Below are 53,042 nucleotides of genomic sequence, written 5' to 3'. Positions count from 1 at the left end.
CGCACCGAAGCCGTTCTTGAGAATGCTGAATATTTCGACATGAGCAATTCGGAATCGCCTCAGTTCATCGGCCGTGTCATCGGCGGGCTTTGGCGGGACCCGGAGCTGATGTCGAAATCCGGGCGCGCGCTGGTCGCCGCGGCATTGGCGCACGAATACGGCATCGCCGACGTCAACGGCTACAGGCCGGTTCCGCTTACCGCGGCCGACTTTGCCCGAGACTGATTTCGCCGCCAGACAAGATGTGCCGGGGGCCGGCCGTTGGCAGAGGCACCGCTTGAAAGCGGTTGAAATCCCGGGATCGCGATGATAATTGCTGCGTCGGGTCTGCAGTTCACCCAGGCATCGCCGTTCTCCGGAACACGCTAAACCTGACAATGACGAAGATATGGACACCGATCCCGTGCCATGTCGGAAGGGCGATCACCGATAATCCATCCGGAACGGCACGACCGAAGGAAAGGTCATGTCCAGAAAACTCATTCCGCTCCAGGTGAGCGACGCCTCGGCATTCGCAAAATCGCTCCGCCTGCAGCTGTCGGCGCATCAGGGGCTTCCCTCTCACCTCCAGTTCCTCAACATGCTGGCAAGGGCTGCCGGTTACGGCAATTTCCAGAGCTTGCGGGCGCAGGCCGATCCCGCCAGCGGCGAGGGCATCGCTCCGACAGCGGCGCCCGTCGAAGACACCGAGATCGACCGAAAGCATATCGACCGTGTTCAACGCAGCTTCGACGAAAAGCTTCGCCTGTTGCGCTGGCCCTCGCGGCGCATGGACCAGGTCACGGCGCTCTGGATCCTCTGGTCCCAGTTTCCCGCCGCGACGGAGATGTCCGAAAAAGAGGTCAATACGCTGCTTCGCGACAGGCACCTGTTTGGCGATCACGCCCTGTTGCGGCGCGAGCTCTGCGAATTCGGCCTGATGAGCCGAACGCGCGACGGCCGCGTCTACAGGCGGATCGAGCGGCCGATGCCGATCCATGCGGTGACGCTTTTGCGCCAGCGTTCCGAACGCCAGACTCACTGACCGCAGCTGCGGCGGCGCCTTATCGACCTCCGCCGATCGGGCGCCTCATTCGTCTTTCACATCATCGTCGCCGGTCGGGTGCCGCTTGCGGGACGAACGGAGATTGCCGAAGCCCATATAATGATCGGCATCCGACGTGTTCCATCGGCCGGCAAGAAAGATGATGGCGATCGCGGCGGCGAAGATGAGCAAGGCGTAGATCTTGTCCATTTCTCAGAATGTAGGGCGCGCGGGGAACGGGCAAAGCCGGGGCCGATCCGGATGCTGGTGCTGTTTGCCACTGGCGCCACGCCACCCGCAAACACCCGGCACCGGCGGCCGATGCGCCGGCGACAGAGCCGCCCCTATTGACCTGTCGCCCTTCCGCGCTTAAATAGCTAGACAGTCTAGCCAGGAGCTGTCTTATGGAATGGCAATTGCAGGACGCGAAGAACCAATTCTCGAAAGTGGTGCAGAAGGCGCGAGACGAAGGACCGCAAGTGGTCACGTTGCGCGGAGAGCGCGCGGCTGTGGTATTGTCCGCCGGTGATTATGACGCCCTGCGCGCCGGCCGCCCAACGCTGGTCGACGATCTGCTGGCCGGCCCTGCCTGGGACGACGAGCTTGCCGACGCGGTCGAAGCGCGGGCCAAAACCCCCAGCCGCGGCGTGACCTTCTGATGTATCTCGTCGATACGAATATCGTCTCGGAGGCGCGACGCGGCACCCCGCAGGCGGTTTCCTGGCTGCGCTCCGTAGATCCGCTGAGCATCCATCTGAGCGCGCTGACCCTTGGCGAGATCATGCGCGGCATCGCCCTCAAACAAAGGTCGGACCCAAAGGCCGCGACCCACCTCGCCGAGTGGCTTCGCAAGCTGCGCCACGACCATGGCAGCCGTATCCTGCCGGTTACCGATCAGATCGCCGTGGAATGGGGCCGCATCGCGGCGATCCGGCCGCGCGGCGACATCGACGGGCTGATCGCCGCAACAGCGATCGTCCATGATCTCATCGTCGTCACCCGCAACGTCGGGGATTTCCGCGACATCGGCGCATCGGTGATCGATCCCTGGGAGGCGTCGGCGTGAGTTCTGAGATGGCCACGGACACTCCTGCGCGGCCGGCCGCGGCGATCAAGCCGGCACCTCAGCCCCGGTCATAGGCAAGCGCCCGCTGGACGGCGGGGCGCTGCAGCATGCGGGCGTGGTGGTCGCTGACCTTTGCAAAGCGGGCGGGATCGACGCCGTCGGATGGCATCCAGTCGCTCATGACGAAGAGATAGGGATCGGCGAGCGAATAGGTCTCGCCCATCACCCAGGGACCCTCGAACATCGTCTCTTCGATCAGCGTGAAGCAATCGGCCATATTCTGCGGCACCTTCGCCTTCATCGCCTCGATTGCCGCCGGCTCGTCGGCCCAGCGGTAGCCGCGCGGGCGATGGGCATGGTTCACATGCACGGTGGAGCAGAGATAGCTGTTGAAGGATTGCAGCCGCGCCATTTCGAAGACATCGCCGAGCGGCGCGAGCTTCGCGGCCGGGGCGCTTTCGGCGATAAAGCCGAGGATTGCCGGCGTTTCCGTCAGCACGCCGCGATCGGTGACCAGCGCCGGTACCCGGCCCTTCGGATTGATCTTCAGATAATCGGGCGAACGTTGCTCGCCATCGCGGAAGCTGAGCTTCCTCGTTTCGAACGCAAGGCCGGATTCTTCCAGAGCGATCAGGCTTGCAAGCGCGCAGGTTCCAGACGCGTAATACAATGTCAGCATGGTTCTCGACTCCCTTTCAGCACGTCTTATAGCGCGGGGAGTGGTGCGCCGGAACCGGGGAGATTGGTGGTTTGCAGGCTGTTGGTCGAGGCGCAATGCCGCAGCCCCTCATCCGGCTGCCGCCACCTTCTGCCCGTTTTGACGGGGAGAAGGGATATGCCGCAACCTCTCGTTCACCGCGACCTTTCGCAGGGCACCTCCCCTCTCCCCGTCAGAACGGCGAGAGGGTTAGGGTAGGGTTAGGGTGAGGGGCAGATCTGCAATTCAACTCGCCTTGTCAGTCCACGCGACCATATGCGAGAGGTGTCGCCCCTTCTCTTCTTCCGAGAGATGACACGCACCCTCACCCGCAACCCGGCACGTCCTCCAGCCGATGCCATACCGGGATGCCGCGGTCCCGGGCGATGCGCACGTCGTTGTCGGCACCCTTAGACTCGCCGGGCAGGCGCAGCACGCCTTCGCAGAGCTGCAGCAGCCGGCCGGCGACCGGGTGGAAGATCTCCTCATAGAGCGCGTCGCCGACCGACTTGCCGCCGGCGGCATGCCAGATCGGCAACGCCACCCATTCGCCGATCATCGGCACATGGCCGGCCGCAAACAGCTTGTGTGACGGCTCCTCCAGCCGCTTCAGGTTGGCCGCCATCTTTTCCGGGTCGTCGCCCGTTCCGGACCGATAAGGCCCGGCAATCAATATCAACATGGTCCACTCCTTCGCTCCGCTCTGCGTGAGCACTCCCGGCTTCATGCACGGGATTTCCTGAAAATGCACGATATTTTCTTGAATGTCGAGTCGTTTCGTGCAAGATCCCGCTATCTCGTTCAATTTCGTGCGGAGAGACAATGCTGACGACGCAACGCAAGGCCCTCATCCTCGACATTCTGCGCCGCGACGGCCAGGTGATCGCCAAGCGCGTCGCCGAGGATTTGTCGCTGTCGGAAGATACGATCCGGCGGGATCTCAGGGAGATGGCGGCGGAGGGGCTGTTGAAACGTGTGCATGGCGGGGCGATGCCGCTTTCGCCCGATCTGCCCGATTTCACCGCGCGGCTCAGCGTCTCATCCGAGATCAAGGCGCGGCTCGGGGCGAAGGCGGCGGCGATGGTCAAGCCGGGGCAGATGATCTTCCTCGACGGCGGCACGACGACGGCCGAGATCGCCAGGCACTTGCCGCGCGACATGGCGCTGACGGTTGCCACCCACAGCCCGACGATCGCCGCCGAGCTGGAACATCACCCGACGGCCGAGGTGATTCTGGCCGGCGGACGGCTCTACAAGCATTCGATGGTGGCGACCGGGGCAGCGGCAATGGCGGCGATCTCGCAGCTGCGCCCCGACCTGTTCTTCCTCGGCGTCACGGCCGCCCACCCCGTGCACGGGCTGTCCACCGGCGATTTCGAGGAGGCGGCGATCAAGCGCCATATCGCCCGCTGCTCGGCCGAAACGCATGTGCTGCTGACGGAGGAGAAGTTCGATCTCGTCTCGCCCTGCCCGGTGCTCGGCATTTCCGAGGTGGCGGGGCTGATCGTTCCGGCGGAGATGCCGGCCGAGCGGCTGAAACCCTATCGCGATCTCAATGCTGCGATCGCGACGGCGTGATTACTCGGTCAAAGCCGAGGTCACCCTGATATCGCCGACATGCATGCCGTTCCAGTTGTGCATCGGCATTGCGGCAAACGCCATCAGGGCGGCATGCACCGCCTCTTCCGTCTCGAAGAAGCGGGCAAGCGTCGCCGCCACCATGGCTTCGGCGGCGCGGGTGGCGCCATCCTCGCATTTGAGCGCGATGGCGATGCCCTTTTCCGGGATCGCGGCGCAGAAGACGCCCTCGGCGCCCGTTTTGACGAAGACGCGGCCGGGGGCGATCTGCATCAGCTTCGTGCAGGCGCGGCCGGTGCCGGCGACATAGAAGGGCTCTGCCATGCAAGCCTCGATCAGACGGCGGGATGCTCTGGCGCGCAAGGGTTCCAGGCCGACGCCGGTCGCCATCTTCGCAAAGCCGTGGGCCAGGCTCCTGAGCGGCACGGCATAGGTCGGGATGGAACAGCCGTCGGTGCCGCAGCTCTCGGCGCCGAGCACGGCGCCGGTCAGGCCTTCCATTACCGCACGGATCTCGACCTGCAGCGGGTGCTCGTAGCCGACATAACCCTTCGGATCGATATCCCGGTGGCAGCAGGCGCAGATAAAACCGGCATGTTTTCCCGAGCAGTTGTTATGCAGCGCGCTCGGCGCGTCCAAGGTGCGAGCCTGCTGGATCAGGACCTTCTGGTTCATCGACCAGTGGGCGCCGCATTCGAGCGCCTCGGCATTGCGGCCGGCGCGCGAAAGCATGGAGGCGGCAAGCGCCACATGCTCCTCCTCGCCACTGTGCGAGGCGCAGGCAAGCGCCAGCTCCTTGTCGCCGAAGCCATAGGCATCGGCCGCACCGCTTTCCACCAGCGGCAGCGCCTGCATCGCCTTGCAGGCCGAGCGCGGGAAGACGGCGGCGTCGATGTCGCCGAGCGAGAAGACGAGCCTGCCGTCGCCGTCGACGACCACCACCGCACCGCGGTGACGGCTTTCCACGAGCAGGCCACGGGTAACTTCAACAGTGACGGGATTGGTCATGAGTTCTCATCCGGGTGCGGGCGGGATGCGGCAGGCATACCGCGTCGAGGCGCGAAAGCCAACGGGGTTTAAGTTCCTGTGGCTGCGCGGGCTGCCGGCGCGCCGGCGGGATGTTTGGCGGAGGCGCCACCGCACATTCCGTCCTCCTCGGCCTTGAGCATGCACCTGCCATGGCCGCCACTGATCGGCCAGCGTAGATGCTCGGGTCAAGCCCGAGCAGGACGGAGGGTGGGGTGGGCATCCGCAGCAGAACCGCAATACGGGGCGGAATAGAAGATGATTGCGCCTGCTGCCGGTCGAACCTCAACCTCCGCCATCCAAGATTTTGAGGCTGCTCGTGCGCCAGCTTTTTCCGCCTCGCGCCGGCCTGAGGTGCGGGCGCATTCTCGCCGCCGGCGTTCGCTGACGCTCAGCCGACGCGCAGCATGACCTTGCCGACATGGCTGCCCTCTTCCAGCAGCCGGTGCGCCGCGACGACCTCCTCGAAGGCGAAGACCTTATGGATGACCGGGGCGACGGTGCCGGCCTCCAGAAGCGGCCAGACCTCAGAGAGCAGGTCGTCGCGGATGGCGCGTTTTTCTTCCGCCGTGCGCGGACGCATGGTGGAGCCGGTGACCGTCAGGCGCTTGACCATGATCGGCGAGAGATTGACCTTTTCGGCAACCGCCCCGCCGAGGAAGGCGATGATCGACAGGCAGCCGTCCCTGGCGAGCGAGGCGAGGTTGCGTTCGAAATAGGCGGCGCCGATCATGTCGAGGATGATATCGACGCCGTGGCCGGTCTCGGCTTTGATGACTTCGGCGAAATCCTCGCTCCGGTAGTTGATCGCGCGCCTGGCGCCGAGCCTTTCGCAGGCCGCGCATTTCTCGCTCGAGCCGGCCGTCGCATAGACCTCGGCGCCGAAGGCGCGGGCGAGCTGGATCGCGGTGGTGCCGATGCCGCTCGTGCCGCCATGGATCAGCACGCTTTCGCCTTCGGTCAGTCCGGCCATCTGGAAGAGATTGGCCCAGACGGTGAAGAAGGTTTCGGGAAGCGCCGCGGCTTTCACAGCGTCGTAGCCCTTCGGAAAGGGCAGGATTTGACCGACCGGCAGGAGACAATATTCGGCATAGGCGCCGCCATTGGCGAGGCCGCAGACCTTGTCGCCCAAGGCATAGCCGCTGACACCAGGCCCGACGCCGGCGATTTCACCGGAGAGTTCCAGCCCGAGTATCGGGCTCGCATCCTTGGGCGGGGGATAGCTGCCCTGACGCTGGGCGATATCGGGACGATTGACGCCGATCGCCTCGGCGCGCACGAGGACCTCGCCTTCGCCGGCGACCGGCAGCGGACGCTTGCCGATCACCATCACTTCAGGCCCGCCGAAGGACTTGAGATCGACGAAACGCATTTCCTGAGGCAGTGACATAGCGCGGCCCTCCTGATCCCGAAGGTTCGGAATAGATCAGCCCGGCCGGCTTGGGAAGGCTGGAAGCAGCAAGGGCGTCAATTCGCCTCGCCCAGGACATGGAAGGCGAGACCCTCCTCGCTCTCCTTGGCGGCCGACTTGATGACGGCGATCTCGGCGCCGACGCGGTTGATGTCGTCGATAACGAGGCCTTCAGGCAGCTCGAGAACGCCGATCGAGCAGCGCATCAGCGGGAACAGGGCCTCAGTGCCGGTGCGGTCGTGGCCGAGGATGCGGCCGGCGGCGCGGTGCTCGTCGGAATAAAGGTCGAGCACGTCGTCGTGGAAATCGCTGATCAGCCGGTCGAGGATCTCGGTCAGCTCCTCCTTCGTCCAGCCGACGACACCGATAAAGAAATCGTCGCCGCCGACATGGCCGAGGAAATGGCGCTCGCCGAAGAAATAGCGGCGCATCAAGGCGGCAAACAGCGAGATCGCGTGGTCGCCGAGATGGAAGCCATAGGCATCATTGAACGGCTTGAAGTTGTCGAAGTCGCAATAGCAGAAATGGCGGACCTCGTCGCCATCACGGCCGGACTGGCGCATGAATTCGCGGATGGCGCGATTGCCCGGCAGGCCGGTCAGCGGGTTCTGATCCTGGGCAGTCTTCAGCTGTTTCTCGTTGATGACCTTGATCAGCGAGGCGGCGGAGACGACGCCGGCATAACGCATATTATCGGTCAGGATCAGGCAATCGCTGCCCTCCATATTGGCAAAGATCGCCATCAGCTGCTCGGCATCGCTGTCGAGGCCGACGATCGGCGCCATCTCGACGAAATGCGAGATGCTGCGCTCGTACATCTTGTTCTTCAGGAGGTCGCGGCCGAAGGGCTGATAGATATATTCCTTGAGGTGATGCTCATGGATGATGCCTCGCGGCTCGTCATTGGCGTTGAGGACGGGAAAGAAGGCTTGGCGCGGATTGCGGCGGAAGAGCTCGAAGACGCTGTCGATGCTGTCGTTTTCATAGACCGCCGGCAGGAGTTCGATCTGCTTGCGGATGAGGATTTCGTCGAGCGACTGGCTGCCGCGCTTGCTCTTGCCGAGCTCCTGCAGATGCGGAAAGGATGGGGCCAGCTCCGACATATGCGTCGTCGGCCGCGAGATGAACCAGCCCTGGACGAGGTCGACGCCATATTCGCGGCAGGCGATGAATTCGGCTTCGGTCTCGATGCCTTCGGCGATGACGCGCGTTCCGAGCACGTGGGCGATGTTGACGATGCTCTTCAGCAGATGGCGCTTGCGCGGGCTGCGGTCGATCTCAGCTACGAAATGGCGGTCGATCTTCAGATAGTCCACGGCATGATCGCAAAGCAGTTTCATCTCGCCGTGACCGACGCCGAAATCGTCGATCGCCAGCTTGAAGCCGGCCTTGCGCAGCGTGGAAACCAGGGCGGCGAATTCCGGCACGCTGGTATTGTCGAAACGTTCGGAAAATTCGAAACAGATGGAGGACGGCGGAATATTGGCTGTCCGCAAATGTTGCAGCAGGCTTTCGACCAGGCGCTCGCCATTGGGGATCAACCGGACGTCGAGATTGAGGAACAGGGTCGAGGTGGAGAAATTCGACAACGTCGCGAACTTGGCGAGCGCACGGCTGGCGACCATCTGTTCGAGCTGCAGCAGTTGGCCGGTCCGATGCGCCTCGTCGAGAATGTCGGCCGGCGTGTCGTAGCCGATGCGTTCCTGGCCGCGCATAAGGGACTCGTAACCGAACACCGTACCGGTGCCGGCTTCGACGATCGGCTGGAAGGCGTTCTCGACCACGAGCTTGGCAAGAGTTACCATCTGATCGCTCGCATAGCGGCGCAGGACGCCAGGCTCGACGGCGCCAGCCAAGGATATTGCAGTGTTCATTGTGGGCCGATCTCCACTGCGACTTGTTCTTCTTGCTCAGAAACCTGCCGCAGAAGGATCAACGAACCCTTTCGCCAATATGAAAGTTTTGTGAAAGACAACGGATCCCCGCCACGCGTCCCGCGTGAATTCGAATTCCCGAGCACAATCAGGCGCTTGTTCAGGCGGAGCGACGGCGCTGCGCCTCGTGATCGGCGAACATGTCGGCGACGCATCTGCCGCCGGAGGCGACGCTCTCGTCTTCGAGGAGATCTGCCTTGATTTCGCCGAGCTTGCGGGCGGTATCCCAGAGGCGAAGCGCCTCGCGGACGACCTCACTGCTCGAGGCGTAACCACCCGTGTCGACGGCGGCACGGATGCCCGCTGCCTGTTGCGGAGAGAGGGAAACGGTGACCATCGGCATGAACTTCCTCCCTTATTTTCTTCAGGCAGTACCCTGCCTTTGGGGGACGCATGACCATTTTCGGCATTCCCGGCGCTTCAAGCCGGCGCCTTGGTGCGTTCGCACAACCATCCGGCATGCCGGACGATCCTAATCCCTAAAGTCTAATCCCCCGCCATTCCCTTGTCAAAAAAGAAAAGGTCCATCGCGGTTCAACTGCGCAAGCCAAGGCCAACGGCGATCATCGTCCACCCCTGGACCATCAGGTCGAAGGCTAGAAAAAGGCCAAGGATCCAGAGGCTGTTGACCGGCCAGCCCAGTGCGATGACAAAGCCGGCCAGCGCCGTCATGACGCCGCTTGCAGCGATCCAGCGCCAGCCCTTGAGCGGTCGCATGCGCATCCCGACCCAGAGACGGAATATGCCGGCCACCAACAGCGCAATGGCAAGAAACAGGGTCAAGGCGGCCGAGGTGAAGATGGGATTGACGAAGGCGCAGATACCGGCAAGCACGTAAAGCACGCCGCTCAAAGCCCAGAAGAGCACCTGATCCCAGCGGCGCAACTGAAAAGCGTGGACGAGGTAGATGACGCCGCCGGCCAGCATGAGCATGCCGACATAAAAAACCGAGGCGACGGTCGCCATCAGCAAATTGCTGAGGGCGATGAGTCCGCAGATAAGAAGCAGAACCCCGAGGCCGAGGAACCATACCCATTTCGACCGCAGCGAGGATTCCGGCATTTCGTTGAAGACGCTGGTCATAGCACACCTCCTGATCACTTGAATATGTTGCCCCAGCTCTTCCGGAAAAGATGTGAGCCAAATCAATTCGCCGAAGATTTTTGTTGATTGATCAGTCAATCAAAAATACCATGGCGCGGTTTTCAGAGGGTTGTCGTTTGCCGAAAGTCGGAATGGAGCCGGTGCGCCGCAAGGCGCTTGTCGATGCGGCGCTGCGGGTGATCGGCGATCACGGCTCGCTTGCCGTCACCATGTCCGACATCGCCCGCAAGGCCGGCGTCTCGCCAGCCCTTGCCCATCATTATTTCGGCAGCAAGGAGCAGTTGCTGATCGAGACGATCCGCTCGCTTCTCAGACAATTGCGCGACGATACGGTCGCGGCGCTGAAAGCCGCCCGGACACCGCGGGAGCGGCTTTCCGCGGTCATCCGCGTCAGTTTCCACGCTGACCAGTTCGCGCCGGAGACGATCGCCGCCTGGCTTGCCTTTTATGCCGAGGCGCAGCGCTCGGAGGAGACGCGGCGTTTCCTGGTTATCTATGCCAGGCGGCTGCGATCGAACCTGCTTGCCGATCTCAAGGCGCTGCTCCCGGCCGACGCCGCAGAACGCATCGCCGAGGGCGCTGCGGCGATGATCGACGGGCTCTATATCAGGCAGAGTCTGAAATCGGCGCCGATCGGCATCGAAGCCTCGATCGCGCTGACGGAGGATTATCTGAACGCGCTTCTGGTCAGCGCCTCCCCTTCTTTCCAGCGGAGAGAAGATGTCCGAAGGACGGATGAGGGGGCAAGGCCGAGACTGCAGCCCCCTCATCCGGCCCTGCGGGCCACCTTCTCCCCGAGGGGAGAAGGGAAGACCAGACCGAACCACCGCAAGGACAAATGACATGAAAGCCCAGCCGAAAGCCTCGCATTTCATCGACGGCGAATATGTCGAGGATACCGACGGCGCCGTCATCGAGAGCCTCTATCCGGCCACCGGCGAGGTGATCGCCCGGCTGCACGCGGCAACGCCTGGTATCGTCGAGAAGGCGATTGCGGCGGCCAAGCGCGCCCAGCCGGAATGGGCGGCGATGAGCCCGATGGCACGCGGCCGCATCCTCAAGCGCGCCGCCGACATCATGCGCGAGCGCAACCGCGAGCTTTCCGAACTGGAAACGCTCGACACCGGCAAGCCGATCCAGGAGACGATCGTCGCCGACCCCACCTCGGGCGCCGATGCCTTCGAATTCTTCGGCGGCGTCGCGCCGGCCGGGCTCAACGGCGCCCATATCCCGCTCGGGCAGGATTTCGCCTATACCAAGCGCGTACCGCTCGGCGTCTGCGTCGGCATCGGCGCCTGGAACTATCCGCAGCAGATCGCCTGCTGGAAGGGCGCGCCGGCGCTGATCGCGGGCAATGCCATGGTGTTCAAACCGTCGGAGAACACGCCGCTCGGCGCCTTGAAGATCGCCGAGATCCTGCACGAGGCGGGACTGCCGAAGGGACTTTACAATGTCATCCAGGGAGATCGCGACACCGGGCCGCTGCTCGTCAACCATCCCGATGTCGCCAAGGTGTCGCTGACTGGCTCGGTGCCGACCGGGCGCAGGGTCGCGGCGGCGGCGGCAGGCAGCCTCAAGCACGTGACGATGGAGCTCGGCGGCAAGTCGCCGCTCATCGTCTTCGACGATGCCGATCTCGATTCGGCGATCGGCGGGGCGATGCTCGGCAATTTCTATTCGACCGGCCAGGTCTGCTCGAACGGCACGCGCGTCTTCGTGCAGAAGGGCATCAAGGCGGAATTCCTGAAGCGGCTGAAGGTGCGCACCGAGGCGATGCTGATCGGCGATCCGATGGACGAGGCGACGCAGATCGGCCCGATGGTTTCCTGGGCGCAGCGCGAGAAAGTGATCGCCTATATCGAGAAAGCCAAGGCCGAGGGCGCGACGCTCATTGCCGGCGGCGGCATTCCGAATAACGTCTCGGGAGAAGGTTACTACGTGCAGCCGACCGTCTTTGCCGACGTCACCGACGACATGACCATCGCCCGCGAGGAGATCTTCGGGCCGGTCATGTCCGTGCTCGATTTCGACGACGAGGACGAGGTGATCACCCGCGCCAATGCCAGCGAATTCGGCCTGTCCGGCGGCGTCTTCACCGCCGACCTCACCCGCGCCCACCGCGTCGTCGACCGGCTGGAGGCCGGCACGCTGTGGATCAACACCTACAATCTCTGCCCGGTGGAAATCCCCTTCGGCGGCTCGAAACAATCCGGCTTCGGCCGGGAAAATTCGCTGGCCGCGCTGGAGCATTATTCCGAGCTGAAGACGGTTTATGTCGGCATGGGGCCGGTGGCGGCGCCTTATTGAGTAACATTGGCCCTGCACTGCCTCTGCCCCTCACCCTAACCCTCTCCCCGTAAAAACGGGAGAGGAGACGTGCCAAACGCAGCGTCGAGGTTGAGGGAAGCCGGTGCGGCATATCCCCTTCGCCCCATTTGCGGGGGTCTCCGCAGGGCGGGTCGAGACCCGTGGCTCGACCCCGGTCGGTGCCGGCAAGCGGATGAGGGGCAGGCTCCAGGAAAAACAAGAAGCAGCCGGATGATGGCGGCTTGAGGGAAACAAGCAGATGCAAGCAGATTTCATCATCGTCGGCTCGGGCTCGGCCGGTTCCGCCCTCGCCTACCGCCTGTCGGAAGACGGCAAGAACAGCGTCCTCGTCATCGAGGCGGGCGGCAGCGATTTCGGGCCGTTCATCCAGATGCCGGCAGCGCTTGCCTGGCCGATGAGCATGAAGCGCTACAACTGGGGCTATCTCTCCGAGCCGGAGCCGACCCTCAACAACCGGCGCATCACCGCGCCGCGCGGCAAGGTGATCGGCGGCTCCTCCTCGATCAACGGCATGGTCTATGTGCGCGGCCATGCCGAAGATTTCAACCGCTGGGAGGAGCTCGGCGCCAGCGGCTGGGCCTATGCCGACGTTCTCCCCTATTTCAAGCGGATGGAACATTCGCATGGCGGCGAAGAAGGCTGGCGCGGCACGGACGGGCCGCTGCATGTGCAGCGCGGCGGCTTTACCAATCCGCTGTTCCGGGCCTTCGTCGAGGCCGGCAAACAGGCGGGCTTCGAGACGACGGAGGATTATAACGGCAGCAAGCAGGAAGGCTTCGGGCTGATGGAGCAGACCATCTTTGCCGGCCGCCGCTGGTCTGCCGCCAATGCCTATCTGAAACCGGCGCTGAAGCGCGACAATGTCGGGATCGTCTATGGCCTGGCGCGCAAGATCGTCATCGAAGATGGACGGGCCACAGGCGTCGAGATCGAGCGCAGCGGCCGCATCGAGGTGGTGAAGGCGAACCGCGAGGTGATCGTCTCGGCCTCCTCCTTCAACTCGCCGAAGCTTCTGATGCTGTCGGGCATCGGCCCGGCCGAGCATCTGAAGGAGATGGGCATCGAAGTGAAGGCCGATCGACCGGGTGTCGGCGCCAACCTGCAGGACCATATGGAATTCTACTTCCAGCAGGTCAGCACCAAGCCGGTATCGCTCTATTCCTGGCTGCCCTGGTTCTGGCAGGGGGTGGCGGGCGCGCAATGGCTGCTGTCGAAGGGCGGGCTCGGCGCCTCCAACCAGTTCGAGGCCTGCGCCTTCCTGCGCTCGGCACCGGGGCTGAAGCAGCCCGATATTCAGTATCATTTCCTGCCGGTGGCGATCAGCTATGACGGCAAGGCGGCGGCCAAGAGCCACGGCTTCCAGGTGCATGTCGGCTACAACCTGTCGAAATCGCGCGGCAGCGTGACGCTGCGCTCGCCCGACCCGAAGGCCGATCCGGTGCTGCGCTTCAACTATATGAGCCATCAGGAAGACTGGGAGAAATTCCGCCACTGCGTGCGCCTGACCCGCGAGATCTTCGGGCAGAAGGCCTTCGACGCCTATCGCGGTCCGGAGATCCAGCCGGGCGAAGCGGTGCAGAGCGACGATCAGATCGACGCCTTCCTGCGCGAACATCTGGAAAGCGCCTATCACCCCTGCGGCACCTGCAAGATGGGTTCCAAGGACGATCCGATGGCGGTGGTCGATCCGCAGACGCGGGTGATCGGCGTCGATGGCTTGCGTGTCGCCGACAGCTCGATTTTCCCGCACGTCACTTACGGCAACCTGAACGGCCCCTCGATCATGACCGGCGAGAAAGCCGCCGACCATATCCTCGGCAAACAGCCGCTGGCGCGCTCGAACCAGGAACCCTGGGTCAACCCCCGCTGGGCGGTCAGCGACAGATAGGAGGAATCGGATCAGAGAAATCCGATCCAGCGCCCCGCCACAAGGGCGGCGATCCACGTTGCCGCCGACAGAGCCGCAGAAACTGTAACGGCAGGGCGTAGAATGCCGACTTTGATTGCAGTTCGCCAACCCTGCCCCGTGTGGACGGCGAGCACATTGAGCAACCCGAAGGCAATCAGTCCGAGTTTGGCGAGGAAGGCGGGATTGGCGGCATATTCGACCGCTCGCACGCTGAAGAGGCAGAAGCCGGTGAGAAGAGCCGCGGCGAGGCCGATGCCGGCGGCGCGAGAGAGGAACGGGGCGAGGATTTCCACCGGCACCTTACGGAAGAAGCCGGCGAGCCTCAGATCGAGCGGCAGGATGGCGCCGACGAGCAGGCCGATCGCCAGGATATGGGCGGCGTTGACGACCATGTAGAGCGTTCCGGAGCGCCGGAGTGTCGCCGCAGGCAGCGTCGCCTGCAGCCATTCGAGAATGTCGATCACAGCGCGGTTCGCCCGAAATCAGTTCGTCCGGATGCGGTCGGGATAGATATCGTAGCGCTTCTCACCGATGGTGATGCGCACCGCCTTCATCCGCTTCTCCTTCGGATCCTGCGAACGGTTGCCGAGCGCAACCACCGGGTCGCCGGGCTTGGCGACGCCTTCGACGAAGCCGGAGCGTTCCGTCTGGCGCGGATTGCCGAGCTCGACGCGCCAGACGCCATCATCGGCCGTCGCAACATCGAGCGTCGGATGCGGCCCGCCCATTGATATTTTCTCGATGGTGCCGCGAAGCTCGATCTGGTCGGCCTCGGCCCAGGACCAGCCGTGATGGGCGGCAGCGCTCGTCGCAAGGGCAGCCGACAGGCCGACGGCAGCCAGCACATGCTTTATCGAAAGTGCAAACATGGATCTTCTCCCTACCCGCATGGGCAGGCAGGTGGAGCATCCCGACGGGAAGAAAAGCTGTTTCACCAAATCTTGAAGACAGAGGCGGCGACAGCGCGATGCTCAGGCCAGCAGCCGGGTGACTTCGGCGCTGCGGGCGGGCTGCACCGCGTCGGCGATGGTCGTCGAGAACAGCACCTTGCGGGTGGCGTCGGCCACCTTGGCGAAGACGTGGCGGATCTGGCAGTTCTGTTCGCCGTCGCAATCGTCGCACCGGCGATAGGCGGTGAGTGAGAGACACGGCAGCGGCGCGATCGGGCCGTCGACGATGCGCAGGATCTCGCCGAAGGTGATGGTGTCGGCCGGTTTCAGAAGAAGATAACCGCCCTGCTTGCCGCGGCGGCTGGCAACGATACCATGATGTTTCAGGTCGAGCAGGATCTGTTCGAGGAACTTCTTCGGAATCTTCTGCTGCGCGGCGATATCGGAAATCATCACCGGTTCGTCGGCATCGGCATCCGCCAGAGCCGTCAGCGCCCGCAGCGCATATTTCGCCTTTTGCGTAATCATCTCAGACCATCGACACACACAGGCGGCGCGCATTTCCGCGCCGCTTCACGAGTACATCAGCCTCTATGGCACAACCAGCATGAACGGAATTTGAACGCGCGGGGAAAGCCTTGAGGATCAAGCGCTTTGGCCTTGTTCTTCATTCTTGGCCTAGCCATTGCAATTTACGCCAAAAGCGGCCGTCGCGCATCTTTTTCGGCATCACTTCAGATTTCGGATTGACAGGCTGCGTGTAACTCTACTATTTTTGTAGACATCAGCTCGCCGCGCGGATTTTCCTCCGCGGGCGGCTGTTTTTTTGCATTGCGGCAGCTTCGGAGAGATATTTGCTCTTGCGGCCGCAGCTTTCGAAATCCCTTTTTCTGTCCGATCGAGACGTGAACTGCGATACTCCGGTCAACTAAGGACAGGATTCCCATGACTGTTATCAATACCAATGCAGAAGCCGAGGCGCTGAACGAGAAGCTGGCGGGCCTCGATCTTGCGCAGCGTCTGTCGCTGGTCTCGGGCCTTGGCGGCCGCGTGGTGTTCACCACCTCGCTCGGCATCGAAGACCAGGTGATCACCGCCGAGATCGGCACGCACCGCCTGCCGATCGACATCGCCACGCTTGAGACGGGCCGGCTGTTTGCCGAAACGCTCGCGCTGATCGACGAGACGGAAAGCCAGTACGACATCCAAATCAAGCGCTTCGCACCCGAGAAGGCCGATATCGACGCCTATGCGGCGCAATACGGCCTCAACGGTTTCTACGAGAGCGTCGAAGCCCGGCATGCCTGTTGCGGCGTGCGCAAGCTGAAGCCGCTTGCGCGTGCGCTCGAAGGAGCGACGATCTGGATCACCGGCCTGCGCCGGGGGCAATCGGCCAACCGCGCAGAGACGCCCTTTGCCGAATATGATGCCGAACGGCACCTGTTGAAGGTCAATCCGCTCGCCGATTGGGATCTGGAGGCAATCAAGGCCTTCGTTTCCGAAAACGGCGTGCCGGTCAATCCGCTGCATGCGCGCGGCTATCCCTCGATCGGCTGCGAGCCCTGCACCCGGGCGATCAAGCCCGGTGAGCCGGAGCGCGCCGGCCGCTGGTGGTGGGAGCAGGACGAGAAGCGCGAATGCGGCCTGCATGTCGCCGAAGAGGCCGCGGCGATCGCCGCACAATAACCATCTTCACGGCTTTTCGGATCAGGGCGCGGCGATCGCCGCAGGCCCTGGAGAGCCACAATCGAGAAAACCTTGCAAGCAGCCGCAAGGACCGACAGTCTGGAGTAAGACATGCCCGATAGCCGTCTGGATACGGAACTCAGCAATCCCCAGAGCGCCAAGGCGCCGCTCGACCCGCATCTGAAGGCGCTGGAAAACGAATCCATCCACATCTTCCGCGAAGTGGCGGCCGAATTCGAGCGTCCCGTCATGCTCTATTCGATCGGCAAGGATTCCTCGGTGCTGCTGCACCTGGCGCGCAAGGCCTTCTATCCCGGCCGCGTGCCCTTCCCGCTGCTGCACGTGAACACCGGCTGGAAATTCCGTGAGATGATCGCCTTCCGCGACGAGACCGCGAAGAAGTACGATCTCGATCTCATCGAGCATATCAATCCGCGCGGCGCGGCCGAAAACATCACGCCCTTCACTCATGGCTCGGCGGCCTTCACCGACATCATGAAGACCGAAAGCCTGCGCCAGGCGCTCGATGCCGGCCAGTTCGACGCCGCTTTCGGCGGCGCCCGGCGCGACGAGGAGGCCAGCCGCGCCAAGGAGCGCATCTATTCCTTCCGCACGCCGGACCATCGCTGGGACCCGCGCAATCAACGGCCGGAACTCTGGAACATCTATAACGGCATGATCCGCAAGGGCGATAGCGTGCGCGCCTTCCCGCTGTCGAACTGGACCGAGGTCGATATCTGGCGCTACATCCAGGCCGAGGATATCCCGCTCGTGCCGCTCTACTACGCCCGCAAGCGCAAGTTCGTGGAGCGCGACGGCATGATCATCCTTGCCGAGGATCCGCGTCTCGAACTGCTGCCCGGCGAAGTGCGCCAGGAAGGCATGATCCGCTTCCGCACGCTCGGCGATTTCCCGCTGACCGGCGCAATCCGCTCCGAGGCTAGCACGCTCGAAGAGGTGATTGCCGAACTCGAAATTGCAACGGTGTCCGAACGCCAGGGCCGCGCCATCGACCGCGACCAGTCCGGCTCCATGGAAAAGAAGAAGCGTGAAGGATATTTCTGAGATGACCGCAGCCCAAACCGCCGTCTCGGCCGCAACCGTTGCCAGCCTGCCCGCCGCCGAGCCGCAGAAGCGCGACTCGCGTCCGCTGCGCCTCATCACCTGCGGCAGCGTCGATGACGGCAAGTCGACGCTGATCGGCCGCCTGCTGTGGGACACCAAGGCGGTCAAGGAAGACCAAGCCGCCACGCTGCAGCGCGATTCCACCGGCAAGCAGAACGATCTCGGCCTGCCCGACTTCGCGCTCCTGCTCGACGGCCTGCAGGCCGAGCGCGAACAGGGCATCACCATCGATGTCGCCTATCGCTATTTCTCGACCGACAAACGCTCCTTCATCGTCGCCGACACGCCCGGTCACGAACAATATACCCGTAATATGGCGACTGGCGCCTCGACCGCCGATCTCGCCATCCTGCTCGTCGACGCCCGTCTCGGAATCCTCGAGCAGACGCGCCGCCACGCGACAATCGCCTCGCTGCTGGGGATCAAGCAGTTCGTGCTCGCCGTCAACAAGATCGACCTGACGGGCTACGACCGCGCCGGCTTCGAGAAGATCAGCCACGAATTCCGCGAATTCGCGCTGTCGCTCGGCGTCAAGCAGATCACCGCCATTCCGATGTCGGCGCTGAAGGGCGAAAACGTCGTCTATTCCGGCCAGGGCGCCATGCCCTGGTACACTGGCCCGACGCTGGTGGAGACGCTGGAGCTTGCGACCGTGCGTTCGTCGCAGACGGTCGGCTTCCGCCTGTCGGTGCAGCGCGTCTCGCGCCCCGGCGAAAGCTTCCGCGGCTATCAGGGCACGGTTGCCGGCGGCTCGGTCAAACCGGGCGACAGCGTCATGATCCTGCCGTCGGGCATGGTCGCCAACGTCTCCAAGATCGTCACCTTCGATCTCGTGCGCAACGCCGCGGTTGCCGGCGACGCGATCACGCTGGTGCTCGACCGCCAGGTCGACGTGGCGCGCGGCGACATGATCGTCTCGATCGACGCCCAGCCGCAGGTCGGACTCGCCTTCGACGCGCAGGTCGTCGCCCTCCAGCCGGAGGGCATCGAGCCCGGCAAACGCTACTGGCTGAAGAGCGGCAGCCGCCGCCAGCGCGTCCAGGTGCAGCCGCTCAGCCAGCTCGAACTGAAGACCGGCACGTGGAATCCCGCCCAGCGGCTCTACATGAACGCCATCGGCAAGGTGCGCCTTGCCTTCGACGAAGCAGCGATCTTCGACCCTTACGAGCAGAACCGGAATTCCGGCTCCTTCATTCTGATCGATCCGGAGACCAACAATACGGTCGCCGGCGGCATGGTGACCGGCAAACGCGCCGAACTCGGCGGCCTCCACAATGGCGAAGCCCGCGTCATCCTGTCGCTTCCGGCCGATCTTGCCGAGCAGATCATGGCGAGCGAGCTTTTCGCCAGCCGCAGCCACGAGGCCGAGGTGCGCCGCATGACGGCAGCCGAGGCGGCCGAGCTGTGGTCGAGCGCCGCCAGCGATATTTAATCGGGGATTGAGGGGCCAGCCAGGCTGGTCTCTTATGCGGTTTTATGCGAAGCCGAATCCGCCCATTGCAGGCTGGCGGATTCCTGCTGAACGGCGATCTCGCCGCGAGCTCGCTGCCCACTCTGCGACAAGGACCTTGGTCCCGCTTTCGGCTCTCGCGCCGGCCTCTCATGACCTCACATCGGGATTTTGATCGTCGCAGTGAACCCGCTGGAAGGATAGGTAAGTTCCACGCTTCCACCCATATGGACGGCGAGGCCTTCGATCAGTTCGGTCCCATAGCCCTTGCTGACAGGCTCAGAGATACGCGGCCCTGCTTCCTCGCGCCACTGGCATACAAGCGTCGTCCGATCCGGCGGACTTGCTTCCAATTCCCAGGTCACCCGTATCTTTCCGGCCGGTATCGAGGCAGCTCCGTGTTTCAATGCGTTCGTGCTGAGTTCGTGCAGGATCATGCTGACCGGAAGAACCTTTGAACTGAGAATTTCTACGGAAGGTCCAGAGCATTCGAGCCGTTGCAAAACCGTGCTACCGATCGCGCCTGTCAGCAAGGCTTCGAAGTCAGCCACCCCACCAAGGGCGGCAACTTCCTGAGCGCGAAAGGTGACACGCAGCCTTTCAAGCAGCGCTTCCTTGAAGCTTGCCACGGCCGGATCGTCGGTCCTGGAGTTCTTCACGACCGACTGAACGACGGCCGCGAGATTCCTCAACCGATGCCGCATCTCCGCGACGATGAAGTCCATCTCGGCATCGTGGCGCTGGCGCTCCGTCACGTCGTCGAAGATGACCAGGATATTGGGACTGTTGTCATCCGGATGAACGAGGCGTCGGGCGTCGACAAGAAACGTACGGTGGCCGATTGTCGGGAAATCATGCTTCACTTCAAAGCCGATGACGGCAGCGGACCGTGGGATGACAGAGGATATGAGCCGCCGAAGCTCCGGGACATCCCACTGCCCATTGCCAAGCCCGAAGAAGTTTTGGGAGAGGATGTCATCCCGGTCGACTTCGAAAGCCTTGATGAACGCGTTGTTTGCGGTCGTAATACAGAAATGCTGATCCAGCACGACAACGGGCTGGGTCATTGTGTCGACAATTCCCTGGGCCTGCACGTGCCCGATCTTCATCAGGCGATACAAATCTTCCAGCAACATGGATGCTATCCCCTCCTTACGCTTAACGAGGCGACAATAAGGGAGCCCTCAGCCAGGAACTCCCGTTCGACAGGTAAGCCCCTGCATCAAAGGTAATCCTTTCTGCATGGCTGGCAATGTCCGCAGGTGGCGCGAAATGGTGGCTTTTCGACGAGCAAGGATCGAACCTTCGCGCCCGGTTAATGGGGACGGCAAGCCTGGACGGTCCTTTTGCGGTAGAACACTCATCATCACCCGGCTATAAAGGTCATGCAGCATTGGCTTTTAGCGGTAAACGATGCCCAATTCTCCCGAATCCTCAGGTGAAAGCGTTAACAGCTCGAGCCCGGGTCGCAATCAGACAGTCGATCCGGAGGCGCCAGCGGTTGCTGGGGAATCGCCGGGAAGCACCCAAGTCGATGACCCGCAACCGCCCCACGCATCCTTCGGCCGGACCCGACGGGCCATGAGCAATCTATTCCGTGCGCTGCGTGACGATTTGCAGGCAAGTTCGGCGTTGGCGAAGTGCAGGACGGCCGCCTCGGTTTTAAGGCGGAAGCTAGGGAACTTGTTGCGCCTTGCAGCAACATCGGCTCCGGCCAGGTGGATGACCCCAGCTCTCGCCAGAACCGGGCACGGAATTCGCGAGCGGCGGACCAATCCGGGTGAAAGCAGCCAGCGCCGGTCGCATCCGGCGGGCTGGCGGAAATTCGCTCTGGGGTCGGCACTGCTTGTCTGCCTCCTCGTCACCAGCGTGCTGGTGTGGGCATTGAAAGACGTGCCCTGGAGCGAAATCCGCGATGGCACTTTGAAGCCGGTCGTGGTGCTGGAAACCGCCGATGGCGCGCCACTGGTAAGACAGGGACCTTATCAAGGGCCATATGCGCGATACGACCAGTTTCCGCCGCATCTGATCGATGCCGTCCTTTCGATTGAGGATCGCCGGTTCATGGATCATTTCGGCGTCGATCCCAGGGGCATCGGGCGGGCGTTTCTGCGGAACTTGAAGGCTGGCTCGGTGGTAGAGGGTGGCAGCACGATCACGCAGCAACTCATCAAGCTGCAATACCTCGACAGCGATCGAACGATTAAACGAAAGATTCAGGAGCTCGTCATCGCCGTCTGGCTGGAGTGGAAGCTCGGCAAGCGCGAAATCCTGACGCGCTATCTCAACAGCGTCTATCTCGGCGCGGGCGCGACCGGAATGCCTGCCGCCGCGCGCATCTATTTCAACAAGGATATCGGCGCCCTCAACCTGCCGGAGTCGGCGATGCTGGCGGGGTTGCTGCGGGCGCCGAGCCAATGGAACCCGATCGACAATTTCGAGGGCGCCCGGCAGCGCACCCTGGTCGTTCTCGACGCGATGACGGCCAATGGCAAGATCACCGAGCCACAGGCGGCGGAAGCCAAGACGAGCTTTGCCAGGCTGCACCCGACGACGCCCACGCCGCGCTCCGGGAGCTGGTTTGCAGACTGGATTTCACCGCAGGCGAGCGAAATCGCCGGCTCCTCGCCAGGTTCAACGACGGTGCGCACCACGCTGATGCCGCAGCTGCAGCAGATCGCCGAGCGCGTCATGAAGAAGGCCTTGGACAGCGAAGGAAAGGCGGTCGGAGCATCCCAGGCGGCGTTGGTTGCGATGACGCCGGACGGCGCGGTCGTTGCGATGGTTGGCGGGCGCGACTACGAGGCGAGCCAGTTCAACCGCGCCGTCACCGCCATGCGCCAGCCGGGCTCCACCTTCAAGCTCTTCGTCTACTACGCGGCGCTGAAGGCTGGGCTCACCTTGTCCGACCAGGTGCTGGACGCACCAATCGAGATCGACGGCTGGTCGCCAGAAAATTCCGGTGGCGATTATCGCGGTTGGGTATCGCTTGCCGAGGCGTTCGCGCGATCGCTCAATGCCGCCTCAGTGTCGCTCGCCGAAGAGGTTGGTCTCGACAATGTGATTGCCGCAGCGCGCGAACTCGGCATCGATGCACCCCTGGCCAACACGCCGTCCTTGGCGCTTGGTACCTCCGAAGTCAATCTGCTCAATCTCACCAGCGCCTATGCGTCCGTCCAGCTCGGCAGGGCACCTGTCAAGCCCTGGGGTATCATCGACTTCCAGGCGGCAGGGCAGCCCAAGGCCTTTCGCGTTGGCGCGCAATCAAAGCCGGGTGTCGATCTTTCGCCTTACCAGTCCGATCTCCTCGGGCTGCTGCAGCTGGTGGTCGAGCGCGGCACCGGACGGGGAGCAGATCCCGGCACCTTTGCGGCTGGCAAGACCGGCACCAGCCAGAACAATCGTGATGCCTGGTTCGTCGGCTTCACGGACACCCTCGTCGTCGGTGTCTGGGTTGGCAATGACGATGACACGCCGATGAAGGGGGTAACGGGCGGCGCCCTGCCAGCCCATATTTGGCGGGACTTCATCCGCGGGGCGACGGTCGAACCGACGCTGAACGGAGTACGATCGAGTGAAGCGGTCGTCGATGGCCAAGGCGCACCGCAGTCCTGCAACATCACCGCCTGCTCGCGCAGTTACCGCTCCTTTCGGCCGTCCGACTGTAGCTATCAGCCCTATTCCGGCGGCCGACGGCTTTGCGAAAAGTGATGTGGCTCGGTAAAGATCGTTTTTGCCGAACAGATCATCGCGAGCGAGCCCTTCGCCGGCCGCAGCCACGGGGCCGAGCTGCGCCGCATGCAGAAAACGGACTTTTTCAATTCACGAATCGCCGTTTGCGCTTGCCCGCGGGCCAATGTGAGACCATTCTTGGATCGGATCCCGGCGGTGCGGTAAGACGAGAGATCGGGCCTGGCAACGCTCACTTTCGACCTCGAAGCACTTAACGTGGCGCCTTTTCTCGACTGATCCCCGAGCGAGGAGTTGCCCATGTCCACGCCCTATGTCGACCATCCGCTACAACCGGGCGACCGGGTCCCGAACGTTGTGCTTGATGCGATCTCACACGAGGGGAAGATCGCACTTGATGACTTTCGTGGCCGCAGCCCATTGTTGATCGGTTTGTTTCGAGGCCTGCATTGTCCGTTCTGCCGGCGCCATGTCGCGACGATGGCATATCTCAACCCGATGCTGCGTGAGAAAGGCGTCCAATCCCTGGCTGTTGTAAACACCCCGGTCGAGCGCGCGCGGCTCTATTTCCGTTACCATCCGATACCCGATCTTCTTGCTGCTTCCGACCCGGTACGGGCTTCGCACCAAGCCTTCGGCTTACGCGAGGTCGGGATCGACACGCTTATGGCGATACGGATCGATCTTCCGGGCGAGTTGCCCGAGCCTATGGGGGTGAGGGAAATGGACGAATTTGTCAACGCGAAGGAAGGATATCAAATGACGGAAGCTGATCAGCAGATGATGACTGCCGACCACGGGCAGCTTGTCGGTCAGTTCCTGATCGACCGGGAGGGCATCGTACGCTGGAACTTCACTGAAATTCTGGAGGGTGGGCTCCAGACATTCAAGGCACCGAATTCCCAGGAATTGATGTCGGTAGCTTCCGAAATCGCACATTAGCGGCGAAAAACTCGCTCGACGATCCACCGCCCGGGTGGTGCTCAGTGGGTTGAGCGCTGCGGCCCAGCCAACCGGGCGAACTACTGCGTTAGAGCGGTTTTCAGCGCATCGACGACAACGCGGATGGAGGGGACGTCCTTGATATCCGAATGGACAACCAGCCACACCTCTCTTGTCAAAGCCTGTTCGTTTTCAATGCGCTGGAGACCGCTGGACTCCGGAGCGGCGAAATCGGGGAGCATGACGACACCTGCGCCAAGTCTTGCGGTTGCGGCCTGAAACTCCAGAATGGATGACCTCACGGCGATCGGCCGGCCGGCGGCCAGTTCCGTCAGCCGCAACTGTTGCGGTGAGGCGTTCATGGTTTCGTCGTAACCAATGAAGGTCCAGTCCGGCGGTGAAACCGTTTCAAGGTAAGTCTTTGATGCATAGAGATGGAAGTCCATCTCGCCAAGCTTGACGATGGCGTAATCGCCGTCCTCCGGACGCGACATGCGCACGGCGATATCCGCCTCTCGCCTGTTCAGGGATGCGAGGCGCTTTTCTCCGACAAGCGTGATCTGAACACCCGGATGATCTCGCCTGATGGCCGCGATCGGCTTTGCCAGCAGCACGCTTGAGAGAGCGGGCGGCGCGCTGATCCTCACATGGCCATGCAGTTCCGTGGCGCTGCTGCGACCAAGCTGCTCGATAGCCGCAGTCTGCGCCGCGACAAGAGATGCATGCCTGGCAACCTGCTCTCCATCCGAGGTCAAGATGATGCGGCGTCCGCGGCGGTCCACCAGCTTGCGTCCCAGACTGGCTTCAAGCGACGAAACGCGCCGACTGATCGTGGCGTGTTCGACGCCGAGCTGCTTTGCGGCACCAAGCAACGTTCCCGACTGGGCGAGCGCCAGGAAATGCCGAAGGTCGTCCCAGTCGATCTTTGTGAATTCTCTCCCAATCATTTTTAAGCAATAGAGAATTTTCACACATAATGCCATTGGTTAGTTTGTGCCCATGCAGGAGCACGAGAGATGACTGAGCAAATCGTATGGCTGAACGCCCCCGGCGACATCACCCAGTTCCATGTGGAGGATCACCGTTGTGAGCCTCCCGGCGATGGCGAGATAAGGATCCGTCATGAGGCGATCGGAACCAACTTTCTCGACGTCTATCATCGAAAGGGCCTCTACCCCATGCCCTCCTACCCCTCGGTGATCGGTGCCGAGGCCGCGGGCATCGTCGACGATGTCGGTCCTGGCGTCTCCACGTTCAAGAGGGGAGACCGCGTTGCCTATGCAGGGCCGCCGATTGGCGCCTATCGCACCATGAGGAACATTGCCGCCGAAAGGGCGATCAAGCTGCCGGATACCGTTTCAGCGAAAACGGCAGCGGGTTCACTGCTCAAAGGCATGACCGCCTATATGCTGTTGAAAAGGATCTATAATGTTCGTGCGGGAACGCGGGTTCTGATCCATGCGGCCGCGGGTGGGCTCGGGAGCATCCTCGTTCGTTGGGCGAGATCACTCGATGCCACCGTGATTGGGACGGTCGGCTCTCCGGAAAAAGCAGCGCTCGCCGCGTCTTATGGAGCCGACCACCTGATTGTTGGACGAGGCGCCGATATCGTCGCGGAAGTGAAACGGCTCACGAACGGACATGGTGTCGACGTCGCCTATGACGGGATAGGCGGCGACACATTGCTCAAGAGCATCCGCTCTGTCCGACCGTTCGGCATGGCTGTCACCATCGGTCAGGCCGCCGGTGCTATTCCACCGGTGCCTGTCGAGGAACTTCGCCCGGGCAAGGCGCTCTGCCATCCGAGCATCATGGCCTGGTGCGCTGACGTCGACCAGTATCGCGAGGCTGCTCTCGTTGCAGTCCAGGCGATGGAAACAGGGATCGTTTCGCAGATCGGAGCCGAATATCGTCTGGCCGATGTTGCCAAGGCGCATGAAGAGATGGAATTCGGACGCTCGACGGGCAGCATCCTGCTGATACCCTAGATCTGGAGCCTTCCGGTCCCCGCGGGTTTCGACGTTCCGATCCGGAATGGAAAGGTTCGAAGATGGCAACGATTATCGCGTCGAACCGCGCGGGACGATGGAGAAGCCGCAATCGACCCTGTCTTTACCGCGCGTCTCGTCGCGAACCGCGTGCAGCAGCAGGTCGGCGACGCGGTAGCCGATTTCGTAGCGGGGGATGTGCACCGTCGTCAGCGTCGGCTCGGTGAAGGTCGAGAATTCCAGATCGTTGAAGCCGCAGATGCCGAAATCTTCGGGCACGCGGATGCCGCGTGCCTTGCATTCGATGAGGACGCCGAAGGCTAGTTCGTCGCTTTGGGCAAAGACGGCATCGACATCGGGCACGCTTTGCAGCAGGCGGGAAAACAGCTCCCTGCCGAGGCCGATGCGGTTCGGCGCATCGCCGCCGATGACGAGGTCTTCCTGGAAAAGCCCGGCTTGCCGCATGGCAGCCTCATAACCCGCCAGCCGGCGGCGCGAGCGGACATCGCCGCCGCGGCCGACGAAACCGATCATCTTATAGCCCCTCGACAGCAGGAAGCGGGTGGGCTCAGCGCCTGCCGCATAATGATCGAGGCCAACGACCAGCTTTTGCGGCTCCTGGCTGAGATCGGTGATATGGGCGATGGGACAGGTGGCGCTTTCGATCAGCGGCAGAAGATCGCGATAGGATTCGGCGCCGGCGATGATGACGCCGGCCGGCTTCTGCGTCAGGAAGGATTTCAGCAGGCCGGCCTCACCCTCGGCATGGTGCAGCGTGCTGGCATATTGCACGGTGAACTCAGTGTCGCGGAAGCAATCCTCGATTCCGATCATCAGGCCGGCAAAGCCGTATTGCTGCAAGGCGGGCGTGATGACGCCGACAATGCCGTTGTGGCGGCCCGCCAGTGCCCGGGCGGCAAGGTTGGGGATATAGCCCATCTCCTCGACCGTGCGCAGGATCACCTCGCGCAGATCCGCCGAGACGATTTCGGGATTGCGAAGCGCACGCGAGATGGTGATGGGGCTGACGCCCACCCTCTTGGCGACATCGCTCAATTTCACAGGCGCGCCGCGCCTTCCCCGCTCCACCGACCTGCTCATTGCCCCCGTATGCCGCCGCGAGACTCGACCGCGTCCGATCCTCCACCTTTACTTTCTGGAGAAGAAATAATTTAGAGTCTACTAACATTTTTATGATGGCAACGCCGTGTGGGTAAGCGGCGGATGCTCTGCCGCAATTACGCGTGTCAGCAGCGGCCGGATCACTGCGGGGGCGATAAGTCTATTGATTTGCGAAGGAAATCACCGGGCAGAAGGATGCCGGGCAAACGCGGTGGCGCTCGCCGATCCGCCGCACCCGCCGTTCAAGGCAGCCACAAACTGAAGGTTAACCCCCGGTTAAACCTTACAAATCGGCAATATAAACATGATCAATATTTAATTTGTAAATGGCGCTGACGCGATCATATGAATCGACGAGCGCGAATTCTTCCATTCGCCAGGCCGCCGCCCCGACGACCGCGCGTGTCCCACGAGGAATTGGCGCCATACGCCTTCCGACGCCAGGTCCCAGAGATGGAACCGCGACGCCATCAAAAGCCAATGCTCCTGTAAGGGGCGACCGCCCAAGGGATCACCGCCATGACACCTATTCTCCGCACACACCGCGCCGCAGCGCTCGTCGGAGCCGCCATCATCGCCGGCTCGGCATGCCTGCCTTTTGCGATCCATACGTCCAACGCTGTTGCCGCGCCTTCCGATACGGGCGGCATTCTTGCCGCAAGCGGCTCGTTTGCGTCGATCGTCGATGTCGACAAGCCCGCCGTCGTTACCATTACCACCACCGTCAAGGCGACCGATATCAGCGCCGGCGAGCAGGATTCGCCGATGGACGAGCAGTTCCGCCAGTTCTTCGAGGATCAGGGCATCCCGCTGCCGCGCCCGGCGCCGCAGCAAAAGCCCTCCCAACATGCGATGGCGCTCGGCTCCGGCTTCGTCATCAGTGCCGATGGCGTGATCGTCACCAACAACCATGTCATCGACAATGCGCTCGACATCAAGGTGACGCTCGACGACGGCACCGAACTGCCGGCCAAGCTGATCGGCACCGACCCGAAATCCGATGTCGCCGTGTTGAAGATAGACGCAGGCAAGCCGTTGCAGACGATTGCCTGGGGCGATTCCGACAGGCTGAAGCTCGGCGACCAGATCCTGGCGATCGGCAACCCTTTCGGCATCGGCACCACGGTTACGGCCGGCATCGTCTCGGCGCGCGGCCGCGACCTGCACAGCGGCCCCTATGACGATTTCATCCAGATCGACGCGCCGATCAACCACGGCAATTCAGGCGGTCCGCTCGTCGACCGCGAGGGCAAGGTCGTCGGCATCAACACCGCCATCTATTCGCCGAACGGCGGCAGCGTCGGCGTCGGCTTCGCCATTCCCTCCGACGAGGCCAAGGCGATCGTCGCCAAGCTTCAGAAGAACGGCTCGATCGATCACGGCTATCTCGGCGTGCAGATCCAGCCGGTCACCAAGGACGTCGCAGATGCCGTCGGCCTCGACAAGACGGGCGGCGCGCTGGTGGCCGCCGTCTCCGCCGATACCCCGGCCGCCCAGGCCGGCCTGAAGCCCGGCGATATCGTCACCTCGGTCGGCGGCCAGGCCGTCAAGACGCCGAAGGACCTGTCGCGCCTCGTCGCCGATCTCTCGCCGGGCACGCGGGAATCGCTCGGCGTCTGGCGCGACGGCAAGGCGATCGATCTCACCGTCACCGTCGGCGCCAATGCGGACGGCCGGAAACGGGCCGCGGCGACAAGCCCGCAAGCGCAGGGCCAGGCCTCCGGCCAGCCGAGCCTCGGCATCGGCCTTGCCGAGCTGACGCCCGATCTGCGCCAGCAGCTCAACCTGCCGCGCTCCGCCAGCGGCGCGGTGGTCGCCAGCGTCAACCCGGACAGATCGGCCGCTGCCGCCGGCATCCAGCCGGGCGACGTCATCGTCTCGGTGAACGACCGGCCGGTCCGCAATGCCCGCGACGTCAAGGCGGCGATCGCCGAAGCCGGCAAGGCCGGCCGCAAATCGGTGCTGCTGCTCGTCGAACGCGACGGAAATAGAACCTTCATCGCCGTGCCATTTTCCGCGGCCTGAGGCGGCCGCGTCCGGAAATAAAACCTTTATCGCCGTGCCGTTCAACGCGGCCTGATCTGCATCATAAAGGCCGATGCGCCCGGGCCGCGATCCGGGCGCGATCACGTCAGGCCGAATGCCTTCTCGAGATCGGCCGCCAGCTTCTGAACGGCAGCCGGTTCAGCCCGCGAAATGCCGAAGAGGATGCCGGTGGCGGATTTGCCGATAAAGAAATCCGACATCGGCATCAGCCCATATCCTGACCGATTGACCTCGGCGATGATTGCCCGGTCATTCATCGCCTCGTCGCGAAACCAGGTGGCAAGCTGCAACCCGCCGTAACCACCCGATAGGGCAAGACGGTCCGCAAATTGCCCGGTCAGCATCTCGACCGTGCGGACCATGCGATCGGCATAATGCGGGTTCATGCGGCGGAGATGGGCGCGCAGCCTGCCCTCACTGATAAAATCCGCGAGGGCGGCCTGAACATGGGTGGGGACGGCAACGCCGCTGCGCTGCAGCGCCTCCGATGCCTCGGCAACCAGCCAGCGCGGCACGACCGCATAGGCGACACGCAGACCAGGTGCCAGAACCTTTGAGAAGGTGCCGAGATAGGCCACGACTTCTGCCCGGTCTATCCCCTGCAGGGCGGCAATCTGGCGTGACCCATAGTGAAAGTCGCTGTCATAATCGTCTTCGACGATGAGGCTGCCATCCCGGCGCGCCGCCTCCAGCAGCGCCAGCCGGCGCGGCAGGGTCAGTGTCGCCCCCGTCGGATATTGATGGGACGGGGTCACGTAGATCAGCGCCGGTTGCGGGCCCTCAGCCCTGGAAACATCGATACCCTGCTCATCGCACGGCACCGGCACGATTTCGGCGCCGGCATCGCCGAGCAAGGCGCGAGCGGCGGGATAACCGGGGTTTTCCATCCAGGCGGACTTGCGGCCGCTCCGTCGCAACATTGTTCTTGCCAGTATGTCGATCGCCGCGCGGGTGGAAGGCACGACCAGAACCTGCTCGGGGACGGCCACAACGCCGCGTGTCGTTGAAATATGATCGAGAATGGCCTTACGCAGTTCGAAAATCCCGGTCGCATTCTCATAACCGAGATGCTGGATACGGAGAGAACGGCTGCGCGCCGCAAGATAGCGGCTCCATACGGCGTGCGGGAAGGCCGACACGTCGGGCACCCCCGGCCGGAACAGGGCGTGATCGGGTGACTTGTCCGAAGGCGTTTCCGCGATCGGCCACGGATCATCCATCGGTCGTTGCTGCTGCATGCGCGCGAGGGCGGCAATGCGTGTCGCCGCACCAGCGGAGGCTTCGATATAACCTTCGGATTTCAAGCGGTCATAGGCCTCCACTGCGGTGGAGCGTGCGACACCGAGCGAAGCCGCAAAAGCGCGGGTCGACGGCAGCTTGTAGCCGGCCGGAAGCTGGCCGAGCAGGATGCGGTCCCGGAGACCGCGATAGATCTGACCCGCAAGATCGCCCGCGTCGCGATCGAGGTCGAGCCATGCGGGTGCTGGTGTCATTGCCTCACTGGTCTGCTCGAAAGATCGAAACTGGACTTTTACTTCAGTCCATCCTGAAGGCAAGAGCAGCGGAGTTCGATGCAACGATGGATATGACGATGGATCTTTCAGACTGGAAGGGCGTGGCACGCCCCGCCCGCGCCCCGATCGAGGGCCGCTATGCCCGCCTGGAGCCGCTCGACGCAGCAAGGCATGGCGCCGATCTTCTCCGCTCGGCCCAGGAGCCCGGTGCGGATGCCCGCTTCCGCTACCTGTTTGAAGAGGCGCCTGTCGACATGGCCGCCTTCACGCCCTGGCTGACAAGGGCTTCGGAAAGCGAAGATCCGCTCTTCTTTGCGGTCATCGACAAGGCGACGGGGCGCGCCGAAGGGCGGCAGGGACTGATGCGGATCGATACCGCCCATGGTGTCATCGAGATCGGCAACATCCTCTGGGGACCGGCGATGGCCCGCACGCGGGTGGCGACTGAAGCGCTGTATCTCTGCGCGGCTCATGTCTTCGACACGCTCGGCTATCGCCGCTTCGAATGGAAGTGCAACAATCTCAATGAGCCTTCGAAGCGCGCTGCCGAGCGCTTCGGCTTCTCCTTCGAAGGCGTCTTCCGCCAGCATATGGTGCAGAAGGGCTGCAATCGCGACACCGCCTGGTTTGCGATGACGGATGGGGACTGGCCAAGGCTGAAGGCAGGATATTCCGCGTGGCTTTCGCCCGATAATTTCGACAGCGACGGCCGACAGAAAAGCAAACTCGGCTTTTGAACGAGTCGGGAAGGAGAAGCCCGTGAAGGCGGGCTTTTCCTTGTTTCTGTCCGGCTCCGGCACAGCGCTGCGGCCTTCCCTGTCATCGCCATCGCAGCAGATGGTAAACTCCGGCATTTCCCCACGAAAAACCGAAGAAAGCGCCTGTTTTCCGTGCCGGAAAGCGACACAGAAACAAGAGGTTGCGCCATTGCCTGACAGGGCGGCCGGCGGCCGATCAACTGCCGCTGGACGAATTAACCCTACTGGCTTACCTTAATATCAGCATCGGCTTGAATAGATCCCGCCCTGTGACATCGTATTTTCGTGATTGCTAATTTGTTCCAGTAAAGCGCACCGGAACTGCGGCCCGCCTTTCCCTGGGAGAGACCGGCTTCATGCATCAACGGACGCAGCAACATCAAACGGAGGGGTATGCCATGAACAACATCCTGGAATTTCGGGCCAAATGCCCGCAGGACGAAAGCCTGGCCGACTGCCGGGAGGCGCTTGAGCCACATGTGATGAAGATCGTTGCCGAGGCCGTCGGCCGCGGCTATTCGCCGGCGGAAGCGGCCATGGTGGTCGCCGATATCGCCGACGATTACATCCTGATGCTGTCGCGTGAACTGCGGCATTGATGGGCGGCGTGCGTGAGCACCTCGGCACGCCGCCCATGATCCGGGAGCAAGGGCATAGGCCCCTGCGCCCGCATCAGTGGACCGCGCGGCACCTGCCGGGGTAGCAGGGGGGTACAGGAGACGAGACCCGCCGCGCGGCCCGGCGCCTAACGCCATTTCGGCTGGCGCGGCGGCGCGTTGGCCTGAATCTCATGCAGCGGCGCGCGAGACCCGAGCAACTTCTTCAGCTTCTTCTCCTCCGCCGGACCAATCCCAAATTTGCGGCAATGCTCCGCGACATCATGTTCCCGTGGGCCGGGAATGCGAACTTGGCGATTGCTCATGCTCTTCATGTCTGTTTCCTCCTGAAGGGGATAACAAACAGGCGGCGGTTTTGTTCGTTAGCAAAGTCTAAATTTAAAGATACGGCTGGAGACAGCAATATATCAGCCAAACGGCGTTGTTTTGCTGCGTTTCACTTGGCGGCACTCTTCATCGATCGCCGGAAAAGCCAAACAACGCCGAGACGGCGCCTCCCCTCAACTGATCTTCAGCCAATGCCTGAGTGCGGCCACCGCCCCGTCGCTGGCATAGGCAATGATCCCGCCCGTCGTCAGCCCGGCAAAGGCGATCAGCCCCGAGATGCCGTAGCCGATCGATTTCATCCGTTTCCACTCCTCGAGCGCCGGGCCGACCGCCTCCTGGTTCCTCTCGACGGTTTCCTTGAGCGTTCCGATCTCGGCGCGGATCTGCGCATCGGCGCCGCCGCTGATTGCCACTTTCGTATCGAGACGTGCGATCTGCCTTGCCTGCTCGTCGAGGCGCTTGTGGATCACCACCCTGGAATCATGGGCATTGGCCTTTTCGCCGCCCATCTCCTGGCGCAGCAGCGCGACGTTTTCCTCGATGCCGGTCAGGCGGCCCTCCACGCGCCCGAGAGCGCGCAGGATATCGTCATTCGATGTCATATCGGCACCCTGTCATGAATTGAATTTCAGCTTTTCGGATTGCGCAATGCCGTCGGCGATGCGGTCGATCATGACGGGCTGCGGGTGGACGAAGGATAGCGGCGAAAGCTCCCCGACCGACGGCGCCGGGCGGACCACGGTCCCGACCGGCATGACGACGGCGCTCGCCCCCTGATAGGTAATGACGTTGCCGGCGATGCCGGCGATAACCTGCGTGCTCAGGCGGGCGATGCCGTCCGGCCCGGAATAGATGTGCAGCGTCTGCTCCGGCCGGAAGAGGCTCGCATCGGCGACAACGATCTGATTGTAGGTCGCCACCCCATCGGTGCCGGCCTGCGCCGTCAACGTCGTGCTCGCAAGCTCCAGCATGCCGGGCCAGACGCCGCCTGCGGACGGCGATACCCACGCTCCGTAGGTATCGATTGCCGCGTCACAACAGGCCGATGTCTGGCCGAGAATGTCGTCGCGAAGGCGCCATTTGCCCGAAGCGTCCGTCCCGTCCGCGGGCCAGGTGTTGTTGGCTCCGTAGACCTGATATTCCGCCCGCAGCCCGAGGTCGTTGCAGGTGATGCTGCCGGTCGCCGGCGACGTGCCGCCGGCGATATTATAGGTGAAGGTATTCGCGCCGGTGACCGTGATCACATAGCTGCCATTGTAGGCCGTCGGCGTCGCGCCTGAAATCGTGACGGTCTGCCCTGTCGCAAGGCCGTTGAGGCCGCTTGCGATGGTCGCCGTGGCGACCGTGCCGACTGACGTCAGCGTGATGGTGCGTGTGATGGTCGTGCGTCCGAGCGGCGGGAAGGCGACGATTTTGACGCCGGCATATTCGGCTCGGATGCGGGTGACAAGCGAGCGGTAGTTTGTGTTGAACCACGTGCTGTATGATGTCGACGTGTCGTTCTGGCCCATCTGGTTTGCAACGACGGTGAAAGGCCATTTATTGCCGTTGAAGGCAATGATTTCGCGGAGGATGTCGCGGCGCCGCGTGGCAATCGCCGAGCCGCTGCCGGTAAATTCACGAACGGAGCCGGCGCCGGGCATGCCGATCAGGCAATGCGGAATGCGGCCAGGGCCGCCGTCCTTGTCGAGCCAGCGGCGCAACCAGCCGAGATTGCCGCGCGCATCGGCAGCGGCGGAATATTCCTGGCGCGCCTCGCCGATGCTGTCGACGAAGCCGAGGGCGACCGGCCTGCCGTCCCAGTCGCCCTTGGCGACCATGAAATCGGCGCCCCAATATTGCGGCTGCGCCTGCTGGCCATAGCTCGTATCGAGGGCGGCGGTGCTGTCGGCGAGCGGGCTATCCTTGAAGGCAAGCAGCGTATCGAGATCGCCGGCACCCCAGACGCGTTCGCCGCGATGCTTCTGGATGCGATAGACCGGCCAGATCTTGTCGCCGACGGCGGTGTGATAAAACAGCCAGATTTCGATTTCGCTTTCCGGCGCGACATCGGGAATGGTCAGTTCGTCCGTCCAGGCGCCGTTCGTCTGGTCGGCGACCGTCACGGTGTTCGAGCCGGCGAAGCTGCATTGGTGGAAGACGCCGGCGACGCGGATGAACATGGCATCGGCGATGACCGAATTGCCCGGCGCGCCGATCGCGCCGGTAACGACGGTTTCCTGCGGCGAATTTCCGCCCTCGGTCGAGGCGAAGCCGGAGAGATGGAAGCGGAAGGTCCGCGTCTTATATTGCGGCGTGTTGACGACGATCTTGGTGCAGACATAGTTCGTGCCGGAGGCGGCGGTGACGATCGCGCCCGACGGCATGCGGTTGCGGGTGGCGAAGAACATGTAGCGGTCGGGATCTCCGGCGCTGCCGTCCCCACCTTTCAGCAGCGGATTGGCAAGGGCAATCGAAATGGCGTTCATCATCGGCGTCTTCCGTATCGGCTGGTGAGGTCGTCGTAGAATTCGACGGTGCGCCCCTGGCGGGCATTGGCACGGTCGAGCGCCTGGCGCTCACGGGCAAGGATTGCGATCAGCGGCTCGCCTTCGAGGACAGGCGCATGCGCTTCCTGCCGTCTCAAATCATCGGGCAGCGGCGGCAGCACGAGGCCGGCCGCCGCCCTCCCCTTGGCAACCGCCGCCTGGTTCAGGCGCTCAGTGGCGGAGCAGCCACTGACGATCAGCAGCAGTGACAGCGCAAGCGCGGTTCTCTCGCGAAAGCTCGAGTTCATAGGATCGGATCTCGTTTTTCAATGTGTCTCGGGCCGCCTGCTCGGCCACCTCCGCGGCCAGAAGGCGCTTGCGGTGCTCTTCGGTGGCGAGCGAGCCCGCATTGCGCTGGCGCTCCATCTCGGCCGCCCGCGCCTCGGCCGCTGTCTTCTCGGCCAGCATCACATAGCCGGCGCGCGCCTGCCGGGCCGCCGAGGGATAGCCGATCGAAACGGCATAGAGGTGATAGAGCACCAACCCGGCGGCGATGCCGGCGCCCATCTTGAGCGTGTCGAGCAGGGAGAACATCAGATGCCCTCCAGGCAGAATTGCCGCTCTTTCTGCCGGCGCCGCGTCAGCCCGGGAAAGGTGATGCCGGCCGCACGGTTCCACTTGAGCAGCGCCTCGCAGCCCTCGGCCGTCCTGCCTTGGTTGATGAGCCTCACCGCGCTCGAGCCGCAGGCCGCCCTGACGCCGACATTATAGGCAAACGAGGTCAGCGCCACGAAACGCGCATCCGGCAGCGGCGCCGTCACGCACCTCTCTATGCCGTTGGCATAGTGCTGCAGTTCGAGCGAAAGCAGCGCTTTGCACTGCTCGAGCGTCTTGTAATCGCCGGGCTTCACGCCATTGGTGCTGCCGTAGCAGATCGTCCACGGCTGGCCCTGTGTGGCCGGATCCGGATAGGCGTGCTGCCGCAGCCCTTCGAAGTTTCCGACCAATGCCACGGCCATAGCGGCTGCGGCGCTACCCTTTTTGAGCCTATTCATCTTTGAGATTCTCCTGATGAATGATGCGCGCGATTGGGGACATCAGAAGGATGCCTATCGACAGCCATTTCGGGATGAAGTCATCGAGGTACGGCACGACATACGGCAGCAACTCGAAGGAGCCTGCCAAATAGACGCACCACATGGACAGCGACCACCTGAGCACGCGGCGCTTGTTGCGGATCAATTTCATGGGATTTTTGCCTCAGTATCGGCGGCTTATTAGAGTACTCGCAAGTACAATATTAGTTGTCTCTTGATAAAGTGTTCGCGCCGAGGTTACTTGGCCGCATGCGTTCACTTCAAAATTCGGTCAAAATCGAAGGTGTCGATACCGTCAGAGCGGTTGCCGCCCTGTCAGTTGTATTCGCGCATCTTCTTGGCCCCTCGATGCCGGGACTTTCAAAATACCTATTCACCGGCCATCCGGCGGTAATCGCCTTCTTTGTGGTTTCCGGCTTCTGCATCCATTACCCGTACCGGACGCGAATGCTTCAGGTCGGGCCATTTCTTGCCGGTCGCTTCATTCGGATCGTGCCGCCAGCCGCCGCGGCGTTCATCTTGGCGCAAGCGCTGGGGATGCGAGCCTATAATCCGATCGACGGCTATATTCTCTGGTCCGTCGTCTGCGAGGCCGTTTACTACTGCCTTTATCCGCTTATCTTGGCCACCTCTCGCCGGATCGGATGGCCCTTGCTCATCGCGGGCTCTGTCTTGGCCTCATATGGCGTGGCGATAGGCGTTGGCCCTGATCAATACGGAAACGCCCAAGCCTACGGGCCACAACTCAATTGGGTTGTCGGGCTCCCCGCATGGCTGCTTGGCTGCTACCTCGCTGAAAATCTTCACTGTCTAAAACTGCCAGGTAATGTTTGGGGCTGGCGCGCCGCGACTGCCGTAACTGCTTCCGCTCTTTATTGGGCGACGATGAACACCGCCGCCGGCTTTTACCTGACTATGGTGCCGTTCTCGGCGCTCGCCGCTTGCTGGATACTGGCCGAGATCAGGAATGCTTCTGAAAGAGGTCCCATCAATGCCTTAGAGGCGATCGGTAGCGCCTGCTTTTCAATTTACCTCGTCCATGTGATCGCGGCCGCGGTGATTGAATGGTTCGTGACGACGCCGATCGTCGTCTGCGCCGTGTCGCTGGCGCTCGTCATTCCCTTCTACCGATGGATCGAGAAGCCGTGCCATGGCGCCGCGCGCCGTGCCAAAGCGACGATGGAGCAGTTAGCGGCCAGACGTCGTTTGGAAGAACGCGATGGGATCGCGATAAGCGACGGTGCGTAGCCTCTCAAAGGTGCTGAGGAACGCGATGCCTGCGGCAGAGCGATCGCGCTACCTTCAGGCGACGTACCGTTGGCGAGACTTTCTGACGAAGGAAATGCGAGCGATCATTGCCGCGACGGCGAAAAGGCTGATTATACCCAGCATAGCGAGCTGACGGCTGATAAGAACACTGCGCTGACTTCCCAGACTTCAACTCATCGCGCCATATATTCGCGAGCAGATGCGATCCCAGAAACTGGCCTCAACTGCTGAACTGAGCCAGCCGAGTTGGGGATACAGCCGAATTGCAACCTCGGAACCATGCCGGCAGCGGATCGATCACTTTGCAAGGATATAGCAGTGAAATGCACTGCTGCCATCATTTCTTTGGCCTATAGCAGTAAGATGATTCGCAAACATTCGGAGCGCATCTACCCACTCCGCCTTTACGCTTGGCAACTTCTGAGGATCGACGCTAGCAACCATGTTCATGAGCGCCGGGAACATCGGTCGAAAACCAATATCCCATGCTTGGATTACCACCTTGGGCAGGTGTTGCGAATGGTGAGAAACCGAAAGACCTGCGCTTCTAAAGACCTCCCGCCAATCATCATCTGATTTTGACTGCTTGATGTTATCACTCAGTCTTCCGCGGTCTAGCAACTCGAGCCACTTCCATTGCTCATCCTTGGTCTTGGCATATAAGGAGTTATAGAAGCTGAACTGTGGAAGCGTTTCATTCGGCAGCATCAGGCAGATCTTGCCTCCAGGCACCAAAATTCTTCTCAGCTCAGAAATGACATCCGCCGGGCTATCCAGCCAATAGACGATGTTAGAAAAGATCGATTCAAACGAATTATTGTCGAAAGGCAGAGGCGCGTTTCCATCTCCTTCGATCGTTTCCTCATAGAAATTAAGTGCCGCCGCTTTTCGAAGCAGATTAGCTTTATGGTCGAAGCCGACGCTTATTTGGTACGAAGGAGAGCCAGCCACGAGGGGGTTGTAACTCTCATCATACGCGTCATAGACGTCTACATTCTGATAGAATCGGTCAAGTTTCTCCGTCTTTTGGAAAGCATCGAATTCTGCGCTGAAGCGCCCCCCCGCTCTAATGAACGAAAAGACGCCGTCTCCGCATCCTAAGTCTAGCGATCTCCCTTCGAATTCGAAGCTGTTCATCGCCTCGATATCCAAATACCTCCAGACAGCGGTCTCAGGACGGAGCCAGAACACGCTCAACAACTGTTCTAAAATCGAAATCATTTGATCACCGCTGCCCGCACATTTCGTCGGCGAGCTATACGATGGAATTCCGCTTGGTTCAACGCGGATGTGCGGGCATCCCGTGCAAAAACACGGACATGAAGTGGACCTTTTGAGAAACAAAGCGATGCCTGAAAGTGCAGGGGACCGCGAGCCGAAGAGATTGAAAAAACATTACCGATCTGCGGCCGCTGAGAGGCCCGGGACAGCAATACGGGGCGATTTTTGACTAAGATCCACTATGGCCGAAGGCGGAGCCACCCATGAATTAGCGCTGTCGAGCAGACTAGCGACGAAACATTAGCCGGACTTTCAAAAGTCCTTATGCGTTGCCGAGAGCGGTGGTGATCGCGTTCCACGCCGCCGGGTCGATGACCGGGCCGACAGAAGGCGTCGTGCCGGCGGGTTTCGAATAAACGCCGTTTGATGGGTTTCTGGGCATTCATCGTCTCCAAAAGAAGAGGACCTCGCGATCCTGATGTCATCGAACATTATCGGTCGAGTGGAAAAGGCTGGCAGAGCAGGATCAATGACGATCTGAGGAAACTGTCCGGGCTGCGGAAATAGCCAGTGCCCAATCTTGCGCCTAACGGGTGCGAGTGCAGATCGACGCCGGCTTAATCGTCGCCACATCTCGATTCAAATTTCGCAGCTTGGATTTACGGCAGTGATAACTGATCCATCCGGGGGTGATCAAGGCCTAGTCGCGGACAGCCGGCCGATTTGTGTGCCCGCGGCGAGCTCGGGGAAAGCAGGGCTTCGCCCGCCGCCGGTCCTATGGCCGCGTCAAGACCGACGTCTCGACCCAGGTGTTCAAAGGGTCTTTCGGGTTGCCAGCGACGACGACCTTCATCCAGGTGTTCTGGCCCTCGATCAGATAGGCCGTGCCGCTTTCCTTGCGCTCCGTCGTTACCGCACCCACCGAGGCTGCCGAAAGGCCGGCTTCGAAGGCTTCGAACTCGGCGCTCGAACAACGCAAGTCCTTCGATCGATCCGCTCCCAGGGCGCCAAAATAATCGAGCGAGCAGGTCGCGGAAAAGAGATTTCGGTATTCCTGATAATAAAGAGCGAATTGCAGTCCGCTCGGCATCGTGTAGAGCTCGCGGCCGGTTCGAGGCTCGGGAGTTGGATTGACGACAGGAGAAGGCTTGTCGACGGTCCAATCACCTCGATCGATTCCGCTGTGCAAGGCAGTTAGGTTTTGACCACTTAATACGCAGAGCTTCAGGGTATCGTTGAGAGGACAGGCCGACCCCTCCCCACCCATCAGGATCGCAAGCACCAACGCTGCCAGGAAACGCACTCGACCACTCCAAATCATCGCCATCGAACCATCGGCACTTTAATTCCGATGCCGAAGAAGACAAGACGATGAACCCTGGCATGCCCAAAATCGAAAGACCGATTGCAGGCAGTGCATGGACTTAGGCGCCAGGCGATACCATCCAGAGCGAGCGAGTCCTATATTGGTTGGCAGGCTGTCGATCACAGGTGGAGGAGTCTGTGAAAACCACTGTCTCGCGACTTCTTCCTTGCCTCGTCGCTTTTCTCGGCGTCCTCTCGTCCGAGCACCCTGCCAATGCCGAGGAATTGGTGCGGTTCGAAAGCACGCCCGTGAAGCTGAGTCCATTTCGAATCCGTAAGGCTCTCGAACAGGGCGACATTCTCCCGCAGCCGCAGGGCACGCCGTTGCTTGGCTATCTGTCTCGCCCCCAAGGTGATGGCCCCTTCCCGGCGGTCGTCGTCATGCATGGATGCGATCACCTGCGTTTGAGCGTCAAAGAGCTTTGGCCGAAGCGGCTGGTCTCGTGGGGCCATGTCGTGCTTGTTGTCGACAGCTTCACCACCCGCAACCTCAAGGATACGTGTCGAAGCCGTCTTCCAGAGCGCGCTTTCGACGCCTACGGCGCCTTGGACTTTTTGTCGAAATCAGGCTTTGTCGATGTTCGGCGGGTCGCATTGATGGGCTTTTCGGCCGGCGGCACCGTGACGCTGGACGCAACGAAAATCCAGGGGAACGAACAGTTCGTCGAGCACAAGTTCAAGGCGGCGGTTGCCTTTTATCCTGCCTGCGACGCCAATCGGGGTGATCCGTCAGTACCGACCCTGATTTTGATTGGCGAACGCGACAATTGGAGCCGGGCGGACCGATGCCAGAAGAGCCTTGCCCGTCTCAGCGACGATGCCCCGCCAGTCGAGCTCAACGTCTACAAAGGCGCTTATCACGATTTCGACGCCCCGGAGTTCACCGCGGGAAAACGAGTCCTGGGCCATATCGAAAAATACGACCGCGACGCCGCGGCAAAATCCATCCGCAGCGTCTACGCCTTTCTTCGCAAGCATCTGGCGAACTAGCTTAAAGTGCGGCCCCTATCCGCTGCGCCGACAGCATGGCAGAAGCCATCTCCACTCTCCGTCATTCCAGGCCTTGAGCCTGGAATCCATGCCCGCTGCCGATGTGAGCCCAGCGTGGATCCTCGGGTCAAGCCCGAGCAGCCCCCCGGCAAGCACTGAGATGGCGCGTTTGTTCCAATACTAAACCTCGCTCGGCCGCCCCGAGGTCGTCGCCTGGCTCGCCGAAGACATAAACGCTTCCTCGGCGCTCGGCACTTTCCCCTCCGGCGTCAGATCGTCGACGGCCTTGGGAAGATCGCGGCTCAGCCGGGCGAGGATCTCCTGGTGCGAGAGGCCGGTATTGCGGGCGATCTCGTCCAAGACATCCGGGCCGAGGGCTGTGGCAAGTTCGCCGTCGTTGATGTCGGCATTCGGCCCGCGGCGCACCCAGGATTCCATCTTGTCGCCCTGGCCGTTCTGCTGAAACGTCTTCAGTAGGTCGCCGAGGCCGCCGCTGACGATGCTGCCGGAGGTCAATCCGCCGAGGAGGCCGCCCAGACCGCCGGAGCCGGCCAGCCCGCCAAGGATGCCGCCGAGCCCGCCCGGCTGCTGGCCTCCGGCGCCAGCCTGCTGCGGGTTCTGAAGTCCGCGCAGGAGCTCCCTGATCTTGTCCCTGTTCTGGTAACCGGCAACGGCAAGAACGGCGAGAAGCGCCTTCAATTGACCGCTCATCATGATGAAATCCTCCGATGGTTGTTGAGCATGGCTCGGCTTCCCAAGCGCGAACCGCTTATCCTCTGTCGTCAGGCAATTCGCCAAAGCAGCGCTTTCGGCATTCGCAACTGATAAAGAGTCTGACCGGCCGCTTTCGTTTCGCAAAGCGGTCGTGCATTCCGCCGCTTATGTGTCGGTCAGATTTCCGGGCAACCCCGCCGGTTGGCGAAGACAATCCGATCCGGCCCGCGGCGGGTCATGCCCTCGACGACGATGCTGCGCGGCGACATGCGGACGATACGGGCCCGGCGCAGGCCTTCGCTGCGAGCGATGTCGAGCGCATCGTCGGGATCGCAGCGGCGCGGTCCCCGCCGGTCGTAGCGGTCGTAATCGCGATCACTGTCACGGTCGTAGACGCCGACGCCGCCCGGGCCGATGCGCAACTCCATATCCTGGGCCGCGGCAATCGTCGGCGCGATCGTCAGGCCAGTCATCGAGGCCAGGCCGATCAACACGAACTGAAGAGACTTATGCATGGATTCCTCCCATGGCCTTCATTGCTTATCGCCATACCAACATCGCCGCCGGGATTTTGTTCCGTAAGGCTGGAGAAGCCAGCGGGGAAGAAAGCTAGCGTCTGCCGCGCCGGGCGAAGCCGCTCAGCGTGCTCAAGCGTGATGCTCCAGCCAGGCGACAGCGAAGCTGCAGATCGAGGCCGCATCGACCAGCACCGATGGCGCGTCTCCAATCAGACCCTGTGCGCCCTGCCCGCCGGCGAGAAAGGCGCTGACGATACGGGCGAAGTAATCGCATGCGAGGCCGGCGACGACCGTGTCGGCGGTGTCGAATTCCTCGAGCATGCGCCACACCACGCCGGTCGGCGTGGCAAAGGGCACCTCATAGCGGCGCAGGCGTTTGTTCGGAATCTCAGCCAGATGTTCGGCGTGGTGGAGAAGGGTCATGGTGTCGAGCGGGGCTCCGGCCATGAGGACCTTGCCGCCGGCCGCCACGAGTTTGGCAAGCGGAGAGCCCTCGCCATAGCCGTAATCGAGCGGGTGGTCGGCGGTCAGCCAATCAGCGCTGGCGCCGATCGCCGCGACCGAGGCGCCAGGATTGCCGCTGCGCCGCGACCCTGGCGTCGTTCGAAGGAATTCCGGGAATATGCCATTATCGCGGATCGCCCGGGAGGTCGTGGGATCGAATGGTGCGATGTGATCGCGCCATTCGAGAGGAACGCGGCCGTTCTCGTCGAGCAGTTCGTCATAGGCGCCGTCCCAGTCCGTATAGGCGACGACGGTGCCCGACGGGCCGACGACATGACGCAGCGCATCGATGAACATGTCCGGCCCGTTGATCAACCGCCCCAGCCTGCTCATGGCGGCATGCACCATGACCATGTCGCCGGCGCGAAGTCCGAGCTTCTCCAGATCCTTGCTGAGCGAAAGACGGGTGTGAAAGTGCGGAGCGGTCATCGGCGAACGATCATCGGGGCGTGGGCGGGAGTCAATGCTCCCCGTTCGGACTGTCAGGACACCATGGATGGCGATGCCCTCAGCTGCGGTAGACCTCCTGGGCTCATGCTACATCCGTCAACAGTCCAGGCTTGACGGCCGGTAAGGAGGAACGCTCCTCGATGATGTCGTTCAGCATCCGCAATGCGACGGCCGGGGCGACGTGATGTGGCATATGGCCGACGCCCTCTAAGCGTTTCACGAGAAGGCGGGGATGCTTCTGCCGGAGCCAGTCGATGTGCAAATTCGGATCGACGATAAGGTCTTGCGACCCGAAGAGAACATGGATGGGAACCTGCTCGGGCAGGCCAGGCAGCAGAGCCATGTCTCGGTTGAAAGCGCGCAGCTCGTCAGCCATGGTTTCAATCGCGCTGGGCCGGATCATATGGCCGGCAGGCAACATGTTCAGGTGAGACGGCAGTGCATTCGGGAATGATGACGACCGGAGTCCGTGCCGGAGAAAGAGAGAGGCCCAGCGAGACATGATGTGCCGGCGGATCAGCGGCCCTATGACAGGCGCAACGGCGGTGCGCAGCAGCATCAAAGGCTTCGGGGGAACAGGACTGCAGCAGGGCGAGATCAGCAGGAGTGCCTTTACGAGCTCAGCTATGCGGGCAGCCAGATGAAGGGCCGAGGCGCTGCCGATCGAATGGGCGACGATCGTGACAGGTCCAAGCCCTGAGGTATCGAGAAAGCGCTCGAGCCAGAAAGATTGACCGAGCGGACCGCGTTCCTGCGGCGGAAGCGAGGAGCTCCAACCGTAGCCGGGACGGTCGATGGCAATCAATCTGTGCTGGCTGTTTTCGAAGGGGAGCAGCACCTCTTCCGCCAGACTGCCGCAGCCATGCAGAGCAACGACCGGGCTTCCGTTCGGTGAGCCGCTTTCAAGGACATGAACCTGAAGGTCATCGATGACGCTGATCGTCCCGAGTCTGGGCCGGATGGGCTGCTTCTTCAACATGATCAGGAAACCCGGCAGCCTAGCAAAAGTTCCGGCACCGATCGCGCAAGCAACTGATAATATGTGATTAACGGCGACGGACTTTTCGGGGGCACGGCAAAGTTTTCGGCCGGCCTCCAATTCGCGTGCCGCAGCCACTTACATCCTATTCTGGTTTCATCGCGCCCCTATATCCGCGGAACTTGTGTCACGCCGATTTCACGCGATTTCCATGGCGGCTCTCATTAGATTCTGCCGAGATTTCGCCAGCAGGATTTCGGCTGAACAGGATGTCTGTCGGAACGCGTTTCGGACAGCACCGCCAGCCGCCGCTGAGGAGTTCTCCGGCCGAATAAGCATTGGCCCAGGTGGGCGGCGGTTGGCTGTTTTGATCTTAGTCATGCTGCAGCAGGAGGCAGCTGAAGATGCAATTCCCGGTCCATTCAAAGACGATCGCCGAACTTGATTACGACAGCCAGACCTGCCTCTTGCGGGTGCTCTACAAAGACGGACGAGTAAGCTGTGTTCCCGACGTCGCTCCCACGCTCGTGATGAAAATCGTCGCGCGGGTTCCCGTCGAAAAGTCTTCGTACCTCATGCAGACGGCCATCTGAGACTTCCGCGAGCGGATCAGTCAGACAGCGCGTCTTTTCGCGTTGAACCTTTCCTGAGGCCGACGGTATGGGTATTTTATCGCCGATCGGTTTCGCTTGGGCCATCCCTGCGATCTATGAAAGCTTCGGCCTCATCCACCACGCGTTCCTTGATGGCATCATGAGCATCGGAGGCAACGTCCACGGCCTTGTGATAGACTTCCGACGCTACCTCTTTACCCTGCGCGACGACGTCCTGGGCCTGATGGCTAAGGCTATCTCTAGCGCTATCTGCGGCTTCGCCGACCAACTCATCCTCGGTGTCGGTATGGGGCAGCGCCGCGCCGATCGCTGCACCGACCGCGAAAGCCAGGGCACCGCCGACCAGCGGCTGGTCGCGGAAATGGGTGAGGATCGCCTCGTTGAGTTTGCTCGTTTGCTCCTGAAGACTGGTCGCTGCCGAAGAGGATCGGCTCGACAGCGAGCTCGCCGCGTCAGAGGCACGGGCGCTGAGGTCACTCGCGGCGCTTTTCGCCTGCTCCCATTTCTCCGCCGCCCAGCCGGTTGCAGCGTCGAGCATCGCACCAGTCTCGTCGGTGATCTGGCTGATCTGCTTTCCGCTCGCGTCGGCAAAGCCACGATAGGTCTTGCCCGCCTCGTCCATGAAATGGCCGGCACGACTTCCTGTTTCGTCCGTCAAGGCTTTCAACCTCTTGCCGGATTCATCGGCAAAATGGCTGTAACGGGCTCCGTTTTCCATTGCCGGCGGACCAATCCTGCGGACCCGGCCAGTCGCCGGATAAAGCGGATATTCGGGATCCTTGCTCCAGATCGCCGTGTCACCTGATGACGGACTGCCTTTTGCCATGAGCCAGGCCAGGCTCACGCCCATCAGCGCGACCGGCAGAGGGTTCGCCTTGAGGGCGTGGCCAAGATTGCTGACATACTCTGCGCCGCCGCTTCCCTTGGCATATGCGATGACCTCGTCGATGAGCTGGCCCGGCGACACCCGTTCCTGGATCGCGTCAATCCGATCTCCTATCCGGCGGCGGTCCTGGTCGATCTCCCGCTGAAGCTCGGCCGATGTTTTTTCGATTGAATTTTCCATCAGATTTTGTCCTTCACAACATCAACGTCGCGGCGAAGCGAGGTCGCAGTACGATCCAGTTTCATGTTATTGGCGCGAAGTGCGGCGAGGCCCCGGGAGACCAAGCCCCAAGCGATGCCGGCGATGATGATGCCGACGATCAGAGAGGAGAGCGCACTGGCAGTGGTTTCGGTAAAACCCTGTGTCACGAGGAAGGCCGCGAGACCGCCGACAAGGGCACTCAGCAGGACGCCGACCGCCCCGATCGCCAGCACCAATCCGAACAGGAGAATTTCCACGCCGCTGAGCGCCTGTGAAAGTTTTTCCGAAGCTTCCGTCTTGGCAAGATCGATTTCCTTGCGGAGCAGGCCCGTGACATCACCTACGAGGCCACTGACGAGCTCGGAAAGGGGTGTGTTCTCTGAAGATTTAGCCATTGTTCTCGCCTCCGGTCGATGCGGCGCCGGGGCGCAGGCCAATCGATGGCTCACGCGGCGCGGCAGCTGTTTGCCTTTTCGCGGAGGCTGTCAGGAAGCGGCTTGCCGCCAGGCCCGCAAGTGCGGCGATCCCGAGAAAGGCGAGCGGTTGCTTGCGTCCGAAATCCTCGGCCATGGTAGCGATCTCGCCGATGTCCTTGCCTTCCATCCGCCGAGCGACAGTCTGCACGCTCCGCCCGATTTGCCTGGCATATCGCCCGACTTCAGCCTGACCGGAGCTTTCCATTTCGGCGCCAGCTTTCTCAAGTGCCGTTGCAACGCCGCCAACCTGGCGAGCAGCGAAGCTGGTGCGTTCGGAAATGACTTGCTTGGCTTTCTCGACGGCAGTGTCGGCGCCTTCCTTGATCGTTTCCTTGACGGCGGAAACATCTTCGCTCACCTTCGCTTCCAGATCGGAAATGGACGTGCGCGATCCCTGCGAAGAACCGAAAGCTGGGGATGAGGACGGTGTCTGCGCCGTTGCGCTTCTTCCTGCCGGATCCGTGAAATCGTTTTGCATCTCTAACCTCCCATGTCGTGGCGGCGACTGCCGCAGCCCCGAACCACGGGTGCCCCGCTTTGTTCCGCGAATGCGCTTCAAACGCTCCGCTTCGGTATGGCTCAGATGTGCGACCGCAATGAAGCAGCGCCGTCCTCGGCTCCCTCTCGGTCTTTGGCAGGCGTGACAATGGACGCTGCGACGTAACGCTCCTCCCTGTCACCATCGTTGAAATAGTAGACGGCGAGCAGGGATGCCTCGCCGCGTTTTACCATTCTGGGATAACCGAGATCAGCCGTGCCGCCGTCGCTGCGGATGACCTTCTCGGCGCCCCATGTCTGGCCGTCATCGAAACTCATGCGCATCCGGATACCAAATGGCGGATCACGGTAGCCGTAGACGAGCACTAGCATGCCTTCGATCCGTCCGAGCGCTGGCGGGTTGCCATTTCTGCCGGTGTCGCCGACAACGCAGCCTTTCCGCGTCCAGGTCTTCCCTTCGTCGTGGGAGGTGAAGGCTTCTATCCAACCCTTGCCACCGGCGCCCTTCCCCATGCAGCGCGTCAAGGTCAATATGGCGCCACCGGAAAGCGCCACCGATGCCGGCATGATCGAATAGCCCTCAGGTTCCGGGCCGACAAAGCCTTGAAAGACGAAGCTGCGTCCGCCATCCGCAGTGCGCGCGCAGAACACTCTGCCTTCCGCACCGTCCTCTTTGGAGGTGCTGAGCATGAAGAGCGCATGCTCCCTGCCAAGAGGCACGATATCGGTGCGCGCCGAGATAGGAAGGCGCAAACCAGTGAAACGATATGGACCCTGCCATGTCACGCATCGATCCCGGCTGACGTAGAACCAGCTGACAGCATCGCCCTCTACATCGGTTCTGGCGCACATGACGATCGTTTCGGGATCGAGAAAGTCTATGGGTTCATCCAGATCGCAGAGGTCATCACGGACCGACAGACGCGGACGAATCTTGAGATCGGCATTCAGGTGCTCGTCGGCCGAAAGCGAGAGCCCACCCGGCACCTGGCCGCGGAACGGTTCGCCCATCCATGTCAGTCCGCCGTCCAGGCTGCGTGCCTGCCACGGGACGAACGGATAATCACGATCCAGTTCGTGCAACTGCCCCTTCGCCCCGAGTTTGCCGCGCGCGAAGACGACGACGATTTCCTCACCCCAGGACCAGAGTCCATAATTTGCCGGCCAGGCTGCGAACTCACCCTGTCTGCGGTAGATTTCAAGATGGCGCAATTGCATGTCCATGGAGGCTTCCAGGCGGTCAGAGCGTTTCGACTGGAAGTGCCCGCACGAGCAGTTCATCCTGGCCGAGCAGCTGTTCGAGTTCGCGACGGTATTGGCGCCACCACACCCGATCGAGACTGCCCACCATGACTTCGATCACGATGACGGTGTCTTCTTCAGTGCCCTCATCACCGGTCCAAAGCCCTTTTGCGGGGGAATTGAGATATGCCGTCATACCGCCATGGCGCTCCGTCATCTCGCGCTGAATTGTCGCGATAACGTCTCCGATGTCGATCGTCGCTCGCGGCGCTGCCGGAATAAACAACTGGATCAAATGCACGTGGAATTCTCCTCCATCACGCAAACTTCGCGAGGTCTGACGAGGTTCCAGCCGGGCTCGAAATCTGGTGCGATGTCATGGTGACGGCTCCGCCGCTGAATCTGCGGATATCCGTTGGATGACGAAAGAAACGGCAACAGGCAGGGCATCGCGTTTCAGTTCCGCCCCGGAGCAGGAACAGATTAGTCTTGACTCATCAATTAGTCTACGCTATTGATTTTCCCATGATCCAGACCGCTTCCATCGACGCCGTGATGCGCGCCCTTGCCGATCCCACCCGGCGGGCGGTGTTCGAGCAGATCGTTCTCTCCAAGGAGATCACCGTCGTCGAACTGACACGCGCGAGCACCGTCACGCAGGGCGCCGTCTCCCAGCACCTCAAGGCGCTGAAGCTGGCGGGCCTGGTCGCCGAGCGCCCCGAGGGCCGCAACGTCTATTACCGCGCCGCGCCGGAAGGCCTCGCGCCGCTCGTCGACTGGATGAGCCATTACGGCACCTTCTGGCGCGAACGTTTTGCTGATCTCAGAAGCTTGCTGAAGGAAATCGATCCATGAACGAGACCGCATTGAAGCCCGACACGCAGGAGATCGTCGTCGACGAGGTGTTTCCCCATGCGCCGGAAACCATCTGGAAAACGCTGACCACGGCCGAGCTGATGGGCCGATGGCTGATGATGCCGGCGGGCTTCGAGCTGGTCGAAGGCAAGCGCTTCACCTACCAGACGACGCCGGCCGGCGCCTGGGACGGCACCATTCACTGTGAGGTGCTGGAGGTGAAGCCGAACGAGCGTCTCTCCTATGCCTGGAAAGGCGGGCATGCTGAGAACGCCGGCTACGGCTCGCCGCTCGACACCGTCGTCACCTTCCTTCTCTCCCGAGCCGAAGACGGCACGCGGCTGCGCCTCATCCATTCCGGCTTCGTGCTGCCTAGGAATGAAACGGCCTTCCGGAAAATGGGCGAAGGCTGGAAGAAGGTCGTGAAGAATATCGGCGCCCTTGCCGGCGGCGAGGACTGAGGCGGCCAAGAGGCCGCGCCCCATCAACCGCTTTTCAGGAGAATGAGATGAGCAAGCCCTATACCGGCGGCTGCGCCTGCGGCGCGATCCATTACGAGATCTCGGCCGAGCCGATCGCGATGAACGACTGCCAGTGCCGCGACTGCCAGAGGACGAGCGGCACGGGCCACGGATCCTATCTGAGCTTCCCGAGCCGGCAGGCGGTAAAGCTTGAAGGCCAGGCGAGCCACTGGGAAATCGTCGCCGATAACGGCAACGTCAAGAGGCGCGGCTTCTGCCCCGCCTGCGGCGCGCCGGTTTATCTGACCTTCTCCTACATGCCCGATGTCTTCACCATCCACGCCGCCAGCCTCGATGAGCCCGAGCGATATCAGCCGCAAATGGTGACCTACACCGTCCGCGGCCAGGCCTGGGATCGGGTCGACCCGGATGTGCCGAACTTCGAAAAAATGCCTCCGATGTAAGGCTGGGCAGCGCCTCCAAAATTGGTGCAGTCGGGGCGCCTCCGTCGCGAGCGGTGACGGGGTCCCCTCGCGACATCGTCGCTTGCGCGCCAAGGTCGAGTTCCTTCCGTCATTGCCAATCCAGCGCAAAATTGCCTTTGACATTTCGCCGAGTCGAATATATCCATTTGGCTATATAGCCAAATGGTGATTCATGGACGACAGGCTTGATGCGATTTTCTCCGCGCTCTCCGATCCCACACGGAGAGCAATTCTGGCGCGGCTTGCCAACGGCAAGGCGACTGTGGCCGAACTCGCCGATCCCTTCGAACTGTCTCAGCCCGCCATCTCAAAACATCTCAAGGTCCTGGAACAGGCCGGATTGATCCGCTCTGGCCGGGAAGCAAATTCACGTCCCCGTATGCTGGAGCCGGCAGCCTTGAAGACAATTGCGGATTGGATCGCCGATTACAGACGCTTCTGGGATCAAAGCTTCGATCGCCTCGATGACTATCTCACCAAGGTACAAGGATACGAAAATGACTAATCCGGAGACCGACAGCCGCGACCTGGTTCTTGTGCGGCGGTTCGATGCCCCACGCGATCTCGTTTTCAGGGCATGGACCGACCCGAAAGCGTTTGTGCAATGGTGTGGTCCTCACGGTTTCAAGGCGGTGGGCGACAGACTTGAAGCCTGGCCCGGCGGCAGACACCGCGCCTGTCTGATTGCACCAGATGGAGAAGAGCATTGGGTCGGCGGAAAATATCTGGAGGTCGAGCCGCCGCACAGGCTTGTCTTCACACATGCCTGGGAGACCGGAAGCGGCGAAACCAGCCCCGAAACGGTCGTCTTCATCACCTTCAGGGAAAGCGACGGCGGCACGGAAATGACGTTTCGGCAGAGTGGATTTGCAAGCGCATCGTCACTTGAGGGTCATGAGACCGGTTGGTCGCAAAGTTTCGAGCGATTGAGCTTTTTTCTCGGGGCTGAATCCCAAGGGCCGAACCATGCGTAAGGCGGCGAAGCTCTATTATTGCGAAACGCTCAATCCGCGGAAAGCCTGCGCCGCCGCTCGTTTTCTTCAAGCCGACGTCGACTTCGTCAGGGTAGACCTGGCAAGCGGAGAACAGCGCAGCGCGGAATTCCTGGCGCTGAACCCGAACGGGAAAGTCCCGGTGCTGCAGGACGATGCCGGAACCCTATGGGAAGCGAACGCCATCATGTGCAGGCTGTCTGACGCAGTCGCAGCCGATTTCTGGCCGCATGACCACCGGCAGATCGACGTGCTGCGCTGGTTGAGCTGGGATGCCAGCCATTTCACCCTGCACGGGGCAACGCTGTGGTTTGAAATCTTGATCAAGCCGTTGTTTGGCGGCAAGCCTGACATCGCCGTGATCGAAGATGCGAAGACGAACTTTCGGCGCCATGGCCGGGTGCTCGACGATCATCTGGCCGCCAATAGCGTCGCCGTCGGCAAGACACTGACCGTGGCGGATTTCGCATTGGCTGCTGCGCTTCCTTATGCCGCCGCTGCCGAGATACCGCTCGCCGAGTTCCGGCATATCCAGAAGTGGTACGGCCGGCTTGAAGAACTGGATGCATGGCAAAACCCCTTCCCCGCCTGAGAGGCACGGGCGAAGGGCTTGGGCGAAGATCATCCCGGTTCGACGTGTTGCGCTTCGAAGCCATAGGCTCTTTCGACGCGCGCCACACGGATTTCATAACGCCTATACCAGTCGGCCCGGCCCCGGCGTTGCGCTTCGACGTGATCGACGACCGCTTTCCAGGCCCGGATGCTTTCTTCGTCCCTCCAATAAGAGTTGATGATGCCGAAGCCGTCGGCACGGCGAGCGCTTTCGAAACCCAGAAAGCCGGGCTGCTGCTGTGCCAGTTCCACCATCGCAGCGCCGACGTCACCATAGCCGTCTTCGATCTCCGTTCGTTGCGACGAGAAGCAGACGACGTAATAGGGTGGAGCAGGTAAGGTCGCGATAGACATGCCAAAACCTCGTTGCGACGGGTAGAGATCTTTGCAATCACCAGTCGTGGTCAATCCGCAACCCAAGCGGCTGCGGAAATCAATCGAGACGGCCGAGGAAAAGCATCCTGTTACCCTACGGCTTACGCATGCGCCGGGCGCCAGTGTGGATAGGTGACATAGGCGGTGAGAGCGCCCTCCTCATGCGAGCGGATCGTCACGGTCTCGCCCTTCGGCATGTAGACGATCTCGCCCGGCCCGGCGCTGACCGTTCCCGCCTCTGTCGAAACCGAAAGCCGTCCTTCCAGAACGATCATGACATCGTCGACCGCCATGGTTTCGGTCAGGCTTTGGCCCGGCGCATAGCGTCCGTAACCGATGGTGATCGGCCCGCCATGCCGCTCATCGACGAGATTGCCGACGCGGATATCTGCCTCCTGCCCGGGGGAACGCTCCAGCGAAGCGTCGGCGATCGTGAATTTCTGCATCTTCATCGTCATCCTCCATGCCGCCGGCTTAGGTAACGCGGAAATCTCCCGCGCCAAGTCCTTAGCGTGGCGCGACCATTGCAATCAGGTGTGTGTGGGATAAAGGTGGCGTTGGAATAAACTTAAAACCAGGGGACGTATCAAATAATGCTGCATGTGCAATCTCTGAAAGAGAAGCATATTTCGATCAGCTGATTTCAGTCATTTTGAGCCTTTCCGGTTGCGTCACCAGCATATCCGAGCCGCCCCGATCTGTGATCGCCTTTCGTGGACGAGCAACGGGAGTTTCTCCATGGAGAGGTACATTGGAGGCTCTCACGACTAGGAAGTCTGGACGTGCCCGGCGCAATGGTGAATGAGGTCAAGGTAGGGCGAACACTAGGCGTCGTGTGCGAAGCCAAAGGAACCGCCGGATTCACAAATGCCGCCCGACGCTCTAGCGTTCCTCCAGAGCTTCCTTGCGCAATACGTGTTTCATCACTTTCCCGGAGCCGGTCCGGGGCAGACTGGTGACGAAGCGAAACTCCTTCGGCACCTTGTAGCGGGCGATCAGCGACTGGCAATGCCGTGCAAGTTCCTCAGGGTCGGGCCGCCGATCCGGGGCCATGACCACATAGGCTCGTCCGACCTCGCCCCAGCGCTCGTCTGGAATGCCGATGACCGCCACCTCACGGACACCGGGGTGTTCGGCAAGCGCTGCCTCTATCTCGACCGGGTAGACGTTCTCGCCGCCGGAAATGAACATGTCCTTGCGGCGGTCCACGATCGAGATGAAACCGTCCTGGTCGCGGCGTCCGACATCGCCGGTTCGAATCCAGCCATCCGCCGTGAAGCTGCGCTGCCGTTCTTCCGGCCGGTTCCAGTAACCGGTGACGACATTGAGCCCGAAGACCAGGATCTCCCCCGGAGACCCGTCGGGCACGTCGCGGTCGTCTTCATCCACCAGCCGTATGGCCGTCAGTGGTCCCGCAAGGCCCACCGCGCCCGCTTTGGCGCGCAGAAGCTCCTGCGACAGGGGCATGCCGAGAGTGGTTCCGGTTTCGGTCATGCCGTAGCCGTCGACCATCCGCACGCCGTGATCGAGCCACCAGC

At 61.9% G+C, this 53,042-nt stretch carries 61 protein-coding genes and 2 pseudogenes (2 of these 63 only partly in view); 27 read left to right on the top strand and 36 right to left on the bottom strand.

The genetic code is table 11. The annotated features are described in order from the left end of the window. Together J0663_RS14475 and J0663_RS14470 are read left to right on the top strand one after the other, a co-directional pair. Positions 1-225, top strand: the 3' end of a protein-coding gene (locus J0663_RS14475; protein WP_207241014.1) for an SDR family NAD(P)-dependent oxidoreductase. It extends 615 nt beyond the left edge of the window; 225 of the gene's 840 nt are visible here — the last part of the coding sequence; the start codon falls outside the window, past its left edge; the stop codon is at positions 223-225. Positions 226-466: 241 nt separating this feature from the next. After that, positions 467-1,024 carry a DUF2087 domain-containing protein gene (locus J0663_RS14470; RefSeq protein ID WP_207241013.1) on the top strand — a complete coding sequence of 186 codons (558 nt, stop codon included), beginning with the start codon at positions 467-469 and terminating at the stop codon, positions 1,022-1,024. A gap of 45 nt (positions 1,025-1,069) precedes the next feature. Here J0663_RS14470 and J0663_RS14465 read toward each other — a convergent pair whose 3' ends face one another. Continuing rightward, entirely contained in the window at positions 1,070-1,234 is a 165-nt protein-coding gene (locus J0663_RS14465; RefSeq protein ID WP_207241012.1) for a hypothetical protein, read from the bottom strand. Between the two features lie 194 nt (positions 1,235-1,428). Here J0663_RS14465 and J0663_RS14460 point away from each other — a divergent pair, with 194 nt between their 5' ends. After that, a complete protein-coding gene (locus J0663_RS14460; protein WP_207241011.1) occupies positions 1,429-1,683 on the top strand; it encodes a type II toxin-antitoxin system Phd/YefM family antitoxin in 255 nt (84 codons plus the stop codon). Beyond that, entirely contained in the window at positions 1,683-2,090 is a 408-nt protein-coding gene (locus J0663_RS14455) for a type II toxin-antitoxin system VapC family toxin (RefSeq protein WP_207241010.1), read from the top strand. Before J0663_RS14460 ends, J0663_RS14455 begins: the two co-directional genes overlap by 1 nt. 58 nt (positions 2,091-2,148) lie before the next feature. On the opposite strand, the gene J0663_RS14450 is transcribed toward J0663_RS14455, so the two are convergent. Next, the gene (locus tag J0663_RS14450; protein WP_207241009.1) at positions 2,149-2,769 is read right to left on the bottom strand and encodes a glutathione S-transferase family protein; all 621 of its coding nucleotides are present in this window, start codon (positions 2,767-2,769) and stop codon (positions 2,149-2,151) included. 343 nt (positions 2,770-3,112) lie between these two features. Continuing rightward, positions 3,113-3,469, bottom strand: coding sequence for a DUF4406 domain-containing protein (locus tag J0663_RS14445; protein ID WP_207241008.1), 357 nt, complete (start codon positions 3,467-3,469; stop codon positions 3,113-3,115). Positions 3,470-3,609: 140 nt separating this feature from the next. On the opposite strand from J0663_RS14445, the gene J0663_RS14440 reads away from it, so the two are divergent. Beyond that, a complete protein-coding gene (locus J0663_RS14440) occupies positions 3,610-4,365 on the top strand; it encodes a DeoR/GlpR family DNA-binding transcription regulator (protein ID WP_207241007.1) in 756 nt (251 codons plus the stop codon). Here the strand turns inward: J0663_RS14440 and J0663_RS14435 are convergent, their stop codons facing one another. From J0663_RS14435 to J0663_RS14415, 5 genes and pseudogenes are all read right to left on the bottom strand, one after another. Continuing rightward, positions 4,366-5,373, bottom strand: coding sequence for an asparaginase (locus J0663_RS14435; RefSeq protein WP_207241006.1), 1,008 nt, complete (start codon positions 5,371-5,373; stop codon positions 4,366-4,368). Positions 5,374-5,782: 409 nt separating this feature from the next. Then, positions 5,783-6,781 (bottom strand): NAD(P)H-quinone oxidoreductase, encoded by a 999-nt coding sequence (locus J0663_RS14430; RefSeq protein WP_207241005.1) that lies wholly within the window; start codon positions 6,779-6,781, stop codon positions 5,783-5,785. A gap of 77 nt (positions 6,782-6,858) precedes the next feature. Further along, positions 6,859-8,757: pseudogene (locus J0663_RS14425) on the bottom strand (bifunctional diguanylate cyclase/phosphodiesterase). Between the two features lie 79 nt (positions 8,758-8,836). Further along, a complete protein-coding gene (locus J0663_RS14420) occupies positions 8,837-9,079 on the bottom strand; it encodes a ribbon-helix-helix domain-containing protein (protein WP_064809864.1) in 243 nt (80 codons plus the stop codon). A gap of 191 nt (positions 9,080-9,270) precedes the next feature. Further along, positions 9,271-9,819, bottom strand: a complete 549-nt coding sequence (locus J0663_RS14415) for an HdeD family acid-resistance protein (RefSeq protein ID WP_085777365.1) — start codon at positions 9,817-9,819, stop codon at positions 9,271-9,273. Positions 9,820-9,971: 152 nt separating this feature from the next. Here J0663_RS14415 and betI point away from each other — a divergent pair, with 152 nt between their 5' ends. From betI to betA, 3 genes are all read left to right on the top strand, one after another. Then, positions 9,972-10,682, top strand: a complete 711-nt coding sequence (gene betI / locus J0663_RS14410; protein WP_375337163.1) for a transcriptional regulator BetI — start codon at positions 9,972-9,974, stop codon at positions 10,680-10,682. Position 10,683: 1 nt separating this feature from the next. After that, on the top strand, positions 10,684-12,147 hold the full coding sequence (betB, locus tag J0663_RS14405) for a betaine-aldehyde dehydrogenase (protein ID WP_207241003.1): 1,464 nt from the start codon (positions 10,684-10,686) through the stop codon (positions 12,145-12,147). Between the two features lie 259 nt (positions 12,148-12,406). After that, positions 12,407-14,056 carry a choline dehydrogenase gene (gene betA, locus J0663_RS14400; RefSeq protein ID WP_207241002.1) on the top strand — a complete coding sequence of 550 codons (1,650 nt, stop codon included), beginning with the start codon at positions 12,407-12,409 and terminating at the stop codon, positions 14,054-14,056. Between the two features lie 11 nt (positions 14,057-14,067). Here betA and J0663_RS14395 read toward each other — a convergent pair whose 3' ends face one another. The 3 genes from J0663_RS14395 to J0663_RS14385 all read right to left on the bottom strand — a co-directional run bounded on the left by J0663_RS14395 (position 14,068) and on the right by J0663_RS14385 (position 15,495). Continuing rightward, positions 14,068-14,541, bottom strand: a complete 474-nt coding sequence (locus J0663_RS14395) for a DUF6644 family protein (RefSeq protein WP_207241001.1) — start codon at positions 14,539-14,541, stop codon at positions 14,068-14,070. A gap of 18 nt (positions 14,542-14,559) precedes the next feature. Next, positions 14,560-14,946, bottom strand: a complete 387-nt coding sequence (locus J0663_RS14390) for a DUF6152 family protein (RefSeq protein WP_207241000.1) — start codon at positions 14,944-14,946, stop codon at positions 14,560-14,562. 102 nt (positions 14,947-15,048) lie between these two features. After that, a complete protein-coding gene (locus J0663_RS14385; RefSeq protein WP_207240999.1) occupies positions 15,049-15,495 on the bottom strand; it encodes an RrF2 family transcriptional regulator in 447 nt (148 codons plus the stop codon). A gap of 417 nt (positions 15,496-15,912) precedes the next feature. Between J0663_RS14385 and J0663_RS14380 the strand changes: the two genes are divergently transcribed. From J0663_RS14380 to cysN, 3 genes are all read left to right on the top strand, one after another. Then, positions 15,913-16,653, top strand: coding sequence for a phosphoadenylyl-sulfate reductase (locus J0663_RS14380; protein WP_207240998.1), 741 nt, complete (start codon positions 15,913-15,915; stop codon positions 16,651-16,653). A 111-nt stretch (positions 16,654-16,764) separates the two neighbouring features. After that, entirely contained in the window at positions 16,765-17,718 is a 954-nt protein-coding gene (gene cysD, locus J0663_RS14375; RefSeq protein ID WP_207240997.1) for a sulfate adenylyltransferase subunit CysD, read from the top strand. 1 nt (position 17,719) lies between these two features. Beyond that, positions 17,720-19,210 (top strand): sulfate adenylyltransferase subunit CysN, encoded by a 1,491-nt coding sequence (gene cysN / locus J0663_RS14370; RefSeq protein WP_207240996.1) that lies wholly within the window; start codon positions 17,720-17,722, stop codon positions 19,208-19,210. 176 nt (positions 19,211-19,386) lie between these two features. Here cysN and J0663_RS14365 read toward each other — a convergent pair whose 3' ends face one another. Continuing rightward, positions 19,387-20,364: a sensor histidine kinase gene (locus J0663_RS14365; protein ID WP_207240995.1), complete on the bottom strand. Its 978-nt coding sequence runs from the start codon at positions 20,362-20,364 to the stop codon at positions 19,387-19,389. Positions 20,365-20,641: 277 nt separating this feature from the next. On the opposite strand from J0663_RS14365, the gene J0663_RS14360 reads away from it, so the two are divergent. Beyond that, complete coding sequence (locus tag J0663_RS14360) at positions 20,642-22,939, top strand: PBP1A family penicillin-binding protein (RefSeq protein ID WP_207240994.1); 2,298 nt, start codon at positions 20,642-20,644, stop codon at positions 22,937-22,939. Positions 22,940-23,218: 279 nt separating this feature from the next. Further along, positions 23,219-23,860, top strand: a complete 642-nt coding sequence (locus J0663_RS14355) for a peroxiredoxin-like family protein (protein WP_207240993.1) — start codon at positions 23,219-23,221, stop codon at positions 23,858-23,860. A gap of 80 nt (positions 23,861-23,940) precedes the next feature. Here the strand turns inward: J0663_RS14355 and J0663_RS14350 are convergent, their stop codons facing one another. Next, on the bottom strand, positions 23,941-24,807 hold the full coding sequence (locus J0663_RS14350; protein WP_207240992.1) for a LysR family transcriptional regulator: 867 nt from the start codon (positions 24,805-24,807) through the stop codon (positions 23,941-23,943). A 69-nt stretch (positions 24,808-24,876) separates the two neighbouring features. Here J0663_RS14350 and J0663_RS14345 point away from each other — a divergent pair, with 69 nt between their 5' ends. Then, positions 24,877-25,848, top strand: a complete 972-nt coding sequence (locus tag J0663_RS14345) for a quinone oxidoreductase family protein (RefSeq protein WP_207240991.1) — start codon at positions 24,877-24,879, stop codon at positions 25,846-25,848. A 72-nt stretch (positions 25,849-25,920) separates the two neighbouring features. Here J0663_RS14345 and J0663_RS14340 read toward each other — a convergent pair whose 3' ends face one another. Next, the gene (locus J0663_RS14340; protein ID WP_207240990.1) at positions 25,921-26,949 is read right to left on the bottom strand and encodes a LacI family DNA-binding transcriptional regulator; all 1,029 of its coding nucleotides are present in this window, start codon (positions 26,947-26,949) and stop codon (positions 25,921-25,923) included. A gap of 540 nt (positions 26,950-27,489) precedes the next feature. Between J0663_RS14340 and J0663_RS14335 the strand changes: the two genes are divergently transcribed. After that, on the top strand, positions 27,490-28,995 hold the full coding sequence (locus J0663_RS14335; protein WP_207240989.1) for a DegQ family serine endoprotease: 1,506 nt from the start codon (positions 27,490-27,492) through the stop codon (positions 28,993-28,995). Between the two features lie 101 nt (positions 28,996-29,096). Here J0663_RS14335 and pdxR read toward each other — a convergent pair whose 3' ends face one another. Continuing rightward, entirely contained in the window at positions 29,097-30,509 is a 1,413-nt protein-coding gene (gene pdxR / locus J0663_RS14330; protein WP_207240988.1) for a MocR-like pyridoxine biosynthesis transcription factor PdxR, read from the bottom strand. A gap of 98 nt (positions 30,510-30,607) precedes the next feature. Between pdxR and J0663_RS14325 the strand changes: the two genes are divergently transcribed. Both J0663_RS14325 and J0663_RS14320 read left to right on the top strand, forming a co-directional pair. Continuing rightward, entirely contained in the window at positions 30,608-31,267 is a 660-nt protein-coding gene (locus tag J0663_RS14325; RefSeq protein WP_207240987.1) for a GNAT family N-acetyltransferase, read from the top strand. Between the two features lie 419 nt (positions 31,268-31,686). Beyond that, on the top strand, positions 31,687-31,887 hold the full coding sequence (locus J0663_RS14320) for a hypothetical protein (protein WP_207240986.1): 201 nt from the start codon (positions 31,687-31,689) through the stop codon (positions 31,885-31,887). Positions 31,888-32,033: 146 nt separating this feature from the next. Here J0663_RS14320 and J0663_RS14315 read toward each other — a convergent pair whose 3' ends face one another. From J0663_RS14315 to J0663_RS14285, 7 genes are all read right to left on the bottom strand, one after another. After that, positions 32,034-32,219: a hypothetical protein gene (locus J0663_RS14315; RefSeq protein ID WP_020049029.1), complete on the bottom strand. Its 186-nt coding sequence runs from the start codon at positions 32,217-32,219 to the stop codon at positions 32,034-32,036. A 186-nt stretch (positions 32,220-32,405) separates the two neighbouring features. Then, entirely contained in the window at positions 32,406-32,834 is a 429-nt protein-coding gene (locus J0663_RS14310; RefSeq protein WP_207240985.1) for a DUF1515 domain-containing protein, read from the bottom strand. 12 nt (positions 32,835-32,846) lie between these two features. Further along, positions 32,847-34,703, bottom strand: a complete 1,857-nt coding sequence (locus J0663_RS14305) for a hypothetical protein (RefSeq protein ID WP_207240984.1) — start codon at positions 34,701-34,703, stop codon at positions 32,847-32,849. After that, on the bottom strand, positions 34,700-34,927 hold the full coding sequence (locus J0663_RS14300) for a hypothetical protein (RefSeq protein ID WP_064823091.1): 228 nt from the start codon (positions 34,925-34,927) through the stop codon (positions 34,700-34,702). Before J0663_RS14300 ends, J0663_RS14305 begins: the two co-directional genes overlap by 4 nt. A 4-nt stretch (positions 34,928-34,931) precedes the next feature. Then, positions 34,932-35,294, bottom strand: a complete 363-nt coding sequence (locus J0663_RS14295) for a hypothetical protein (RefSeq protein WP_207240983.1) — start codon at positions 35,292-35,294, stop codon at positions 34,932-34,934. Further along, positions 35,294-35,755 (bottom strand): lysozyme, encoded by a 462-nt coding sequence (locus J0663_RS14290; protein ID WP_207240982.1) that lies wholly within the window; start codon positions 35,753-35,755, stop codon positions 35,294-35,296. Before J0663_RS14290 ends, J0663_RS14295 begins: the two co-directional genes overlap by 1 nt. Then, positions 35,748-35,948: a DUF7940 domain-containing protein gene (locus J0663_RS14285; protein WP_207240981.1), complete on the bottom strand. Its 201-nt coding sequence runs from the start codon at positions 35,946-35,948 to the stop codon at positions 35,748-35,750. The genes J0663_RS14290 and J0663_RS14285 overlap by 8 nt, the downstream gene beginning before the upstream one ends. Before the next feature lie 98 nt (positions 35,949-36,046). Here J0663_RS14285 and J0663_RS14280 point away from each other — a divergent pair, with 98 nt between their 5' ends. Then, positions 36,047-37,045: an acyltransferase family protein gene (locus J0663_RS14280; RefSeq protein ID WP_207240980.1), complete on the top strand. Its 999-nt coding sequence runs from the start codon at positions 36,047-36,049 to the stop codon at positions 37,043-37,045. A 318-nt stretch (positions 37,046-37,363) separates the two neighbouring features. Here the strand turns inward: J0663_RS14280 and J0663_RS14275 are convergent, their stop codons facing one another. Next, entirely contained in the window at positions 37,364-38,287 is a 924-nt protein-coding gene (locus tag J0663_RS14275) for a class I SAM-dependent methyltransferase (protein ID WP_207240979.1), read from the bottom strand. 471 nt (positions 38,288-38,758) lie between these two features. Between J0663_RS14275 and J0663_RS14270 the strand changes: the two are divergent. Continuing rightward, positions 38,759-38,854, top strand: a pseudogene (locus J0663_RS14270) (BrnA antitoxin family protein); the annotation flags it as partial. Positions 38,855-39,062: 208 nt separating this feature from the next. Here the strand turns inward: J0663_RS14270 and J0663_RS31270 are convergent. Next, positions 39,063-39,569 (bottom strand): hypothetical protein, encoded by a 507-nt coding sequence (locus J0663_RS31270; RefSeq protein WP_246590289.1) that lies wholly within the window; start codon positions 39,567-39,569, stop codon positions 39,063-39,065. A gap of 221 nt (positions 39,570-39,790) precedes the next feature. On the opposite strand from J0663_RS31270, the gene J0663_RS14260 reads away from it, so the two are divergent. Then, entirely contained in the window at positions 39,791-40,642 is an 852-nt protein-coding gene (locus J0663_RS14260) for a dienelactone hydrolase family protein (protein WP_207240978.1), read from the top strand. Positions 40,643-40,822: 180 nt separating this feature from the next. Here J0663_RS14260 and J0663_RS14255 read toward each other — a convergent pair whose 3' ends face one another. The 4 genes from J0663_RS14255 to J0663_RS14240 form a co-directional block, all read right to left on the bottom strand. Next, complete coding sequence (locus J0663_RS14255) at positions 40,823-41,356, bottom strand: YidB family protein (protein ID WP_207240977.1); 534 nt, start codon at positions 41,354-41,356, stop codon at positions 40,823-40,825. Positions 41,357-41,532: 176 nt separating this feature from the next. Continuing rightward, positions 41,533-41,871, bottom strand: a complete 339-nt coding sequence (locus tag J0663_RS14250; RefSeq protein WP_207240976.1) for a hypothetical protein — start codon at positions 41,869-41,871, stop codon at positions 41,533-41,535. Positions 41,872-42,003: 132 nt separating this feature from the next. Beyond that, positions 42,004-42,807 (bottom strand): aminoglycoside 3-N-acetyltransferase, encoded by an 804-nt coding sequence (gene aac(3) / locus J0663_RS14245; protein ID WP_207240975.1) that lies wholly within the window; start codon positions 42,805-42,807, stop codon positions 42,004-42,006. 103 nt (positions 42,808-42,910) lie between these two features. Next, the gene (locus tag J0663_RS14240; protein WP_207240974.1) at positions 42,911-43,807 is read right to left on the bottom strand and encodes an alpha/beta fold hydrolase; all 897 of its coding nucleotides are present in this window, start codon (positions 43,805-43,807) and stop codon (positions 42,911-42,913) included. Between the two features lie 404 nt (positions 43,808-44,211). On the opposite strand from J0663_RS14240, the gene J0663_RS14235 reads away from it, so the two are divergent. Beyond that, positions 44,212-44,400 carry a hypothetical protein gene (locus J0663_RS14235; protein ID WP_207240973.1) on the top strand — a complete coding sequence of 63 codons (189 nt, stop codon included), beginning with the start codon at positions 44,212-44,214 and terminating at the stop codon, positions 44,398-44,400. Between the two features lie 76 nt (positions 44,401-44,476). Here the strand turns inward: J0663_RS14235 and J0663_RS14230 are convergent, their stop codons facing one another. The 5 genes from J0663_RS14230 to J0663_RS14210 form a co-directional block, all read right to left on the bottom strand. After that, complete coding sequence (locus J0663_RS14230) at positions 44,477-45,487, bottom strand: DUF3618 domain-containing protein (protein WP_207240972.1); 1,011 nt, start codon at positions 45,485-45,487, stop codon at positions 44,477-44,479. After that, positions 45,487-45,903 (bottom strand): phage holin family protein, encoded by a 417-nt coding sequence (locus tag J0663_RS14225; RefSeq protein ID WP_207240971.1) that lies wholly within the window; start codon positions 45,901-45,903, stop codon positions 45,487-45,489. Before J0663_RS14225 ends, J0663_RS14230 begins: the two co-directional genes overlap by 1 nt. After that, positions 45,896-46,462: a nutrient deprivation-induced protein gene (locus J0663_RS14220; protein WP_207240970.1), complete on the bottom strand. Its 567-nt coding sequence runs from the start codon at positions 46,460-46,462 to the stop codon at positions 45,896-45,898. Before J0663_RS14220 ends, J0663_RS14225 begins: the two co-directional genes overlap by 8 nt. 101 nt (positions 46,463-46,563) lie before the next feature. Continuing rightward, positions 46,564-47,706, bottom strand: a complete 1,143-nt coding sequence (locus J0663_RS14215; protein ID WP_207240969.1) for a sialidase family protein — start codon at positions 47,704-47,706, stop codon at positions 46,564-46,566. 16 nt (positions 47,707-47,722) lie between these two features. Continuing rightward, a complete protein-coding gene (locus J0663_RS14210; RefSeq protein WP_207240968.1) occupies positions 47,723-48,025 on the bottom strand; it encodes a hypothetical protein in 303 nt (100 codons plus the stop codon). 224 nt (positions 48,026-48,249) lie between these two features. Here J0663_RS14210 and J0663_RS14205 point away from each other — a divergent pair, with 224 nt between their 5' ends. From J0663_RS14205 to J0663_RS14180, 6 genes are all read left to right on the top strand, one after another. Continuing rightward, positions 48,250-48,579: an ArsR/SmtB family transcription factor gene (locus J0663_RS14205; RefSeq protein WP_207240967.1), complete on the top strand. Its 330-nt coding sequence runs from the start codon at positions 48,250-48,252 to the stop codon at positions 48,577-48,579. Beyond that, positions 48,576-49,040, top strand: a complete 465-nt coding sequence (locus J0663_RS14200; RefSeq protein ID WP_207240966.1) for an SRPBCC family protein — start codon at positions 48,576-48,578, stop codon at positions 49,038-49,040. The genes J0663_RS14205 and J0663_RS14200 overlap by 4 nt, the downstream gene beginning before the upstream one ends. A 47-nt stretch (positions 49,041-49,087) precedes the next feature. Next, on the top strand, positions 49,088-49,504 hold the full coding sequence (locus tag J0663_RS14195) for a GFA family protein (RefSeq protein WP_207240965.1): 417 nt from the start codon (positions 49,088-49,090) through the stop codon (positions 49,502-49,504). 193 nt (positions 49,505-49,697) lie between these two features. Further along, positions 49,698-50,030 carry an ArsR/SmtB family transcription factor gene (locus tag J0663_RS14190; protein WP_207240964.1) on the top strand — a complete coding sequence of 111 codons (333 nt, stop codon included), beginning with the start codon at positions 49,698-49,700 and terminating at the stop codon, positions 50,028-50,030. Further along, complete coding sequence (locus J0663_RS14185; protein WP_207240963.1) at positions 50,023-50,499, top strand: SRPBCC family protein; 477 nt, start codon at positions 50,023-50,025, stop codon at positions 50,497-50,499. Before J0663_RS14190 ends, J0663_RS14185 begins: the two co-directional genes overlap by 8 nt. Then, positions 50,492-51,109, top strand: a complete 618-nt coding sequence (locus tag J0663_RS14180) for a glutathione S-transferase family protein (RefSeq protein ID WP_207240962.1) — start codon at positions 50,492-50,494, stop codon at positions 51,107-51,109. Before J0663_RS14185 ends, J0663_RS14180 begins: the two co-directional genes overlap by 8 nt. Positions 51,110-51,138: 29 nt before the next feature. Here the strand turns inward: J0663_RS14180 and J0663_RS14175 are convergent, their stop codons facing one another. The 3 genes from J0663_RS14175 to J0663_RS14165 form a co-directional block, all read right to left on the bottom strand. After that, a complete protein-coding gene (locus J0663_RS14175; RefSeq protein ID WP_207240961.1) occupies positions 51,139-51,483 on the bottom strand; it encodes an antibiotic biosynthesis monooxygenase family protein in 345 nt (114 codons plus the stop codon). A gap of 122 nt (positions 51,484-51,605) precedes the next feature. Further along, positions 51,606-51,956 carry an AraC family ligand binding domain-containing protein gene (locus J0663_RS14170; RefSeq protein ID WP_183703517.1) on the bottom strand — a complete coding sequence of 117 codons (351 nt, stop codon included), beginning with the start codon at positions 51,954-51,956 and terminating at the stop codon, positions 51,606-51,608. Positions 51,957-52,386: 430 nt separating this feature from the next. Next, on the bottom strand, positions 52,387-53,042 hold the 3' end of the coding sequence (locus J0663_RS14165) for an AMP-binding protein (protein WP_207240960.1). 844 nt of this gene lie beyond the right edge of the window; only the last 656 of its 1,500 coding nucleotides appear in the window; its start codon lies beyond the right edge, outside the window; its stop codon occupies positions 52,387-52,389.

Origin of the sequence: Rhizobium lentis, assembly GCF_017352135.1 — a bacterium.
Classification (GTDB): domain Bacteria; phylum Pseudomonadota; class Alphaproteobacteria; order Rhizobiales; family Rhizobiaceae; genus Rhizobium; species Rhizobium lentis.
The sequence above is the reverse complement of the archived record's forward strand: the minus strand, read 5'-3'. Positions and strand labels throughout refer to the sequence as shown.

What these genes read in the sequence shown, in the direction of transcription:
- J0663_RS14435 (WP_207241006.1), bottom strand. Translation starts at nt 5,373, where the DNA reads ATGACCAATCCCGTCACTGTTGAAGTTACCCGTGGCCTGCTCGTGGAA.
- J0663_RS14290 (WP_207240982.1), bottom strand. Translation starts at nt 35,755, where the DNA reads ATGAATAGGCTCAAAAAGGGTAGCGCCGCAGCCGCTATGGCCGTGGCA.
- J0663_RS14170 (WP_183703517.1), bottom strand. Translation starts at nt 51,956, where the DNA reads ATGAAGATGCAGAAATTCACGATCGCCGACGCTTCGCTGGAGCGTTCC.
- J0663_RS14205 (WP_207240967.1), top strand. Translation starts at nt 48,250, where the DNA reads ATGATCCAGACCGCTTCCATCGACGCCGTGATGCGCGCCCTTGCCGAT.
- J0663_RS14250 (WP_207240976.1), bottom strand. Translation starts at nt 41,871, where the DNA reads ATGCATAAGTCTCTTCAGTTCGTGTTGATCGGCCTGGCCTCGATGACT.
- J0663_RS14275 (WP_207240979.1), bottom strand. Translation starts at nt 38,287, where the DNA reads ATGATTTCGATTTTAGAACAGTTGTTGAGCGTGTTCTGGCTCCGTCCT.
- J0663_RS14430 (WP_207241005.1), bottom strand. Translation starts at nt 6,781, where the DNA reads ATGTCACTGCCTCAGGAAATGCGTTTCGTCGATCTCAAGTCCTTCGGC.
- J0663_RS14345 (WP_207240991.1), top strand. Translation starts at nt 24,877, where the DNA reads ATGACTGAGCAAATCGTATGGCTGAACGCCCCCGGCGACATCACCCAG.
- J0663_RS14385 (WP_207240999.1), bottom strand. Translation starts at nt 15,495, where the DNA reads ATGATTACGCAAAAGGCGAAATATGCGCTGCGGGCGCTGACGGCTCTG.
- J0663_RS14185 (WP_207240963.1), top strand. Translation starts at nt 50,023, where the DNA reads ATGACTAATCCGGAGACCGACAGCCGCGACCTGGTTCTTGTGCGGCGG.
- J0663_RS14295 (WP_207240983.1), bottom strand. Translation starts at nt 35,294, where the DNA reads ATGTTCTCCCTGCTCGACACGCTCAAGATGGGCGCCGGCATCGCCGCC.
- J0663_RS14455 (WP_207241010.1), top strand. Translation starts at nt 1,683, where the DNA reads ATGTATCTCGTCGATACGAATATCGTCTCGGAGGCGCGACGCGGCACC.
- J0663_RS14365 (WP_207240995.1), bottom strand. Translation starts at nt 20,364, where the DNA reads ATGTTGCTGGAAGATTTGTATCGCCTGATGAAGATCGGGCACGTGCAG.
- J0663_RS14465 (WP_207241012.1), bottom strand. Translation starts at nt 1,234, where the DNA reads ATGGACAAGATCTACGCCTTGCTCATCTTCGCCGCCGCGATCGCCATC.
- J0663_RS14320 (WP_207240986.1), top strand. Translation starts at nt 31,687, where the DNA reads ATGAACAACATCCTGGAATTTCGGGCCAAATGCCCGCAGGACGAAAGC.
- betA (WP_207241002.1), top strand. Translation starts at nt 12,407, where the DNA reads ATGCAAGCAGATTTCATCATCGTCGGCTCGGGCTCGGCCGGTTCCGCC.
- J0663_RS14450 (WP_207241009.1), bottom strand. Translation starts at nt 2,769, where the DNA reads ATGCTGACATTGTATTACGCGTCTGGAACCTGCGCGCTTGCAAGCCTG.
- J0663_RS14335 (WP_207240989.1), top strand. Translation starts at nt 27,490, where the DNA reads ATGACACCTATTCTCCGCACACACCGCGCCGCAGCGCTCGTCGGAGCC.
- J0663_RS14175 (WP_207240961.1), bottom strand. Translation starts at nt 51,483, where the DNA reads ATGTCTATCGCGACCTTACCTGCTCCACCCTATTACGTCGTCTGCTTC.
- J0663_RS14315 (WP_020049029.1), bottom strand. Translation starts at nt 32,219, where the DNA reads ATGAAGAGCATGAGCAATCGCCAAGTTCGCATTCCCGGCCCACGGGAA.
- J0663_RS14355 (WP_207240993.1), top strand. Translation starts at nt 23,219, where the DNA reads ATGTCCACGCCCTATGTCGACCATCCGCTACAACCGGGCGACCGGGTC.
- J0663_RS14340 (WP_207240990.1), bottom strand. Translation starts at nt 26,949, where the DNA reads ATGAGCAGGTCGGTGGAGCGGGGAAGGCGCGGCGCGCCTGTGAAATTG.
- J0663_RS14470 (WP_207241013.1), top strand. Translation starts at nt 467, where the DNA reads ATGTCCAGAAAACTCATTCCGCTCCAGGTGAGCGACGCCTCGGCATTC.
- cysN (WP_207240996.1), top strand. Translation starts at nt 17,720, where the DNA reads ATGACCGCAGCCCAAACCGCCGTCTCGGCCGCAACCGTTGCCAGCCTG.
- J0663_RS14235 (WP_207240973.1), top strand. Translation starts at nt 44,212, where the DNA reads ATGCAATTCCCGGTCCATTCAAAGACGATCGCCGAACTTGATTACGAC.
- J0663_RS14200 (WP_207240966.1), top strand. Translation starts at nt 48,576, where the DNA reads ATGAACGAGACCGCATTGAAGCCCGACACGCAGGAGATCGTCGTCGAC.
- J0663_RS14180 (WP_207240962.1), top strand. Translation starts at nt 50,492, where the DNA reads ATGCGTAAGGCGGCGAAGCTCTATTATTGCGAAACGCTCAATCCGCGG.
- J0663_RS14380 (WP_207240998.1), top strand. Translation starts at nt 15,913, where the DNA reads ATGACTGTTATCAATACCAATGCAGAAGCCGAGGCGCTGAACGAGAAG.
- J0663_RS14305 (WP_207240984.1), bottom strand. Translation starts at nt 34,703, where the DNA reads ATGATGAACGCCATTTCGATTGCCCTTGCCAATCCGCTGCTGAAAGGT.
- J0663_RS14350 (WP_207240992.1), bottom strand. Translation starts at nt 24,807, where the DNA reads ATGATTGGGAGAGAATTCACAAAGATCGACTGGGACGACCTTCGGCAT.
- J0663_RS14460 (WP_207241011.1), top strand. Translation starts at nt 1,429, where the DNA reads ATGGAATGGCAATTGCAGGACGCGAAGAACCAATTCTCGAAAGTGGTG.
- J0663_RS14440 (WP_207241007.1), top strand. Translation starts at nt 3,610, where the DNA reads ATGCTGACGACGCAACGCAAGGCCCTCATCCTCGACATTCTGCGCCGC.
- J0663_RS14285 (WP_207240981.1), bottom strand. Translation starts at nt 35,948, where the DNA reads ATGAAATTGATCCGCAACAAGCGCCGCGTGCTCAGGTGGTCGCTGTCC.
- J0663_RS14415 (WP_085777365.1), bottom strand. Translation starts at nt 9,819, where the DNA reads ATGACCAGCGTCTTCAACGAAATGCCGGAATCCTCGCTGCGGTCGAAA.
- pdxR (WP_207240988.1), bottom strand. Translation starts at nt 30,509, where the DNA reads ATGACACCAGCACCCGCATGGCTCGACCTCGATCGCGACGCGGGCGAT.
- J0663_RS14325 (WP_207240987.1), top strand. Translation starts at nt 30,608, where the DNA reads ATGGATCTTTCAGACTGGAAGGGCGTGGCACGCCCCGCCCGCGCCCCG.
- J0663_RS14230 (WP_207240972.1), bottom strand. Translation starts at nt 45,487, where the DNA reads ATGGAAAATTCAATCGAAAAAACATCGGCCGAGCTTCAGCGGGAGATC.
- J0663_RS14390 (WP_207241000.1), bottom strand. Translation starts at nt 14,946, where the DNA reads ATGTTTGCACTTTCGATAAAGCATGTGCTGGCTGCCGTCGGCCTGTCG.
- J0663_RS14310 (WP_207240985.1), bottom strand. Translation starts at nt 32,834, where the DNA reads ATGACATCGAATGACGATATCCTGCGCGCTCTCGGGCGCGTGGAGGGC.
- J0663_RS14445 (WP_207241008.1), bottom strand. Translation starts at nt 3,469, where the DNA reads ATGTTGATATTGATTGCCGGGCCTTATCGGTCCGGAACGGGCGACGAC.
- J0663_RS14215 (WP_207240969.1), bottom strand. Translation starts at nt 47,706, where the DNA reads ATGGACATGCAATTGCGCCATCTTGAAATCTACCGCAGACAGGGTGAG.
- J0663_RS14195 (WP_207240965.1), top strand. Translation starts at nt 49,088, where the DNA reads ATGAGCAAGCCCTATACCGGCGGCTGCGCCTGCGGCGCGATCCATTAC.
- J0663_RS14420 (WP_064809864.1), bottom strand. Translation starts at nt 9,079, where the DNA reads ATGCCGATGGTCACCGTTTCCCTCTCTCCGCAACAGGCAGCGGGCATC.
- J0663_RS14190 (WP_207240964.1), top strand. Translation starts at nt 49,698, where the DNA reads ATGGACGACAGGCTTGATGCGATTTTCTCCGCGCTCTCCGATCCCACA.
- cysD (WP_207240997.1), top strand. Translation starts at nt 16,765, where the DNA reads ATGCCCGATAGCCGTCTGGATACGGAACTCAGCAATCCCCAGAGCGCC.
- betB (WP_207241003.1), top strand. Translation starts at nt 10,684, where the DNA reads ATGAAAGCCCAGCCGAAAGCCTCGCATTTCATCGACGGCGAATATGTC.
- J0663_RS14220 (WP_207240970.1), bottom strand. Translation starts at nt 46,462, where the DNA reads ATGCAAAACGATTTCACGGATCCGGCAGGAAGAAGCGCAACGGCGCAG.
- J0663_RS14255 (WP_207240977.1), bottom strand. Translation starts at nt 41,356, where the DNA reads ATGATGAGCGGTCAATTGAAGGCGCTTCTCGCCGTTCTTGCCGTTGCC.
- J0663_RS14360 (WP_207240994.1), top strand. Translation starts at nt 20,642, where the DNA reads ATGCCCAATTCTCCCGAATCCTCAGGTGAAAGCGTTAACAGCTCGAGC.
- J0663_RS14240 (WP_207240974.1), bottom strand. Translation starts at nt 43,807, where the DNA reads ATGTTGAAGAAGCAGCCCATCCGGCCCAGACTCGGGACGATCAGCGTC.
- J0663_RS14280 (WP_207240980.1), top strand. Translation starts at nt 36,047, where the DNA reads ATGCGTTCACTTCAAAATTCGGTCAAAATCGAAGGTGTCGATACCGTC.
- J0663_RS14225 (WP_207240971.1), bottom strand. Translation starts at nt 45,903, where the DNA reads ATGGCTAAATCTTCAGAGAACACACCCCTTTCCGAGCTCGTCAGTGGC.
- betI (WP_375337163.1), top strand. Translation starts at nt 9,972, where the DNA reads ATGGAGCCGGTGCGCCGCAAGGCGCTTGTCGATGCGGCGCTGCGGGTG.